The organism is Occultella gossypii (assembly GCF_019947135.1).
Lineage (GTDB): Bacteria > Actinomycetota > Actinomycetes > Actinomycetales > Beutenbergiaceae > Occultella > Occultella gossypii.
The window spans coordinates 1-56,150 of the sequence record NZ_JAGSHT010000025.1 but is presented as its reverse complement, the minus strand read 5'-3'; the positions used below and the strand labels follow the sequence as shown (position 1 = coordinate 56,150).

The 56,150-nt window shown below is 71.4% G+C and carries 54 protein-coding genes; 17 read left to right on the top strand and 37 right to left on the bottom strand.

Features of this window, described 5'->3' with window-relative positions:
- Window positions 1-63 precede the first annotated feature (63 nt).
- On the bottom strand, window positions 64-1,383 hold the full coding sequence (gene hisD / locus KCQ71_RS24285; RefSeq protein ID WP_223411280.1) for a histidinol dehydrogenase: 1,320 nt from the start codon (window positions 1,381-1,383) through the stop codon (window positions 64-66).
- Between the two features lie 117 nt (window positions 1,384-1,500).
- Here hisD and KCQ71_RS24280 point away from each other — a divergent pair, with 117 nt between their 5' ends.
- The 3 genes from KCQ71_RS24280 to KCQ71_RS24270 all read left to right on the top strand — a co-directional run bounded on the left by KCQ71_RS24280 (window position 1,501) and on the right by KCQ71_RS24270 (window position 2,611).
- A complete protein-coding gene (locus KCQ71_RS24280) occupies window positions 1,501-1,884 on the top strand; it encodes a nuclear transport factor 2 family protein (protein WP_223411279.1) in 384 nt (127 codons plus the stop codon).
- A gap of 61 nt (window positions 1,885-1,945) precedes the next feature.
- Window positions 1,946-2,197 (top strand): RNA-binding S4 domain-containing protein, encoded by a 252-nt coding sequence (locus KCQ71_RS24275; RefSeq protein ID WP_223411278.1) that lies wholly within the window; start codon window positions 1,946-1,948, stop codon window positions 2,195-2,197.
- A 69-nt stretch (window positions 2,198-2,266) separates the two neighbouring features.
- Window positions 2,267-2,611, top strand: a complete 345-nt coding sequence (locus KCQ71_RS24270) for a cupin domain-containing protein (RefSeq protein ID WP_223411277.1) — start codon at window positions 2,267-2,269, stop codon at window positions 2,609-2,611.
- A 21-nt stretch (window positions 2,612-2,632) separates the two neighbouring features.
- Here the strand turns inward: KCQ71_RS24270 and dnaE are convergent, their stop codons facing one another.
- Window positions 2,633-6,178 (bottom strand): DNA polymerase III subunit alpha, encoded by a 3,546-nt coding sequence (dnaE, locus tag KCQ71_RS24265; RefSeq protein WP_223411276.1) that lies wholly within the window; start codon window positions 6,176-6,178, stop codon window positions 2,633-2,635.
- A 152-nt stretch (window positions 6,179-6,330) separates the two neighbouring features.
- Here dnaE and KCQ71_RS24260 point away from each other — a divergent pair, with 152 nt between their 5' ends.
- Both KCQ71_RS24260 and KCQ71_RS24255 read left to right on the top strand, forming a co-directional pair.
- On the top strand, window positions 6,331-7,158 hold the full coding sequence (locus KCQ71_RS24260) for an endo alpha-1,4 polygalactosaminidase (RefSeq protein WP_223411275.1): 828 nt from the start codon (window positions 6,331-6,333) through the stop codon (window positions 7,156-7,158).
- An 18-nt stretch (window positions 7,159-7,176) separates the two neighbouring features.
- On the top strand, window positions 7,177-8,448 hold the full coding sequence (locus tag KCQ71_RS24255; protein WP_223411274.1) for an aminotransferase class I/II-fold pyridoxal phosphate-dependent enzyme: 1,272 nt from the start codon (window positions 7,177-7,179) through the stop codon (window positions 8,446-8,448).
- Here KCQ71_RS24255 and KCQ71_RS24250 read toward each other — a convergent pair whose 3' ends face one another.
- Window positions 8,449-8,922: a YqaA family protein gene (locus tag KCQ71_RS24250; RefSeq protein ID WP_223411273.1), complete on the bottom strand. Its 474-nt coding sequence runs from the start codon at window positions 8,920-8,922 to the stop codon at window positions 8,449-8,451.
- A gap of 83 nt (window positions 8,923-9,005) precedes the next feature.
- Here KCQ71_RS24250 and KCQ71_RS24245 point away from each other — a divergent pair, with 83 nt between their 5' ends.
- Window positions 9,006-9,218 carry a hypothetical protein gene (locus KCQ71_RS24245; protein ID WP_223411272.1) on the top strand — a complete coding sequence of 71 codons (213 nt, stop codon included), beginning with the start codon at window positions 9,006-9,008 and terminating at the stop codon, window positions 9,216-9,218.
- A 65-nt stretch (window positions 9,219-9,283) separates the two neighbouring features.
- Here KCQ71_RS24245 and KCQ71_RS24240 read toward each other — a convergent pair whose 3' ends face one another.
- Entirely contained in the window at window positions 9,284-10,738 is a 1,455-nt protein-coding gene (locus KCQ71_RS24240) for an MFS transporter (protein WP_223411271.1), read from the bottom strand.
- A 49-nt stretch (window positions 10,739-10,787) separates the two neighbouring features.
- On the opposite strand from KCQ71_RS24240, the gene soxR reads away from it, so the two are divergent.
- The gene (soxR, locus tag KCQ71_RS24235) at window positions 10,788-11,255 is read left to right on the top strand and encodes a redox-sensitive transcriptional activator SoxR (protein ID WP_223411270.1); all 468 of its coding nucleotides are present in this window, start codon (window positions 10,788-10,790) and stop codon (window positions 11,253-11,255) included.
- On the opposite strand, the gene KCQ71_RS24230 is transcribed toward soxR, so the two are convergent.
- From KCQ71_RS24230 to mraZ, 20 genes are all read right to left on the bottom strand, one after another.
- Window positions 11,242-11,733 carry a GNAT family N-acetyltransferase gene (locus tag KCQ71_RS24230; RefSeq protein ID WP_223411269.1) on the bottom strand — a complete coding sequence of 164 codons (492 nt, stop codon included), beginning with the start codon at window positions 11,731-11,733 and terminating at the stop codon, window positions 11,242-11,244. The two genes, soxR and KCQ71_RS24230, sit on opposite strands and share 14 nt — an antisense overlap.
- A gap of 2 nt (window positions 11,734-11,735) precedes the next feature.
- Complete coding sequence (locus KCQ71_RS24225) at window positions 11,736-12,644, bottom strand: RluA family pseudouridine synthase (protein ID WP_249423479.1); 909 nt, start codon at window positions 12,642-12,644, stop codon at window positions 11,736-11,738.
- A gap of 10 nt (window positions 12,645-12,654) precedes the next feature.
- A complete protein-coding gene (lspA, locus tag KCQ71_RS24220) occupies window positions 12,655-13,527 on the bottom strand; it encodes a signal peptidase II (RefSeq protein WP_223411267.1) in 873 nt (290 codons plus the stop codon).
- A gap of 86 nt (window positions 13,528-13,613) precedes the next feature.
- The gene (locus KCQ71_RS24215; protein WP_223411266.1) at window positions 13,614-14,306 is read right to left on the bottom strand and encodes a DivIVA domain-containing protein; all 693 of its coding nucleotides are present in this window, start codon (window positions 14,304-14,306) and stop codon (window positions 13,614-13,616) included.
- Window positions 14,307-14,394: 88 nt separating this feature from the next.
- A complete protein-coding gene (locus tag KCQ71_RS24210) occupies window positions 14,395-14,688 on the bottom strand; it encodes a YggT family protein (RefSeq protein ID WP_156742857.1) in 294 nt (97 codons plus the stop codon).
- Between the two features lie 2 nt (window positions 14,689-14,690).
- A complete protein-coding gene (locus tag KCQ71_RS24205) occupies window positions 14,691-15,176 on the bottom strand; it encodes a cell division protein SepF (RefSeq protein WP_223411265.1) in 486 nt (161 codons plus the stop codon).
- 160 nt (window positions 15,177-15,336) lie between these two features.
- On the bottom strand, window positions 15,337-16,050 hold the full coding sequence (pgeF, locus tag KCQ71_RS24200) for a peptidoglycan editing factor PgeF (protein ID WP_223411264.1): 714 nt from the start codon (window positions 16,048-16,050) through the stop codon (window positions 15,337-15,339).
- Between the two features lies 1 nt (window position 16,051).
- Complete coding sequence (ftsZ, locus tag KCQ71_RS24195) at window positions 16,052-17,296, bottom strand: cell division protein FtsZ (protein WP_223411263.1); 1,245 nt, start codon at window positions 17,294-17,296, stop codon at window positions 16,052-16,054.
- A gap of 238 nt (window positions 17,297-17,534) precedes the next feature.
- Window positions 17,535-18,518: a cell division protein FtsQ/DivIB gene (locus tag KCQ71_RS24190; protein ID WP_223411262.1), complete on the bottom strand. Its 984-nt coding sequence runs from the start codon at window positions 18,516-18,518 to the stop codon at window positions 17,535-17,537.
- Entirely contained in the window at window positions 18,515-19,888 is a 1,374-nt protein-coding gene (murC, locus tag KCQ71_RS24185) for a UDP-N-acetylmuramate--L-alanine ligase (RefSeq protein ID WP_223411261.1), read from the bottom strand. Before murC ends, KCQ71_RS24190 begins: the two co-directional genes overlap by 4 nt.
- Window positions 19,885-21,030 (bottom strand): undecaprenyldiphospho-muramoylpentapeptide beta-N-acetylglucosaminyltransferase, encoded by a 1,146-nt coding sequence (gene murG / locus KCQ71_RS24180; protein ID WP_223411260.1) that lies wholly within the window; start codon window positions 21,028-21,030, stop codon window positions 19,885-19,887. Before murG ends, murC begins: the two co-directional genes overlap by 4 nt.
- Entirely contained in the window at window positions 21,023-22,393 is a 1,371-nt protein-coding gene (locus KCQ71_RS24175) for a peptidoglycan glycosyltransferase FtsW (protein WP_223411259.1), read from the bottom strand. Before KCQ71_RS24175 ends, murG begins: the two co-directional genes overlap by 8 nt.
- The gene (gene murD / locus KCQ71_RS24170; protein WP_223411258.1) at window positions 22,390-23,853 is read right to left on the bottom strand and encodes a UDP-N-acetylmuramoyl-L-alanine--D-glutamate ligase; all 1,464 of its coding nucleotides are present in this window, start codon (window positions 23,851-23,853) and stop codon (window positions 22,390-22,392) included. The genes KCQ71_RS24175 and murD overlap by 4 nt, the downstream gene beginning before the upstream one ends.
- Window positions 23,850-24,932, bottom strand: a complete 1,083-nt coding sequence (gene mraY, locus KCQ71_RS24165) for a phospho-N-acetylmuramoyl-pentapeptide-transferase (protein ID WP_223411257.1) — start codon at window positions 24,930-24,932, stop codon at window positions 23,850-23,852. Before mraY ends, murD begins: the two co-directional genes overlap by 4 nt.
- On the bottom strand, window positions 24,929-26,374 hold the full coding sequence (locus tag KCQ71_RS24160) for a UDP-N-acetylmuramoyl-tripeptide--D-alanyl-D-alanine ligase (protein ID WP_223411256.1): 1,446 nt from the start codon (window positions 26,372-26,374) through the stop codon (window positions 24,929-24,931). Before KCQ71_RS24160 ends, mraY begins: the two co-directional genes overlap by 4 nt.
- On the bottom strand, window positions 26,371-27,972 hold the full coding sequence (locus KCQ71_RS24155) for a UDP-N-acetylmuramoyl-L-alanyl-D-glutamate--2,6-diaminopimelate ligase (protein ID WP_223411255.1): 1,602 nt from the start codon (window positions 27,970-27,972) through the stop codon (window positions 26,371-26,373). The genes KCQ71_RS24160 and KCQ71_RS24155 overlap by 4 nt, the downstream gene beginning before the upstream one ends.
- Before the next feature lie 19 nt (window positions 27,973-27,991).
- Window positions 27,992-29,779, bottom strand: a complete 1,788-nt coding sequence (locus KCQ71_RS24150) for a peptidoglycan D,D-transpeptidase FtsI family protein (RefSeq protein WP_223411254.1) — start codon at window positions 29,777-29,779, stop codon at window positions 27,992-27,994.
- A 5-nt stretch (window positions 29,780-29,784) separates the two neighbouring features.
- Window positions 29,785-30,192, bottom strand: coding sequence for a cell division protein FtsL (ftsL, locus tag KCQ71_RS24145; RefSeq protein WP_223411253.1), 408 nt, complete (start codon window positions 30,190-30,192; stop codon window positions 29,785-29,787).
- Window positions 30,189-31,178: a 16S rRNA (cytosine(1402)-N(4))-methyltransferase RsmH gene (rsmH, locus tag KCQ71_RS24140; RefSeq protein WP_223411252.1), complete on the bottom strand. Its 990-nt coding sequence runs from the start codon at window positions 31,176-31,178 to the stop codon at window positions 30,189-30,191. Before rsmH ends, ftsL begins: the two co-directional genes overlap by 4 nt.
- Window positions 31,179-31,356: 178 nt before the next feature.
- Entirely contained in the window at window positions 31,357-31,785 is a 429-nt protein-coding gene (gene mraZ / locus KCQ71_RS24135) for a division/cell wall cluster transcriptional repressor MraZ (RefSeq protein WP_223411251.1), read from the bottom strand.
- A gap of 205 nt (window positions 31,786-31,990) precedes the next feature.
- Between mraZ and KCQ71_RS24130 the strand changes: the two genes are divergently transcribed.
- From KCQ71_RS24130 to KCQ71_RS24120, 3 genes are read left to right on the top strand one after another with little or no spacing between them, the layout of a single operon-like run.
- Window positions 31,991-32,953, top strand: coding sequence for an AAA family ATPase (locus KCQ71_RS24130; protein ID WP_223411250.1), 963 nt, complete (start codon window positions 31,991-31,993; stop codon window positions 32,951-32,953).
- Between the two features lie 10 nt (window positions 32,954-32,963).
- Window positions 32,964-34,130, top strand: coding sequence for a DUF58 domain-containing protein (locus tag KCQ71_RS24125; RefSeq protein ID WP_223411249.1), 1,167 nt, complete (start codon window positions 32,964-32,966; stop codon window positions 34,128-34,130).
- Window positions 34,130-36,286, top strand: coding sequence for a transglutaminase TgpA family protein (locus KCQ71_RS24120; protein WP_223411248.1), 2,157 nt, complete (start codon window positions 34,130-34,132; stop codon window positions 36,284-36,286). The genes KCQ71_RS24125 and KCQ71_RS24120 overlap by 1 nt, the downstream gene beginning before the upstream one ends.
- 269 nt (window positions 36,287-36,555) lie before the next feature.
- On the opposite strand, the gene KCQ71_RS24115 is transcribed toward KCQ71_RS24120, so the two are convergent.
- The 3 genes from KCQ71_RS24115 to KCQ71_RS24105 are packed head-to-tail and all read right to left on the bottom strand — an operon-like array spanning window position 36,556 to window position 38,670.
- Window positions 36,556-36,939 carry an SCO2097 family morphological protein gene (locus tag KCQ71_RS24115; protein ID WP_223411247.1) on the bottom strand — a complete coding sequence of 128 codons (384 nt, stop codon included), beginning with the start codon at window positions 36,937-36,939 and terminating at the stop codon, window positions 36,556-36,558.
- A gap of 50 nt (window positions 36,940-36,989) precedes the next feature.
- Entirely contained in the window at window positions 36,990-38,237 is a 1,248-nt protein-coding gene (gene dinB / locus KCQ71_RS24110; RefSeq protein ID WP_223411246.1) for a DNA polymerase IV, read from the bottom strand.
- A 7-nt stretch (window positions 38,238-38,244) separates the two neighbouring features.
- On the bottom strand, window positions 38,245-38,670 hold the full coding sequence (locus KCQ71_RS24105; RefSeq protein ID WP_223411245.1) for an SAV_6107 family HEPN domain-containing protein: 426 nt from the start codon (window positions 38,668-38,670) through the stop codon (window positions 38,245-38,247).
- A gap of 116 nt (window positions 38,671-38,786) precedes the next feature.
- Here KCQ71_RS24105 and KCQ71_RS24100 point away from each other — a divergent pair, with 116 nt between their 5' ends.
- Complete coding sequence (locus KCQ71_RS24100; RefSeq protein WP_223411314.1) at window positions 38,787-39,728, top strand: spermidine synthase; 942 nt, start codon at window positions 38,787-38,789, stop codon at window positions 39,726-39,728.
- Window positions 39,729-39,805: 77 nt separating this feature from the next.
- On the opposite strand, the gene KCQ71_RS24095 is transcribed toward KCQ71_RS24100, so the two are convergent.
- Both KCQ71_RS24095 and KCQ71_RS24090 read right to left on the bottom strand, forming a co-directional pair.
- Window positions 39,806-40,009 carry a cold-shock protein gene (locus tag KCQ71_RS24095; protein ID WP_133108871.1) on the bottom strand — a complete coding sequence of 68 codons (204 nt, stop codon included), beginning with the start codon at window positions 40,007-40,009 and terminating at the stop codon, window positions 39,806-39,808.
- Between the two features lie 263 nt (window positions 40,010-40,272).
- A complete protein-coding gene (locus KCQ71_RS24090; protein ID WP_223411244.1) occupies window positions 40,273-41,199 on the bottom strand; it encodes a PAC2 family protein in 927 nt (308 codons plus the stop codon).
- Window positions 41,200-41,379: 180 nt separating this feature from the next.
- Here KCQ71_RS24090 and KCQ71_RS24085 point away from each other — a divergent pair, with 180 nt between their 5' ends.
- Window positions 41,380-43,593 carry a HelD family protein gene (locus tag KCQ71_RS24085; RefSeq protein ID WP_223411243.1) on the top strand — a complete coding sequence of 738 codons (2,214 nt, stop codon included), beginning with the start codon at window positions 41,380-41,382 and terminating at the stop codon, window positions 43,591-43,593.
- 46 nt (window positions 43,594-43,639) lie between these two features.
- A complete protein-coding gene (gene serA, locus KCQ71_RS24080; protein WP_223411242.1) occupies window positions 43,640-44,857 on the top strand; it encodes a phosphoglycerate dehydrogenase in 1,218 nt (405 codons plus the stop codon).
- 75 nt (window positions 44,858-44,932) lie between these two features.
- Here the strand turns inward: serA and KCQ71_RS24075 are convergent, their stop codons facing one another.
- Complete coding sequence (locus KCQ71_RS24075) at window positions 44,933-45,127, bottom strand: DUF5302 domain-containing protein (protein WP_154793647.1); 195 nt, start codon at window positions 45,125-45,127, stop codon at window positions 44,933-44,935.
- 125 nt (window positions 45,128-45,252) lie between these two features.
- On the opposite strand from KCQ71_RS24075, the gene KCQ71_RS24070 reads away from it, so the two are divergent.
- Entirely contained in the window at window positions 45,253-45,822 is a 570-nt protein-coding gene (locus tag KCQ71_RS24070) for a GNAT family N-acetyltransferase (RefSeq protein WP_223411241.1), read from the top strand.
- A gap of 6 nt (window positions 45,823-45,828) precedes the next feature.
- Here the strand turns inward: KCQ71_RS24070 and KCQ71_RS24065 are convergent, their stop codons facing one another.
- Window positions 45,829-46,338 (bottom strand): P-loop nucleotide/nucleoside kinase family protein, encoded by a 510-nt coding sequence (locus KCQ71_RS24065; RefSeq protein WP_223411240.1) that lies wholly within the window; start codon window positions 46,336-46,338, stop codon window positions 45,829-45,831.
- A gap of 48 nt (window positions 46,339-46,386) precedes the next feature.
- Here KCQ71_RS24065 and KCQ71_RS24060 point away from each other — a divergent pair, with 48 nt between their 5' ends.
- The gene (locus KCQ71_RS24060) at window positions 46,387-47,442 is read left to right on the top strand and encodes an aldo/keto reductase (protein WP_223411239.1); all 1,056 of its coding nucleotides are present in this window, start codon (window positions 46,387-46,389) and stop codon (window positions 47,440-47,442) included.
- Window positions 47,443-47,581: 139 nt separating this feature from the next.
- Here KCQ71_RS24060 and nrdR read toward each other — a convergent pair whose 3' ends face one another.
- Both nrdR and KCQ71_RS24050 read right to left on the bottom strand, forming a co-directional pair.
- Complete coding sequence (nrdR, locus tag KCQ71_RS24055; RefSeq protein WP_154793643.1) at window positions 47,582-48,055, bottom strand: transcriptional regulator NrdR; 474 nt, start codon at window positions 48,053-48,055, stop codon at window positions 47,582-47,584.
- A 166-nt stretch (window positions 48,056-48,221) separates the two neighbouring features.
- Window positions 48,222-48,920 (bottom strand): LysM peptidoglycan-binding domain-containing protein, encoded by a 699-nt coding sequence (locus KCQ71_RS24050; protein ID WP_223411238.1) that lies wholly within the window; start codon window positions 48,918-48,920, stop codon window positions 48,222-48,224.
- Window positions 48,921-49,220: 300 nt separating this feature from the next.
- Between KCQ71_RS24050 and lexA the strand changes: the two genes are divergently transcribed.
- Complete coding sequence (lexA, locus tag KCQ71_RS24045; RefSeq protein WP_249423481.1) at window positions 49,221-49,844, top strand: transcriptional repressor LexA; 624 nt, start codon at window positions 49,221-49,223, stop codon at window positions 49,842-49,844.
- 29 nt (window positions 49,845-49,873) lie between these two features.
- Here lexA and KCQ71_RS24040 read toward each other — a convergent pair whose 3' ends face one another.
- The 3 genes from KCQ71_RS24040 to hflX all read right to left on the bottom strand — a co-directional run bounded on the left by KCQ71_RS24040 (window position 49,874) and on the right by hflX (window position 54,693).
- Window positions 49,874-50,848, bottom strand: a complete 975-nt coding sequence (locus tag KCQ71_RS24040; protein WP_223411236.1) for an L-lactate dehydrogenase — start codon at window positions 50,846-50,848, stop codon at window positions 49,874-49,876.
- A gap of 67 nt (window positions 50,849-50,915) precedes the next feature.
- On the bottom strand, window positions 50,916-52,850 hold the full coding sequence (locus tag KCQ71_RS24035) for an ATP-dependent DNA helicase (protein WP_223411313.1): 1,935 nt from the start codon (window positions 52,848-52,850) through the stop codon (window positions 50,916-50,918).
- Between the two features lie 328 nt (window positions 52,851-53,178).
- A complete protein-coding gene (gene hflX / locus KCQ71_RS24030; protein WP_223411235.1) occupies window positions 53,179-54,693 on the bottom strand; it encodes a GTPase HflX in 1,515 nt (504 codons plus the stop codon).
- 125 nt (window positions 54,694-54,818) lie between these two features.
- Between hflX and KCQ71_RS24025 the strand changes: the two genes are divergently transcribed.
- Window positions 54,819-55,418: a class I SAM-dependent methyltransferase gene (locus tag KCQ71_RS24025; protein ID WP_223411234.1), complete on the top strand. Its 600-nt coding sequence runs from the start codon at window positions 54,819-54,821 to the stop codon at window positions 55,416-55,418.
- 11 nt (window positions 55,419-55,429) lie between these two features.
- On the opposite strand, the gene KCQ71_RS24020 is transcribed toward KCQ71_RS24025, so the two are convergent.
- Window positions 55,430-55,972, bottom strand: a complete 543-nt coding sequence (locus KCQ71_RS24020) for a dihydrofolate reductase family protein (protein ID WP_223411233.1) — start codon at window positions 55,970-55,972, stop codon at window positions 55,430-55,432.
- Between the last annotated feature and the right edge of the window lie 178 nt (window positions 55,973-56,150).

Sequence of the window (56,150 nt, the reverse complement as noted above, 5' to 3'; positions counted from 1 at the left end):
CGCAGTCGTTGCGCGCTCAAACCGGCCCCTCGGTCCTCGATTGTGTTGTTCGGTCGGGCCCGCTCAGTCCCCGCGGCGCACCCTGGCCGCCTCGCCGTGCGCGGGCAGGTCCTCGGCAGCGGCGAGGGCGATCAGGTCGTCGGTCACTTCCTTCAGCCCGGCCTCGTCGTAGTCGATCACCTGCACCGACTTCAGGTAGACCTGCACCCCGAGCCCGCTCGCGAACCGGGCCGTGCCGCCGGTGGGCAGCACGTGGTTCGAGCCCGCGATGTAGTCCCCGAGGGGCACCGGTGAGTACGGGCCGACGAAGATCGCACCCGCGTTGTGGATCCGCTCGGCGACCGCGGCGGCGTCGGCGGTCTGGATCTCCAAGTGCTCGGCGGCGTAGGCGTTGACCACCTCGATGCCGTGGTCCACGTCGTCGACAAGTACCACGCCGGACTGGGGGCCACTCAGGGCCGTGCGGATCCGGGCGCTGTGCTTGGCCCCGGCGACGCGGGTCTCGATCTCCTCCGCGACGGCGTCGGCCAGCACCGTCGAGTCCGTGACCAGCAGGGATGCGGCGGCGGGGTCGTGCTCGGCCTGGGAGATCAGGTCGGTCGCGACGAACCTGGGGTCCGCGCCGGAGTCGGCGAGCACCGCGATCTCCGTGGTGCCGGCCTCGGCGTCGATGCCCACCACCCCGAGCACGGCCCGCTTGGCCGCGGCCACGTAGATGTTGCCCGGCCCAGTCACGACGTCCACCGGCTCGCAGGTGTCCTCGGGCAGGTCCGAGCGAACCCCGTAGGCGAACATGCCGATCGCCTGGGCGCCGCCGACGGCGTATACCTCGTCGACGCCGAGCAGCGCACACGCGGCCAGGATCGACGGGTCCGGAAGCCCGTCGTGGTCCTTCTGCGGCGGGCTCGCCAGGGCGAGGGACGCCACGCCCGCGACCTGCGCGGCCACCACGTTCATCACGACCGAGGACGGAAGCGGCGCGAGGCCGCCGGGTGCGTACAGGCCGACGCGCCGCACCGGAACCCAGCGCTGGTGCACCCGGGCACCGGGCCCGAACTCCGTGGTGCGGGGGGTCGGCAGCTGCGCCTCGTGGCCGAGCCGGGCGCGCCGGATCGCCTCGGTCAGCGCCACCCGCACGTCGGCTGCCAGGCCCTCGAGCGCGGCGGCGATCGCCTCGGGCGGCACCCGCAAGCTGGCCGGCCGGACGCCGTCGAACTGCTCGGCGTAGTCGGCCAGCGCCGGTGCGCCCTCGGTGCGGACCCGCGCCAGGATGGGTGCGACCCGCCCGGTCGCCACCTCGATGTCCACCTCGGCGCGCGGCAGCACGGCTCGCAGTTCCGCCGCACCGAGCGCCCGGCCACGCAGATCGATCGTTCGCATCACGCTCAGAGTCTAGGCCGTTCATCAGACCGGCCCGAAGACCTGCTCAGCCGGATCCACCGGGCCTACAATTGTCGGGTCCGCACGCGATGGAGCTGCGGGAGCGGCCAGGAGGTCGTCATGGGTGAGATCGAGAACCGGGCCGTCATCGAGCGGCTGGTCCAGTGCCTCAATGACAAGCGGACCGAGGTCATGGACGAGTTGTTCCACGAGGACGCCGTCATGGACTGGCCCCAGTCCGGCGAACAGGTGATCGGGGCCGTCAACCGCCGGGCCGTCTACGGGGCGTTCCCCGGGCTGCCGACCATCACCGCGCGACGGATGCTGTCCGCCGGGGACCTGGTGGTCCTCGAGGCCACGCTGGACTATGACGGCCCCGTGTATCACAGCGTGTTCATCTTCGAGCTGCGCGATGGCCGGATCGCCCGGGAGACGGCCTACTGGGCCGAGCCGTTCGAAGCGCCGCAGTGGCGCGCGGCGTGGGTGACCGTCGACGGTTCGTGACGCCGCCCCCGGTGCCTCGATGCACGGACCCAGATCCCGGCGCGGCTGCGATACTGGCCAGATGGCCACGCCGACCCCCGACCAGCCCACCGACGTCGAGATCCGCGGCGACATGATCCGCCTCGGCCAGTTCCTCAAGCTCACCGGCATCGCCGACGACGGCGCAGGAGCCCGGGACCTGCTCACCGACGAGGCGATCGACGTCAACGGCGAGGCGGAGTCCCGCCGCGGGCGGCAACTGCATCCCGGCGACGTCGTCGAGGTGGACCTGCCCGACGGCGTCCAGCGGCTCCGGGTGGTCGGCCCGGCCTGAGCGCTTGGCTCGCCGGCCATCGCCGGCGGCACCCTGGTGATCGCCGCGACCCGGCGCTACCTTGACGTGATGGACACGCTCGTGATCAACAGGGCCGATGGCCGCACCGACGGCGAGGACTGGACCGAGGACTACGAAGAACTGCCCGGCGGTGCCGGGATCTCTCTCATCCTCGAGTCCACCACCCGCGCCGGGGTCGGCCCCCGCCTGCATCAGCATCCGTATGCGGAGACGTTCCTGATCCGCCGTGGCTCGGCCACGTTCCGGATCGGCGACGCCGAACTCGAGGGCCACGCCGGCCAGGTCCTGGTGGCCCCGGCTCAGACCCCACACACGTTCCGGACCGGCCCCGACGGGTACGAGGCGGTCCACATCCACGCGAACGAGCGGTTCGTGACGACCTGGCTCGAGTGAGCGCGGGCCCGCAGCTGGCACCTAGACGAGGCAGCTGGGCCCGAGCAACGCCTTCAGGTCGCCGTACAGCGCCGGGGTCCGCTCCACGCGCAGCCCGTCCTCGAGCCGGAGCACAGTGGCCCGACCGGGTGAGGTGAGTTTCACGTGCACCTCGGTGACCCCGGGGTGCGTGGACAGGATGTCGCGGAGCTGCTCCACCACCGGCGTGGTGCACCGGTTCGTCGGGATGGACAGCATCATCGGCGCGTCGTCACCCACGGACACGTCCGGGATGGACACCTCCATGGCCTGCAGCTGCATCGCCTCGTCCCGGCGGCGCACCCGCCCACGCAGCACCACGACCTGGTCCTCGGCGAGGATCGTCGAGTAGGCCAGGTAGGTCTCGCCGAAGAACATGACCTCGACCGAGCCCTCCATGTCCTCGATCGTCACCGCCGCCCACGCGTTCCCCTGCTTGGACATCTTGCGCTGCAGGGACGTGATCAGCCCGGCGATGGTCACGGTGGAACCGTCCGGGCGCGCCTCGTCCGCGTTGAGCGTCGCGATCGTGACGTCCGCCGCCTGGGTGAGCACGTGCTCGATGCCGGAGAGCGGGTGGTCGGACACGTACAGGCCGAGCATCTCCCGCTCGAAGGCGAGCTTCTGCTTCTTGTCCCATTCGGGAAGGTCGGGGACCTCGACCGCGAAACCTCCGCCGTCGCCGTCGCCACCACCCAAGGAGGCGAACAGGTCGAACTGCCCCTCGGCCTCCTTGCGCTTGACCCCGATCACCGAGTCCACCGCCTGCTCGTGCACCATCAGCAGCGCGCGGCGGGTGTGGCCGAGGGAGTCGAACGCCCCGGCCTTGATCAGCGACTCGATGGTCCGCTTGTTGCAGACCACGGCGGGCACCTTCTCGAGGAAGTCGGTGAAGGAGGTGAAGTCCCCCTTCTCCTCGCGGGCGGCGGCGATCGCGGCGACCACGTTCGCGCCGACGTTGCGCACTGCGGCGAGGCCGAACCGGATGTCCGTACCGACCGGGGTGAACGTGGCCGCGGAGGCGTTCACGTCCGGCGGCAGCACCGTGATGCGCATCCGGCGGCACTCGTTCAGGTAGAGCGCCGACTTGTCCTTGTCGTCCCGCGTGGAGGTGAGCAGGGCGGCCATGTACTCGGTCGGGTAGTTCGCCTTGAGGTAGGCGGTCCAATAGGAGACCAGCCCGTACGCGGCCGAGTGCGCCTTGTTGAACGCGTAGTCGGAGAACGGGACGAGCACGTCCCAGAGGGTCTTGATCGCGTTCGCGGAGTAGCCGCCCTCGCGCATCCCGGAACTGAACTTGTCGAACTCGGCGTCCAGCACCTCGCGCTTCTTCTTGCCCATCGCCCGCCGGAGCAGGTCGGCCTGCCCGAGCGTGTACCCGGCCAGATGCTGGGCGATCGCCATCACCTGCTCCTGATAGACGATCAGGCCGTGGGTGGTGCCGAGGACCTCCTCGAGCGGTTCCGCGAGCTCGGGGTGGATCGGGGTGATGTCCTGCTGACCGTTCTTGCGCAGGGCGTAGTTCGTGTGCGAGTTCGCACCCATCGGGCCGGGCCGGTACAGGGCACCGACGGCGGAGATGTCCTCGAAGTTGTCCGGCCGCATCAGGCGCAGCAGCGACCGCATGCCGCCGCCGTCGAGCTGGAACACGCCGAGGGTGTCGCCGCGGCTGAGCAGGGCGTAGGTCGGGCGGTCGTCCAGCGGCAGGTCCTCGACCACCACCGGCTCCTTGCCGTTGACGACGATGTTCTCGAGTGCGTCGTCAAGGATGGTCAGGTTGCGCAGCCCGAGGAAGTCCATCTTCACCAGGCCGAGGTCCTCCCCGGCCGGGAAGTCGATCTGGGTGATGATGGCGCCGTCCTGCTCGCGGCGCATGATCGGGATGATGTCGATGAGGGGCTCGCTGGCGATGATCACGCCCGCCGCGTGCACGCCCCACTGCCGCTTCAGGTTCTCCAGGCCGCGGGCCGTCTCGAGCACACGCTGGGCGTCCGGGTCGATCTCGACGACCTTGCGGAACTCGTCCGCCTCCGCGTAGCGCTTGTCCTCGGGGTTGTAGATGCCCGAGAGCGTGACGTCCTTGCCCATCACGGCCGGCGGCATCGCCTTGGTGAGCTTCTCCCCCATCCCGAACGGGTAGCCGAGCACCCGCGAGGAGTCCTTGAGGGCCTGCTTGGCCTTGATGGTGCCGTACGTGACGATGTAGGCGACCTTGTCCTCGCCGTAGGTGTCGGACACGTACTTGATGACCTCGCTGCGACGACGCTCGTCGAAGTCGATGTCGAAGTCCGGCAGGGACATCCGCTCGGGGTTGAGGAACCGCTCGAAGATCAGCCCGTTCTTCAGCGGGTCGAGCTCGGTGATGCTCATCGCGTACGCCGCCATCGAGCCGGCGCCCGAGCCACGGCCGGGCCCGACGCGGATGCCGTGGTCCTTGGCCCAGTTGATGAAGTCGGCGACCACCAGGTAGTAGCCGGCATATCCCTTGGAGGTGATGATGTCGATCTCGTACTCGGCCTGCTTGCGGACGTCCTCCGGGACGGTCTCGCCGAACCGCTTGTGCAGGCCGACCTCCACGGACTTCACGAAGGTGGAGATCTCGTCCTCACCCTCGGGCACCGGGAAGTGCGGCATGTACTTGCCGACCTGCTCGGTGAACGTCACGTCGCACTGCTCGGCCACGAGCAGCGTGTTGTCGCACGCCTCGGGGTAGTCCCGGAACACCTCGCGCATCTGCGCGGCGGACTTCAGGTAGTAGCCCTGGCCCCCGAACGCGAACCGCTTGCCGCCCTGGTCGTAGGTCGGTTCGTCCAGCGTGGCCCCGGACTGCACGCACAGGAGCGCCTCGTGGGCGTGGGCGTCCTCCTCCTTGGTGTAGTGCAGGTCGTTGGTGGCTAGCAGCGGCGCACCGATCTCCTTCGCGAGCGCGATCAGGTCGGCGAACGTACGGCGTTCGATGTCGAGACCGTGATCCATGATCTCGATGTAGAAGTTCTCCTTGCCGAAGATGTCCTGCATCTCCCCGGCCGCCCTACGGGCCTCCTCGTGCTGCCCGAGACGCATCCGGGTCTGGATCTCCCCGGACACGCAGCCGCTGGTCGCGATCAGGCCCTCGGCGTACGTGGACAGCAGGTCCCGGTCCATCCGCGGCCACTTGCCGAGCTGCCCCTCGAGCGACGCTAGCGAGCTCATCCGGAACAGGTTGTGCATGCCCTGCGTGGTCCGCGAGAGCAGCGTCATGTGCGTGTATGCACCGCGGGCGGAGACGTCGTCGCCGGCCTGGCTCGCCTCGCCCCAGCGGACGCGGGTCTTGTCGAACCGGGACGTGCCCGGGGTGACGTACGCCTCCACGCCGATGATCGGCTTGATGCCGTACTTGCGGGCCTTCGACCAGAAGTCATAGGCGCCGAACAGGTACCCGTGGTCCGTAGTCGCGACCGCCGACTGCCCGAGTCGCTGCGCCTCCTTGAACAGATCGTCCAACCGCGCCGCCCCGTCCAACATCGAGTACTCGGTGTGGACGTGGAGGTGCACGAAGTCGTCGGACATGCAGGCGATTCTAGGTCGAGCCGAGGACAGTGTGGGTAGGCGGTCCGGCGTGCCCGCCCGGCCCGGCGTGTCCCGCCCGGCGTGTCCTGGTCCGCCCGCGTCCAGGCCCGACGGCGGGTCCCCGGCTCGGGCGTCGGCCGTACCCTGATCCGGTGGTGAAGCCGGGCGAGGGCCGACGGCGGGTGGCGCCCGCGGTCCTCGTGCTCGCCCTGGCCGCGGTGTCCGTCGGGTGCGCCGGGGGCGAGCCGGAGCGGTGGTCGCCCGGATCCGGGGCGGCCTGGCAGATCGTGCTGGCCGCCGAGCCGGACGCCGACGTCGAACTCCTCCACGGCGTGACCGTCTACGACCTCGACGGCGCCGACTCCTCGCCCTCGCACGTGGCCGCCCTCGCGGAGTCCGGGGCGCGGACGATCTGCTACGTCAACGCGGGCGCGTGGGAGGACTGGCGCGACGACGCCGACGAGTTCCCGGCCGAGGTGATCGGGGCGGCGTACCCGGGCTGGGACGGGGAGCGCTTCCTGGACATCCGCCGCCTGGATCTGCTCGCGCCGCTGATGGAGTCGCGGCTGGACGCGTGCGCCGCAGACGGCTTCGACGCCGTCGACCCGGACAACATCGACTCCTACGACACCGAGACCGGCTTCGACCTGACCCGGGCGGACGCCGTCACCTATGCCCTGTGGTGGGCGAGCGCCGCGCACGAGCGGGGACTCGCCGTCGGGCAGAAGAATGCCCCCGACCTGGTGGGCGACCTCGTGGACTCCTTCGACTTCGCCGTCACCGAGGACTGCGCGGCGGACGGGTGGTGCGCGGAGATGAGCCCGTACTCCGACGCCGGCCGGCCGGTCTTCGCGATCGAGTACACCGACCGCACCGGCTCCGGCGAGTTCGCCGGCTTCTGCGACGATCCCGACCTGTCCGGGTTCTCGCTGATCCTGAAGAACCGCGACCTCGACGATTGGCGGGCGGGCTGCGAGTGAGGCCGCTATTGTCGCCGGATGGCTGAACTGAGCGCGCTGCCGGGTGGGCGCTGGCGCGAGGTGGCCGCAGCCACGGGACTGCTGGGCGCCACCGGCGCACCGCGGCCCACCATCTTCGCGGAGATGTCCGCCCTCGCCGCGAGCACCGGCTCGCTGAACCTGGGTCAGGGCTTCCCCGACGCCGACGGTCCGGAGACGGTCAAGGCCGCCGCCGCGGCAGCCATCGCGGCCGGTCACAACCAGTACCCGCCGGGGCCGGGGATCCGGGTGCTGCGTGAGGCGATCGCCGCCCACCAGGACCGGCACTACCGGATCGCGCTGGACCCGGACACCGAGATCCTGGTCACCGCCGGCGCCACCGAGGCCATCGCGGCCGCGGTGCTCGCGCTCGCCGGGCCCGGTGACGAGGTCCTCACCCTCGAGCCGTTCTACGACTCCTACGCCGCCGTCATCGCCCTGGCCGGCGCCACGCACACGAGCGCACCGCTGCGGCCGAGCACCGATCCCGCCGACGGCTTCCGGCTGGACCTGGCCGCCCTGCGGGCCGCGTTCACCCCGGCCACCCGGTTGGTCCTGCTCAACTCCCCGCACAACCCGACCGGCGCCGTGCTGAACCGCACCGAGCTCGCTGAGATCGCCCGCCTCGCCGCCGAGTACGACGCGCTCGTCGTCACCGACGAGGTCTACGAGCACCTGACCTACGACGGCGCCGTCCACGTCCCGATCGCGACCCTGCCCGGCATGGCCGAGCGCACCCTGACGATCTCCTCGTCCGGGAAGACGTTCTCCCTGACCGGCTGGAAGATCGGCTGGGTGAGCGGCCCGGCGGGTCTCGTCGATGCCGTCCGCGCCGTCAAGCAGTTCCTCACCTACGTCAACGGGGCGCCGTTCCAGCCGGCGATCGCCACGGCGCTCGACCTGGAGACCGGCACCGGCCCGGACGCCACCTGGGTGCGCGACCTGGCGGCGTCGCTGCAGCGGCGCCGGGACCTGCTCACCGAGGGCCTGACCGACGCCGGGTTCACGGTGATCCGGCCGCAGGGCACCTACTTCGTCATCGCCGACGCCGCCGACCTGCTCGCCAGGTCGCTCGCGCCGACCGGCATCGAGACCGGCGCGGACCTGTGCCGGGAACTGCCCACCTTGGCCGGCGTCGTCGGCGTGCCCACGAGCGCATTCACCCGGGCCGGCTCGGACGCCGACCTCGCGCTGGCCACGACGGTGCGGTTCACGTTCGTGAAGTCGACCGAGGTGCTGACCGAGGCGGTCCGGCGTCTGCGGACGCTCTGATCACAGCCCGAACAGTGCGTCCGGCAGCAGGTGCGGCACGGCCATGACGGCCCAGAATCGCAGCCAGCGTCCGGCCACGGAGATCAGCGCGAACAGCCACCAGCGCATCCGCACCGTGCCGGCGAGGACGCTGACCAGTGCGTACGGCGGCACGCCGGCGAACGCGCTGACGGCCGTGATCAGACTCGGACCCCAGACGTGGCGGCGGCACCACGCCTCCACCCGGTCCATGCCGTCCACCCAGCGGCCCTTCGCCGTCGAGCGCTTGCGCAGGTGGGCGAGGTCGAGCACGCCGCGACCGAGCAGGTAGTAGAGCATCTTCCCGGCGACCTGCCCGACGGCGCCGGCGAGCGCCAGCCATACGGCCGGCACGTCCGAGACCAGGGCCACCGCCAGCAGATACACCTCGGCGGGCAGCACGATCACGATCGCCGAGAGCAGGCAGTAGCCGAAGGCCGCGGCGAGTTCCAGCACGCCGCGAACCCTACCTGGGCCGGGGTGCGATGATGGCTGGTGCGACCGGCCCACCCGTTCGCGGGCCGAAGGGTAGGTGTGGCGTGTCCGGGATCGAGATCGTCGTGGTCGACGGCGAGCGGTTCGAGGTGCGGCGTCAGGCCGGCACCCACCACCTCACCTGGTTGACCGGCCCGAACCCCGGCTACGGCTTCAGCATCGGCAGCAACACGGGCGCAGCACTCGAGCCGGCGGTACTGGAGACCGAGATCAGAGAATTCCTCGACCAGGTCGATCCCGAGACCGGCTATCTGTAGCCTCCGAACGCGACATCGTTGGCCTCGAGCTCGCTGAACGGGCCAACAACCTCGCGCTCGACCTGTCAGGCCGCGACGGTCACCCCGCCCGGGTCGCCGTCGGCCGCCTCGGCGCCCGCTCCGGCGGGCTCCGGGGCGGCGGTGTGCCCGGCCCGGCGCGACACGGTGGCGCGGCGGACCAGGGCGGCAGCGACCAGGGCGAACAGCGTGGCGAGGGCGAACACGCCGCTGAACGGAGCGAACGCCGTCGGGCCGTCGGTGAGGGCACCGAACACCACACCGGTACCGGCCAGGGCGACCGCACCACCGATGGAGTCCGCGATGGTCAGGGCGGAGCTGTTGAAGCCGCGGTCGGTGTCGGTGGACAGCGCCAGCGTCATCGTGGAGATCCGCGGGTAGGCCAGTCCCATGCCGGCGCCGGCGCAGGTCCACACGGCCACGGTCGCCAGGGGCGGCGCCTCCAGCACGCTCGTGAGCGTCGAGGCGGCGATGGCGAACAGCACCAGGCTCGTGCCCAGCCGCAGGACGCCCCGGTCGCTGACCCGGGTGGCCACCCGGCCGTGGATCTGGGAGGCGAGGGCCCATGCGAGCCCGCCGAAGGTGAGGCCGAAGCCCGCCAACACCGGGGTCACGTGGTGGACGTCCGTGAGCAGGTAGGGCAGATAGACCTGGGCACCGACGAACGCCCCGGACAGGAAACCCCGCAGGGTGATGACGGCGGGCAGGCCACGCCGGGCGCGCAGGGCACCGGCTGGCAGCAACGGGCGCAGCGCGATCAGCACCACCACGAGAGCGGCTGCGGCAGCGACCCACCCCACCGGCGTCCCGGTGCCCGAGGTCAGGTCGACGGTGAGCACCCCGGCCGCGACGAGCGCCGCCCAGGCGACCGTGCCCAGGCGCCACGGCGCCGCGCCGGGTGCGTCCGCGGCGAGCCGGCGCAAGGCCGGCCGGAGCATGATGACGGCCGGCACGACGAGCAGGATCACGCCGTGGAACACCCAGGGCCAGCCGAGGCTCTCGGCGACCAGGCCGCCGAGGAACGGCCCGACCAGGGACGGCACCACCCAGGCCGCGGCGAACCCCGCGAAGATCCGGGCGTGCAGCTCGGGCGGGTAGATGCGGGCGACCATCACGAACAGGGACACCGTGATCGCCCCGCCACCGAGTCCGTGCAGCAGGCGCCCCGCGACCAGCACCTCCATCGAGGTGGCGAACCCGGCGATCCCGAGGCCGATCACGAACAGCGTGAGCGAGGCGAGCAGTGGACCGCGCGGCCCAGTGCGGTCCGACCACTGCCCGGCGATGACCATCCCGATGATCCCGACCGCCAACGGGCCGGAGAACGCGAGCGCGTACAGCGAGGCGCCATCCAGGGCCTCGCTGATGCCGGGCATCACCGTGGTCACGGCGAGCGATTCGAACGCCGCGAGGAACACCAGGGCGCACATGCCGATGCTGATCCAGCGAAGTCGGGGTCCGAGAACGGACAGGGATGGCTCAGCGGCCACGGGGGCGGTCATGACCATCAGGCTAGAGTCTCAACCTAGGTTCAGGTCAAGGAGTTGACGCATGCCCCGGATCGAGGGTGGGAAGACGCACGTACTGACGGTCGGCGAGCTCTCCGCGCGCAGTGGTGTCGCGCCGTCGGCGTTGCACTTCTACGAGCGGCAACGGCTGATCAGCGCCGAACGCACCGCCGGCAACCAGCGCCGGTACCGCCGTGACACGCTGCGCCGGGTCGCGTTCATCCGGGTGTCCCAACGGGTGGGGGTCCCCCTCGCCCGGATCAGGGAGGCGCTCGACTCGCTGCCGTCCGGCCGGACCCCGACCAGGGCCGACTGGGCCCGACTGTCCCGGATGTGGCGCAGCGAGCTCGACGAGCGGATCGCGGCGCTCGAGCACCTGCGTGACGACCTCACCGGATGCATCGGCTGCGGCTGCCTGAGCCTGCGCACGTGCACCCTGCAGAACCCCTCCGACACCCTGGGCGCGACCGGTTCCGGTCCGCGCCGCTGGGACGACGTCACGACGTCGTGATCACCTTGACGGCGTCGCGGTGCCAGATCCGGGCGTCCAGGTAGCGGTCCGCACCGATCTCGTACCCGAGCGAGCGGTAGAACGGCATCGCGGTCTCTTGCGCGGACAGCTCGACCCGGACCGTCGCCGGTTCCCCGGCCGCGTGTTCGGCCAGGGCGATCTGCTCGAGGGCGTCCATGAGCACCCGGCCCACGCCCCGCCGTCGGGCAGTGCCTCGCACCGCGACGCGGGTCGCGTGCACCACGCCCGGGTGTGCCGGGTCGGCGAGCAGTCGTGCGGTGCCGAGGTCCGCCGCGCCGGTGGCGTCATCGGGGTCGTCGGTGACGAGCACGTGCGCCGTGCCCGGTGACGCGTCGAGGTCGTCGACCTCCTCGTCCTCGCGCACGCCCTGCTCGCCGACGAACACCTCGAACCGGATCGCGTGCACGCGGGCCAGACCGGCCGCGTAGCCGGGGCGGCCAGCGTCGACGCGGAGCACCCTCACGGTCCTTGCAGCCTCTCCAGCGCGACCGTGAGGTCCTCCGGGTAGGAACTGGTGATCTCGAGCCAGTCCCCCGTGGCCGGGTGGTGGAAGCCGAGCCGCATGGCGTGCAGCCACTGGCGGGTCAGCCCGAGTTCCTGGGCGATCGTCGGGTCGGCGCCGTAGGTCAGGTCCCCGACGCACGGGTGATGCACGGCACTCATGTGCACCCGGATCTGGTGGGTGCGCCCGGTCTCCAGGTGGATCTCGAGGAGCGAGGCCCGCCGCATCGCCTCGAGGGTCTCGTAGTGGGTGACGCTGTCCTTGCCGTCGGCGACCACGGCCCACTTGTAGTTGAGGGTGGGGTGCCGCCCGATCGGCGCGTCGATCGTCCCGGTCGACGGGTCCGGATGCCCCTGCACCACCGCGTGGTAGACCTTCTCGACGGTGCGCTCCTTGAACGCCCGCTTGAGCACGGTGTACGCCCGCTCGCTCTTGGCCACGGCCATCAGCCCGGACGTGCCGACGTCCAGCCGGTGCACGACGCCCTGCCGCTCCTGCGCACCCGAGGTGGAGATCCGGTAGCCCGCCGCGGCGAGCCCGCCGACGACCGTCGGCCCGCTCCAGCCCGGGCTCGGATGCGCGGCCACGCCCACCGGCTTGTCCACGACCACCACGTCGTCGTCGTCGTAGCGGATCGCCATGCCCGGCACCGGCTCCGGCGGCGCGGTGGGGGTTGGCGCGAGGTCCGCGAGGGTCACCTCGAGCCAGCCGCCCGCGACGAGCCGGTCGGACTTGCCGAGCGGACGCCCGTCCAGGAGCACGTCGCCGTTCGCGGCGAGCTCGGCGGCGCGCGTGCGGCTCAGCCCGAGCAGCCTGGCGAGCGCGGTGTCCACCCGTTCTCCGGCCAGCCCGTCGGGGACGGGCATGGAGCGCGTGTCAGCCACGGTCGACGCCGTTCGTGGTGGTGGCGCCGTCACCGGGCTCGACGGCGCTGCTCGCCTCCTGGTCGGCGGCCCGGCCCCGCTCGGGTCCGGTCTCCCCCGGCCCGACGGCGGTGCTCGCCTCGTCGTCGGCGGCTCGACTGTGCTCGGGTCCGGTCTCCGGCTCGACGGCGGTGCTCGCCTGCTCGTCGGTGGCCGCCTTCTCGTCGGGGTCGACGCGCTCGGCTGCGTCGGCATGGTCGGCGCCCTCTGCGCCGGCGGTCCTCTCCGCCCCGTGCCCGGCCGGGACGAGCCGGCGGCCGTCCACGGCGATGCCGCGGAACGTGAGCACGGCGATCGCGATCGCGGACAGCACGATCGCGATGTCCGCGACGTTGCCGACGAACCAGTTGTTGTAGTTGATGAAATCGACCACGTGGCCCTTGCCGAACCCGGGCTCGCGGAACAGCCGGTCCGCGAGGTTGCCGAGGTTGCCGCCGAGCAGCGCGCCGAGGGCGACCGCCCACGCGAGCGACCCGAGCCGCCGGGCGACCACGATGATGACGGCCGTGACCACGGTCGCCGCGATCGTGAAGATCCAGGTGGAACCCTCCGCGAACGAGAAGGCGGCCCCGGAGTTGAACACGAGGCTCAGCCCGAGGAAGTCCCCGATGACCGGGACGTAGTCACCCGGCTCGAGGCGGGTCACCGCGAGGTACTTGGCCGCCTGATCCACGACCAGCACCGCCACGGTGAGTCCGACCAGCAGCGCGAGCAGGCGCCGCCGACGGGCCGGCGCGATGGCCAGGTGCCGGCCGGCCTGCGATGAGCCGGCCGATCCGCGCGTCTCCTCGGCGTCCGACGGCGTCGGCTCCGTCGAACGGTCCATGGGTACTGCCCTTCGGCTCAGAACGGCGGCGGGCCCCCTGGTCGGAGGCCCGCCGCCGTGTGGTGCGAACTATGGTGCGCTACGAACTACGGGCGGCGCGACTCGCCGGGCTCGCCCGAGTACGCCGAGGATACGTTGCCGCGACCCTCGACGTCGGAGAGCAGGCCCTCCAGGTAGCTCTTCAGACGAGTGCGGTAGTCCCGCTCGAACACGCGCAGCTCGTCGATCTTGCGCTCCAGCAGCGAGCGCTCGCCCTCAAGCTGGTTGAGGGTGCGGGCCCGCTGCTCGTCGGCCTCACGGGTGAGGCGCTCGCTCTCGACGGTGGCCTCGGAGATGATCCGGTCGGCCTCGGCCTTGCCGTTGTTGACGTACTCGTCGTGGACGCGCTGGGCCAGCTGGAGCATCCCGGTGGCGGACTCCGGCTCGGTCCCGGCGGACGGCGGCGTGAACGCTGCGGCCGCCGGAGCGGCTGCCGTCTGCTCGGCCTCGGGGGCCTGCTCGGGCTCGGCCTGCGCCTCGGGCTGCTCGCCCACTGCGGCGAACTGCGTGGTGTCCTCCGCAGAGCCAGCCTCGCCGCCGGCGAAGCCGGACAGCTCGGAGATGCGGCGCTCCGCCGCTTCGAGCTTGGCCTTCAGTTCCTCGTTCTCGCCGCCAACCACCCGAAGGGTGTTCACGATCTCGTCGAGGAAATCGTCGACCTCGTCCTGGTCGTAGCCCTCACGGAACTTGGTCGGCTGGAACTTCTTGTTGAGGACGTCGTCTGCCGTCAGCAGCGCCATAGTCGTCACCTCGGTCTAGGTCGTTCGGATCAGCGACAGTGTGTCACTGACGCAGGTTCACGGTAGCGGACTTCTCGGTACTTGCATCTCAAGCAGGTGTCAATGGTCGCAGGACGGCCATCAGCACGGAGACCACGATGATCAGCACGAGGAACGCGAGATCGATCGCGAAACCGCCCAGGCGCAACGGCGGGATGAGCCGCCGGAGCGCCTTCAGGGGCGGGTCGGTGATGGTGTAGACCACCTCGGCGACCACCAGCATCACGCCGGTGGGTTTCCAGTCCCGGGCGAACTGGATCACCCAGTCCAGAACCACCCGGACCAGCATGAAGATCAGGAACAGCAGAAGGAGCAGATAGACGACCCCGACGACCCACGCCACGATCAGCTCTGGTTGAAGAACCGGGCCTTGGCTTCAGGCTCGTGCGACTCCGTCGCCACCTCCACCGTGGCGGGCGAGAGGAGGAACACCCGGCTGGTGACCCGCTCGATGGCACCGCGGAGCCCGAAGACCAGGCCCGCGGAGAAGTCAACGAGGCGCTTGGCCTCGGCGTCGGTCATGTCGGTGAGGTTCATGATCACCGGGGTCCCGGACCGGAACGCCTCGCCGATCACCTTCGCGTCGTTGTAGGTACGCGGGTGCACGGTGGTGATCCGGCGCAGGTTGGCGCCGGTGTGCGACGCGGCGCGTGTGATCGGGGTCACCTGGGCCTCCTGGGCGGGCGCCTGCTCGACGGTCTCGTACGCCTCGTAGTCGTCGTAGGAGTCGTCGACGTCGCGGGAGTCGACCTGCTGGTCGTCGTAGGCATTCTCGCGGTCGGCCTCGGAGAGCCCGAGGTACATCATCGTCTTGCGCAGCGCTCCGGCCATGCCTGCTCCTCATGTGATCGCCGGGCGGCGGGTGATCTCGCCCGTCGGTGTTGGGGTGGGTGTCGTTGCCCCTGACGCTAGACCAGCGATCCCGGGCCTGCCGTCACCGGTCGCGGCGTGTCGTCGCGCGGCCCGCGATCACCCCCGGGTCACCGGACGCTCATCCCGTGAGTGCCACCACACCCGCGAACCGTCCGGTCAGGCCGTCCCGCCGGTAGGAGAACAGCTCGGGGTCCTCCCGCGTGCACCGGTCGTGGTGTTGCACGCTCGTCACGCCCGCCGCGGCCAGCTGGATGCGCACCCCAGCGAGGAGGTCCAGCGACGGCGTCCCCCAGGAGGTCGTGGCGGCGAGCTCGGGGATCACTGCGGCGGACTCGCTGCGCAGCTGTTCCGGAACCTCGTAGCAGCGCCCACAGATGGACGGGCCGATGGACGCGTACACCGCCGGCGCGCCGGCGGCGCTCATCCGGGCCAACGTGTTGCTCAGCACCCCGGCGAGCAGGCCGCGCCGGCCGGCGTGCACGGCGGCGACGAGGTGGTCCCCGGCGAGCAGGATCGGTACACAGTCGGCGACCAGCACGCCGAGGCCGACGTCCGCACGGTCGGTCAGCGAGGCGTCCGCCTCGGCGACGGCGACCACGCCCGGTTCGGGCGGCACGCTCACCTCGTGCACCCGGTCGGAGTGCACCTGGGTCAGGAACGCGACCGGCCGGCCGAGCCGGTCGGCGACCCTGTGCCGGTTCGTGGCGACGGCGTCGGGGTCGTCGGACACCCCGGCGCCGAGGTTCAGCGACTCGTACGCCCCGCGGCTGACGCCGCCCGCACGCGTGGTGAAGCCGCCGACCGCGGTCGGGCCGAGGTCGGCGGCCAGCACGTCACTTGAGGAAATCGGGCACGTCCAGGTCGTCCTCGCGGCGGTTGCGGGGCTGCTCGTCGAAGACCCGCGGCACCTCCAGCCCCTGGGTCGGCTGGCCGTTCTGCGAGGACCGTTCCGGCGCGGCCTGGGCGACCGGCACCGGCTCGCGCACGGGCGCCGGGCGCGGCGCCTCCGGCACCCGCTCGGCAGCAGCGGGCTCGACGACCGCCGGCGGCGTGGGCCGCTGGGTCGCCGCCGGGGCAGCCGCGGGCGTGGACCTGCTCTGCTGCTGGTCGGCGCGGTTGGCGACCTTCGGGCCACCCGCGTCGAAGCCGGCCGCGATGACCGTGACCCGCACCTCGTCGCCCAGGGCATCGTCGATGACCGCACCGAAGATGATGTTCGCCTCGGGGTGCGCGGCCTCCTGGACCAGCCGGGCCGCCTCGTGGATCTCGAACAGGCCGAGGTCGCTGCCCCCCTGGATGGAGAGCAGGACGCCGTGGGCGCCGTCGATGCTGGCCTCGAGCAGGGGCGAAGAGATCGCCAGCTCGGAGGCCTGCACGGCGCGGTCCTCCCCGCGCGCGGACCCGATCCCCATCAGGGCGCTGCCGGCGCCCTGCATCACGGACTTCACGTCCGCGAAGTCCAGGTTGATCAGGCCGGGCGTGGTGATCAGGTCGGTGATGCCCTGCACACCGGACAGGAGCACCTGGTCGGCGGACTTGAACGCGTCGAGCACCGAGACGTTCCGGTCGCTGATGGACAGCAGCCGGTCGTTCGGGATCACGATCAGGGTGTCCACCTCGGCGCGCAGCGCCTCGATGCCGGTGTCGGCCTGGACGCCGCGGCGACGACCCTCGAAGGTGAACGGCCGGGTCACGACACCGATGGTCAGGGCTCCGAGGGAGCGGGCGATCTTCGCGACCACCGGCGCGCCACCGGTCCCGGTGCCGCCTCCCTCACCCGCGGTGACGAAGACCATGTCGGCCCCGCGCAGGACCTCCTCGATCTCCTCCGAGTGATCCTCGGCCGCCTTCTTGCCCACCTCCGGGTCGGCGCCCGCGCCGAGCCCTCGGGTCAGTTCCCTGCCGACGTCGAGCTTCACGTCGGCGTCGCTCATCAACAGGGCCTGAGCGTCGGTGTTGACGGCGATGAACTCCACGCCCTTCAACCCGACCTCGATCATCCGGTTGACGGCATTCACGCCGCCACCGCCGATCCCGACCACCTTGATGACCGCCAGATAGTTCTGCGGTGCCGCCACGTCAGTCCCTCTCGTTCGCCAGTCGCTTGGTGCTGGGCCGCCGGCCACGGCCTTCCGGTGGCCGGTCGTGCTTCCCACTCGTGCGTGGTCCCCCGGAAGGAACCCTCAACTCTCAACCTCAACCTGAGGTTTAGAGTTATGTCATTTTCTCGATGCAGATGACGCTAGGTGCCGTCGGGACGTTCGGCAATCACCACGCGGGCGTGTCGCGCCGCGGGTTCGATTCGCAGGCTCCCTGTCAGTCCCGCGTGATCGGACTGAGCGGCGCTGAGATGTCGTAGACAGCCGGGGGAACGGCCGCGGGGACGCTGCGCAGGGTGGTCAGCACGGCTACCTTGAGGTCGCCGTCGTCGGCGCTCCCCCAGATCACCTCGGCACCGTCGGTCAGGGTGAACCGGACCTGGTTCGGGGTCTGCGCACCGGCGTCGGCGACCTGGGCGAGCAGGTCCGGTGGCAGCTGTGAGAGCACAGTCAGGACCGCCTGCAGGGACTCGGCGGTGCCCTCCTCGCCGAGCGGCACGGTGATGACCGGCAGCGCCTCGGTCGGCGCCTCGGTGTGCGCCAGTTCCACACCCTCGACGTCCAGGAGTGCGAACCCACCGCCGTCGGCGGCCACGCTGGCGACCGGGATCCGGGGCTCGACCGCGACCTCCACGCCGGACGGCCAGACCCGGCTGATCCGCACGTCCAGCACCCCGGTCAGTGATTCGATCCCGTCGGCCATGGCGCCGGTGTCGAGGCGGGCGAGCGGTACCCCGGCCTGGGCCTGGACGACCTCGCGGACCTGGGCGTCGGTGACGATCTCGGTGGTCCCGGTGATCGTGATCTCGTCCTCGGCGAGGGCGAGCACCGGTGAGTACAGCACCAGAGCGCCGAGCCCCGCGACGACCAGGACGGCCGCGACGATCCAGGCGATGGTGCGCCAGCGCAGCCGACGCCGGGCGGACCTGCGCTCGGCCACCCGCTCAGCGAACTGCCCGCTGACCCGGCTCGCCGGCGAACCGCCCACGACGGCGGAGGTCGGCTGCGCGCTCGTCGTCACCGACTGCTTCGGCGCCGCGGGCTTCTCGGTCGTCGTGTCCGTCGTCCGGTCGGGCGGCTTGGGCTTCGCGCTCGCCGGACCTGTCGCCTTGGGCTTCGCGGATGACGTGCGCTTCGCGGACGGCTTGGGCTTCGCGGTCGCCGCGGCGGCGCTCTGGCGGGGCTTCGCGGGCGCCCTCATCGCGCCTCCCCCGATCCCTCGCGCCCGGCGAGGTCCGCGAGGATCACGGGTCCGAGCCGAGTGACGTCCCCGGCGCCGATGGTGACGACCAGGTCCCCGCGACGCGCCGCGGTGGCGACGGCGTGGGCCGCCTCGAGATGGTCGGGCACGTAGCGCGACCCGGGCAGGCGGTCGGTGATGAGGGCGGAGGTGACACCGGGCCGCGGATCCTCCCGGGCCGGGTAGATCGACGTCAGCACCACCTCGTCTGCGCCGGTGAGGGCGTCGGCGAACTCGGCGGCGAACGCCTCGGTGCGCGAGAACAGGTGCGGCTGGAACAGGACGATGACCCGCCCCGACCCGGCGGCGCGGCGCGCGGTCGCGACGGCGGCGCCGACCTTGGTCGGGTTGTGCGCGTAGTCGTCGATCACCCGGACACCGGCCACGGTGCCCCTGTCCTCGAACCGGCGGGCCGTCCCGCTGAACGTTGCGAGGCCGCTCGCCATGGCGGCCGGGTCCACGCCCAGCTCCAGCCCGGCGCACCACGCGGCCGTCGCGTTCGCGACGTTGTGCGCTCCGGGGACGGCCAGGTCCAGCTCGAACTCCCCGCCGGCAGAGCGCAGCCGGCAGGAGGACGAACCCACGCCGAGCTCGGGGTCGACGATCCGCACGTCCGCGTCCGCCGCCAGCCCGTACGTGACCACGCGGATCCCCGCGGCACGCGCGCGCTCGGTGAACCGTCGCGCGCCGTCGTCGTCCGCGCAAGCGATCACGGCGCCATCGGGGCGGACCCGGGCTGCGAACTCGTCGAACGCCGCCTCGAACGCCGCTGCCGTGCCGTAGTGGTCGAGGTGGTCGGGTTCGATGTTCGTGACGATCGCAACGCGCGGGGTGTAGTTCAGGAATGAGCCGTCGGACTCGTCGGCCTCCGCCACGAACACGGAGCCCGCGCCCAGGTGTGCGCCGGTGCCGAGGGCGAGCACGCGCCCACCGATCGCGAACGAGGGGTCCAGCCCGGCCTCGCGCAACGCCACCGCGAGCATGGCGGAGGTGGTGGTCTTGCCGTGGGCGCCGGCGACGGCCACGAAGTCGGTGTCCGCGGCGGCGAGGGCGAGCCCCTGGGACCGGTGGATCACCTCGATGCCGGCAGCCTCGGCCGCGCGCAACTCCGGGTTGTCCGGGCGGATCGCGGACGAGATCACCACCAGGTCCACCCCGGCGACGTGCGCCGGGTCGTGGCCGACGTGCACCTGCGCGCCGAGCCGGCCGAGCCGGTCCAGGACGTCGGAGGCCTGGGAGTCCGAGCCACTGACCTCGTGCCCACGGGCAAGCATGAGCTCGGCGACCACGGACATCCCGGCACCGCCGATCGCGATGAAGTGGACCCTCATGCCGGCGACCCGGGCTCGCCGCGGCGGGCTACCTTCAGCACCAGGCTGGTGAGGCGCGCGGCGCCGTCCCGGACGCCCACGGAGGCGGCCCGGCGGCCCATCTCTGCGAGCCGGTCGGCGTCGGCGACGAGCGGCAGCACCCGTTCGCTCAACCAGGCACCGGTGAGGTCCGCGTCCGGAACAACGATGCCGCCACCGGCGGTCACGGTCGCGGCCGCGTTCAGGCGCTGCTCGCCGTTGCCCACGGGCAGCGGCACGTACACGGCGGGAATACCGAGGGCGGTCAGCTCACTGACCGTGCCGGCGCCGGAGCGCGCGATGACGAGATCCGCACAGGCGAGTGCGTCCTCCATCTCGGCCAGGTACTCGCGCACGTGGTAGTTGGCCCGCACGGCCTCGCCGACGTCGGCCAGGGCTCGCGTGACGGTCTCCGACTTGCCTCGGCCGGTCAGGTGCAGCACCTGGGCACCGGCGTCGACGAGTTCGCCCGCGACCTGCGGCACGGCAGTGTTCAGCCGGAGGGCGCCGAGCGAGCCGCCCGTGACGACCACCGTGGCCCGCTCGGGGTCCAGCCCGAGGCGCTGCGCCCCGTGCCGAGCGGCGCCGGCCGCGTCGGTGGCTCGGGCTGCGACGAGGTCGGCGATCGCGGGTCGCAGTGGCAGTCCCACGAGCTTGGCGCCCGGCAGCGGGGTGCCGGGGAAGGTCACGCCGACGGCGGCCGCGAACCTCGCGCCGACGCGGTTCGCCAGGCCGGGACGTGCGTTCTGTTCGTGCACCACGATCGGTACGCCCCGCCGTCGAGCCGCGATGTAGGCGGGCGTGGCGACGTAGCCACCGAAGCCCACCACGACGTCGGCGTCGACGGCGTCCAAGGCGGCGGCGGCAGCCCGGACGGCGGCGCGCCACCGGCCGGGGAACGCCAGCCACTCGGTGGAGGGGCGGCGCGGCAGCGGCACCTTCGGAATGACGGTCAGGTCCAGACCCGCCGCGGGCACCAGGTCCGCCTCGAGGCCCTCGGCGGTGCCGAGCACGAGGATGCGGGTGTCCCGGTCCTGGCGGCGCAGTTCCGCGGCGGTGGCGAGCAGCGGGTTGACGTGTCCGGCCGTGCCACCACCGGCCAGGACCACGCTGAGGTCAGCCACGTGCCTTACCCGAGGCCAGCCGGGGCGCGATCACGGCGAGCGACCGGCGCACCGACGCCTTGCGGGCGGCGAGCGCCTCCTTCGCCCCGGGTTCCGTGCGAGCGAACGCGAGCACGATGCCGAGCGCGGCGAGCGTGGTGACCAGCGCCGAACCACCGGCGGAGACGAGCGGCAACGGCAGCCCGACCACCGGGAGCACCCCGATCACCACGCCGATGTTGACGAGCGCCTGGCCGATGATCCAGCAGCCGATCGCGGCGGTGGTGATCTTCACGAACGGGTCCGGGTGCCGCTTGATGATCCGGGTCAGCCCGACCGCGAGCGCGGCGAACAGGACGAGCACGAGGAGTGTGCCGAGCAGGCCGAGCTCCTCGCCGATGATCGCGAAGATGAAGTCGTTGTGCCCTTCGGGCAGCCAGAGCCACTTCTCCCGGGAGCCACCGAGACCCACTCCGGAGATGCCACCGGTGCCGAGCCCGCCGAGCGCGTGCCGCGGCTGCAACCCGAGGCCCATCGGGTCGACGGTCTCCGGGGAGAGGAAGCCGAGGATCCGGTTGCGGCGGCTGTCGGACGAGACCACGAGGAAGAACACGGCTGCGGTGACACCCGCACCCGCGACCGAGAACATGGACATCGGCACGCCGGCGACCCAGAGCGCACCTGCCACCAGAGCGATCAGAATCAGGGCGGTGCCGAGGTCATGGGTGTAGACCACGATTCCGAGGAACATGCCCGCCACGAGCACCGCCGGCATCAGCACGTGCGACCACTTCTTCAGCAGCGGACCCTTCGCGGCCAGCACGGCGCCGAGCCAGACCGCCAGCGCCAGCTTGGAGAACTCGGCCGGCTGCAGGTTCTGCGGACCGATCCGGATCCAGCCGGAGTTGCCGCCGGTGGCCTCCAACGACAGCGGCGTGAACACCAGCATCTGAAGCCCGAGGGCACCGATCATGCCGAGCCAGGCCAGTCTGCGGATCCAGGTGGGAGGCAGCCGGGAGATTCCGTAGGCGACCGGCGCGGCAACGAGCGCGAACTTCGCCTGGTTGAGGAAGTCCGAGAAAGGGGTGGCCCCAGCCGAGTCCCGCAGCGAGTACACCGTGGAGGCGGACAGCACCATCACAAGCCCCAGCAGGAGCAGCAGCAGCGTCGACCCCCCGACCAGGTAATAGCTCGTGGCCGGGGAACTCCAGGTCGCGGTGCGGGCCGACGACGCAGCCCTGGTCCGGTTCGGCGTGGTCGTGCCGCGGCCGGTGCTCGACGCCGCCCGTCCGGAGCTGGTCGTCCTCCGGGTGGTCGTCGCCCCGGTGGTGGGCCTGCGGGCGGGGCGGGTCGCAGTGCGCCGCGGCGCCTCGGTCGTGGTCATCGACCCTGCGCCAGATCGGTCACTGCGGCGGCGAACGCGTCCCCGCGGTCGGCGTAGGACCGGAACTGGTCCATCGAGGCGCAGGCGGGCGCGAGCAGGACCACGTCGCCCGTCCGGGCGTATTCACGCGCCCGAGCCACTGCCGTCCTCATAACCTCAGTGTCGCCAGCGGGCACCACGGTTCGCGGGAGGTCGGGGGCGTGTCGGGAAAGTGCGTCCACGATGGGCTCGGGATCCACCCCGATCACCACGACGGCGCGGAGCCGGTCCCGGCGCGAGGCGACGAGGTCGTCGAACCGGGCTCCCTTGGCGAGACCGCCGGCGATCCAGACGGCCCGGCCCTCCTCGACGCCCGCAAGCGCTGCGGCAGCAGCATGCGCATTGGTGGCCTTGGAGTCGTCGACGTAACGGACGCCGTCGATCTCTGCGACGTGCTCCATCCGGTGCCCGCCCGGTGCGTAGGAGCGCAGTCCCTGCGCAACGGCGGGCGCCGGCACGTCGGCGGCCCGCGCGAGCGCGGCGGCCGCGAGCGCGTTCGCGACGATGTGCGGCGGGAGCGGTCCGGTGGCGAGGTGCGCGAGGTCGGCCAGCGTGCCGAGCTCCGCGGCGTGGCTGGACCGGTTCGGTACGAACGCACGGTCCGCGAGGACGTCCTCGACGAGACCGACCTCGCTGAGCCCGGGGGAACCGAGCGTGAACCCGACCGCGCGGGCCCCCTCGACCACGTCGGCCGTCTCGACCATGGCGCGGGTTGCCGGGTCGGCCACGTTGTACACGCAGGCCACCCGGGCGCCCGAGTACACCCGGGCCTTGTCCGCGGCGTACTCGGTGGGACCGCCGTGCCAGTCGAGGTGATCGTCGGCGATGTTCAGGCACGCCCCGGCCACTGGTGACACCGAGTGGGTGAAGTGCAGCTGGAAGCTCGAGAGCTCCACCGCCAGGGCGTCGAGCCGGGCCCCGCCTGCGCGGGAGTTCAGCACGGTCTCGGCGATCGGGGTGCCGACGTTCCCGACGGCGGGCGCGTTGCGGCCGGCCGCGGCCAGGATCGAGGCGAGCATGCCGACCGTCGTGGTCTTGCCGTTCGTGCCGGTGAGGGTGAGCCAGTCGACGTCGGGCCGGCAGATCTGCCAGGCGAGCTCGACCTCGCTCCAGACCGGGATCTCAGCCGTGACGGCGTGGGCCAGCACCGGGGTGCGCGGGTTCAACCCGGGCGAGGTGACGACGATGGCGGGGTCGGTCCCGAGCGCGCGCTCGGCGAGGGCCTCCGGGTCGGCGTCGGCGATCAGGGCCACGCCGGCCGGGAGGTCCACGCGGTCGCCCACTCGCGGGTCGGCGTCGACGGCGGTGACCCTTGCGCCCAGTTCGGCGAGCACGGTGACAGCGGACAGTCCGGACGCGCCGAGGCCGGCGACCAGGACCCGCGTCCCGCGGAGTTCGTCGATGGCGGCTCCGGCGCTCAACCGACGACCCATTCGGCGTAGAAGATGCCGAGCCCGGCGCATACGAAGAGCGCTGCGATGATCCAGAACCGGATCACGATCGTGACCTCGCCCCAGCCCATCAGCTCGAAGTGGTGGTGCAGCGGGGCCATCTTGAAGACCCGTCGGCCGGTCATCTTGAAGACCCCGATCTGGATCACGTCGGAGAGGACGATGATCACGAACAGGCCGCCGATGATCGCGGCGAGGATCTCGGTGCGGGTGAGGATCGAGATGCCGGCCAGGGCACCGCCGAGGGCCAGCGAGCCGGTGTCGCCCATGAAGATCTTCGCCGGGGACGCGTTCCACCACAGGAACCCGAAACAGGCGCCGACGATCGCCGCCGCGATGATCGCCAGGTCACGGGGGTCGCGCACCTCGTAGCAGCTCTGGCCGACGCGGGACAGGATCTGGCAGCTCTGGTTCATCTGCCACATCGTCACCAGGATGTAAGCACCGAACACGAACATCGAGGCGCCGGTGGCGAGCCCGTCGAGGCCGTCGGTGACGTTCACGGCATTGGACCAGGCGGTGATCAGGAAGTTCGCCCAGATCACGAACAGGATCAGCCCGACCGCGGCGCCGGCGAACGCGAGGTCGATGCCCAGGTCCCGCGAGAACGAGATGTGCGTGCTCGCGGGGGTGCGCCAGCGCTCGTTCGGGAACTGCAGCACCAGGACCGAGAAGACGATGCCGACCACGCCCTGGCCGATGATCTTCCACTTCGGGCTCAGGCCGAGCGATCGCTGCCTGCTGATCTTGATGAAGTCGTCGAGGAAGCCGATCATGCCGAGGCCGACCATCAGGAACAGCAGGAGCAGGCCCGAGGCGCTCGGCGTGCTCCCGGCGAAGACGTTCGCGAACGCATACGCGATCAGCGTGGCCATGATGATGACCACACCGCCCATGGTGGGCGTACCGCGCTTGGTGAAGTGCGCCGTCGGACCGTCCTGGCGGATGAACTGGCCGTAGTTCCGGTGGACGAGGAATCTGATGAACAGCGGCGTGCCGAACAGGGAGACGAGAAGGGCGACCGCCCCGGAGGCGAGGATGGCGATCACGGCTGAACCTCCGCGAGTTCGGTGAGGCGGTCGGCGAGTCGCGCCAGGCCGGCCCCCTTGGAGGACTTGACGAGGACGACGTCGCCGTGGCGCAGCTCGGCACCCAGCGCCTCGATCGCCTCGTCGACGGTCCCGAACGTGCTGACGACGGCGGCCGTCGCGCCGGCGGCGATGGCTCCGGCCGCGATCGGGCCGGCTCCGTCGCCGATGACGACGAGCCGGTCGACGCCACGCTGATGCGCGTACCGACCGATCGCCTCGTGCTCAGCGGGGCCGGTGTCGCCGAGCTCGAGCATCTCGCCGAGCACAGCGATGCTGCGCCGGCCAGGGCCCGCCATCGCGACCAGGGCGTCGAGGCCGGCGCGCATGGAGTCCGGGTTGGCGTTGTACGCATCGTCGATGAGGCTCACGGCACCCGCGACGGTGGAGACGTGCATCCGGTGCGGGCTGAGCGGGCCCGTCTCGGCGAGCACCGCCGCGACCTCCGCGAGCGGCCGGCCGAGTTCGAGTGCCACGGTCGCGGCGGCCAGAGCGTTGGTGACGTGGTGGGCACCGACCATGGCGAGGGTCACGTCAGCGGCGCCCCGCGCCGTCCTGAGCGTGAACGTCGCGTGTCCCCCTTCGTCGAGGCCGATCCCGGTGGCGCGGACGTCGGCGCCCGGGGTGGTGGACCCGAACGTCAGGACCCGCTCCCCCGACGCCAGCGGCGCCATCGCGGCCACGCGTGGGTCGTCGGCGTTCAGCACGGCGACGCCGTGGCTGCGCAGACCCTGGACGAGCTCGGACTTCGCCGCCGCGATGCCGTCCCGGTCACCGAACCCGGCCAGGTGGGCCGAGCCGACCATCAGGACGACGGCGATGTCCGGTGGTGCGATGCCGGTGAGGTAGGTGAGGTTTCCGGGGGCGTCGGCGCCCATCTCCAGCACCAGCGCCACGGTGTCGCGGTCGGCGCGCAGGACGGTCAGCGGCAGCCCGATCTCGTTGTTGAACGAGCCGACCGGCGCGACCAGCGGCCCGAGGGGCGCGAGGAGCCGGGAGAGCAGGTCCTTCGTACTCGTCTTGCCGGCGGACCCCGTGATCGCGACGACCATCACCTCCCGCTCGGCGCGGAGGGTGGCGAGGACCACCCGGGCCAGCTCCCCGAGGGCGTGCTGGACGTCGGGCACGAGCACCAACGGGCCGGCTACCCCGGCGACCGGCCGGGCGACAAGGGCCGTGGCGGCGCCGCGCTCGAGGGCGCCCGCCACATAGTCGTGGCCGTCGACATGCTCGCCGGGCAGCGCGACGAACAACGCCCCGGGTGCTGCGTCCCTCGAGTCGATGACGACGGTGGTGACGACGGCCGTCTCGGGCTGCCTGCCGGTGGGCGCACCGGTCCCCTCGGGCCAGATCACCCGCCCGCCTGTGCTGGCGGCGATCTGCGCCACTGTGAGTTCGATCATGGCTCCTCGGTGCGCTGGGGGGACCGCTCGGACATCGCGGTGCGCACCTCCTCCCGGTCGTCGAGGTGGTACTCCACCCCGGCGATCTCCTGCAGGGTCTCGTGGCCGCGACCCGCTACCAGCACGGTATCGGCCGGGCCTGCGAATCTGATGGCACGGTGTATCGCGGTGCGCCGTGGCGCGACCTCGAACAGGTCCACGCCGCGGCCGGCGCGCTGCGCCGCGGGGAGCGCCCGGAGCGCCCCGGCCATCACCTCCGCGCGGATCGCGGCCGGATCCTCGTCGTGCGGGTCGTCGTCGGTGATCACGACGACATCCGCGTTCTCGACGGCGACCCGCCCCATCACGGCCCGCTTGCCTCGGTCCCGCTCGCCGGTGGCGCCGAACACCACGAACAGCCGGCCCTTCGTCGAGGGCCGCAGGGCCGCCAGCGCCAGGTGCAGGGCGTCCGCGTTGTGGGCGAAGTCGACGATGCACCGCGGCCGGTTCGCGACGAGTTCCATCCGGCCGGGGACGCGGGCGCGTAGTCCATTCGGCAGTGCGTGGTTCAGCTCGGCCGGCGTGGTGCCGGACTCGATCGCCATCACCAGTGCCACTGCGGCGTTGGCGACGTTGAAGCGGCCGGGCAGTCCGACCGTGGTCGAGAGGCTGCGGCCCGAGGAGTGGGTGATCGTGAAGTCCGTGTGGTCGGCGGCCGCGTGGTTGATGACGATCATCCAGTCGGCGTCCTGGCCGGCCTTCCCGGTGCCCACGGTGACGATGTCGATGCTCGCCCGCTCGGCCAGCCGACGGCCCCAGGCGTCGTCGACGAGCACCACGCCGCGGCGCGCATGCTGCGGGGTGAACAGGGAGGCCTTGGCCTCGAAGTAGTGCTCGATGCCGCCGTGGAAGTCCAGGTGGTCCTCGGTGAGGTTGGTGAACGCGACGACGTCGAAGACCACGCCGTCCACACGGTGCAGGGCGAGGGCGTGGGAGGAGACCTCCATGACAACCGCGTCGACGTCGGCCGCGACCATCTCGGTGAGCAGCCCGTGCAGCTGCGGGGCCTCCGGGGTGGTCAGGCGGGCGGGGGTCCGGTCCGGGCCGACCTTGAGCTCCACGGTGCCGATCAGCCCGGTCTGCCCACCGAGGGCGGCGAGGATCTCCTCGAGCAGGTAGGAGGTGGTGGTCTTGCCGTTGGTGCCGGTGACCGCGAACGTCCGGACCGATCCGGCCGGGTTGTGGTGCACCCAGGCGGCGACGTCCCCGAGGATCAGGCGCGGGTCGTTCGCCACGAGCACGGGCACCCCCGACGTAGCGTTGCCTGTCTGGTCGCCGCCAGAGGTGCCGCCGGCGGCGGCGATCAGGTCGGCGCCCGCGGCGTCGGTGAGGATGGCCACCGCGCCGGCCTCGACGGCGTTCCTGGCGAACGCAGCACCGTGCGCCTTGGCGCCGGGCAGAGCGGCGAACAGGTCTCCGTCGGAGATGGTCCGATTGTCGAGACTCACGCCCGAGAGGGTGATCGCCCCGGCGTCGGGCGCGTCCAGAACTGCCAGTCCGAACGCTGCTGCGAGGGCGGCCACGGTGCGCGGCTGCCCCGTTTCGCCAGTGGTGCTCATGGGAGGAAAATCTACCGTTTCAGGAGGCATCCGGCGTCAGCGGGTAGGGGTCCGCCGGCTCCGTGCTGGGCGCGACGCCGCGAGACTGCAGGGCGAACGCGGTGACATCGTGGAACACCGGGGCAGCGATGGTGCCGCCGTAGATCCCGCTGGACGGGTTGTAGATGACCACGCCGACGGCCAGGTCGGGATCGTCGGCCGGGGCGATGCCGACGAACGATGCGGCAACGTCGTTGAGCTCCCCGGTCTCGTCGGCCACCTGGGCCGTCCCGGTCTTGCCGGCGATCCGGTACCCCTCGATCGCGGCATGCTCTCCGGTGCCGTCGTCGCCGACGACGCTTTCGAGCATCCGGATCATCTGCTCGCTGCTCTCCGGCGAGACCACCTGCTCGGGTTCTGCCGGCTCGTTCGTGATGAACTCTCCGTCGCAGTCGTAGCCGTCCACCAGGCGGGGGGTGATGTGGACACCGTCGTTCGCGATCGTGGCGAAGACCCCGGTGTTCTGCAGCAGCGTCACGGCCACGCCCTGACCGAACATCGTGGTGAAGCGCTGGCGGCCGTCCCAGTCGTCCGGGGCGGCGAGGATGCCCCCGGATTCCCCGGGCAGCCCGATCCCCGTGGCTTCCGCCCAGCCGAGCCGCTGCATGTACTCATACCGGGTGGCGTCCGACATGAGGCTGCCGATGTTGACCGTCCCGGTGTTCGCGGACTCGGCGAGCACACCAGCCGGGGTGAGCACCTGATCGGGGTGCTCGGTGTGGTCGCGGAACGTCTGACCGTTGTCTGTGGTGAGCCGGTACGGGTCCTCGATCGGGCTGGTCGGTGTGATCACGCCCTCCTCGAGCGCGCTCAGAATGGTGAGCACCTTGCCGGTCGAACCCGGTTCGTACGGGCTCGTCACCGAACGGGCACCACGGTCCTCTGCCGCGGAGGCCCCAGGATTGTTCGGGTCCACGCTGTCGGAGTCCGCGAGCGCGATGATCCGGCCGGTGCTGCGCTCGATCACGACGACCGCGCCCCAACTCGCCCCGTAGGTGTCCACCGCGTCATCGATCACCTGCTGGGTGTGCCACTGGATGTCCGCGTCGATGGTCAGTTGCACGTCGCAGCCCGGCATCGCCGGGGTGGTGGTCTGCTGCCCGGTCGGGATAACCTGACCGGACGCGCCGATCTCAACCTGGAGCTGGCCGTCGGTGCCGAGCAGATCGGAGTTCTGGGTCTGCTCGATGCCGGCTGCGCCGTCGCCGTCTGCGTTCACCCAGCCGAGGATGTTGCCGGCCGTGGCGCCGTTCGGGTAGACCCTTTCGAACGTGTCCTCGGAGTACACCCCGTTCACGCCGAGGGCCGCGATCTGCTGCCACAGTTCCGGCGAGACGTCCCGGGCCAACACGTGGTAGCCGTCCTCTCCGACGAGTTGCGCTCCGAGCACGTTGGCGTCCACACCGAGCACCGGAGCGAGCACCTGGGCGGCGGCAGCGGCGCCGTAGCTGACCACCTCCTCGCCCTCCTCGTCGTAGAGACGGAAGTCCGGGATCTGGCGCTGATCCACCGCGACCGTGTAGGTCTCAACCGTCGTGGCCAGCACGGTTCCCCGGGCATCGAGGATGTCACCCCGAGCGCCTGTCAAGGTGTAGGTCCGAGTACGCCCATCGAGCGCCGCCTGGGCCAGGGATGGCCCGATGATCGCCTGGACGTAGATGAGGCGGCCGGCGAAGACCATCATCACCGCCAGGAGGGCGGCGAGCAGGACCGTCTGCCGCTTCTCCGGTGTCCCGACCGCTGTGAAGGGGTTCTGTCCTCGCGCCATCCTTCTCACCCGTCCTCGCCGATCAGCCCGGCCGCCTCGCCGAGCACGGTGCCCTGCTCGAGCAGGATGTAACTCATGCCCTCCGCCGGCACCATGCCGAGCGCCGCCGCCCGTGCGGACAGTGCCGCGGGCGAGCCGAGCGTGTCCACCTGCTGGGCGAGCACCTGCTGCTCCTCCGAGAGCCGGGCGAGCGCGACCTCCTGGTCACGCATCTCGTACGCCGTCGTGGCCATCGCCGTGTTCAGCGCCAGGGCACCCAGGAGTGCGCCGCCGAGGATGGCCATGCACAACAGGATGAACGGGAGCACGGTCCGGGCGGGTGCAGGCGCGCGAACGATCCGCAACCGTGGCCGCCACGTCGGGACGGCGAGCGGTCGCGCCGTCCGAGGGGCGCGGGCCGGCATGGCGCTCATGAGTGGGCCTCCAGGTGGGTGGGGGTGGGGCGCAACCGCTCGGCGGCCCGGAGCCGGACCGAGGCCGAGCGGGGGTTGCGGGCCTGTTCGGCCGCGTCGGCCTCCTCGGCACCGCGGGTGAGCAACCGCAGGTAGGGCTCGTGCTCACTCAGTTCCACCGGGAGACCCGGTGGGGTGGAGGAGGTCGCTCCGCGGGCCAGCGCCCGCTTGACGATCCGGTCCTCCAGCGACTGGAAGGACATGACGACGATCCGCCCGCCGACGGCCAGGGTGGCCACGGCGGCGGGGATCGCACGCTCGAGGACCTCGAGCTCGGCGTTCACGGCGATCCGCAGGGCCTGGAAGGTCCGCTTCGCGGGGTTCCCGCCGGTGCGCCGGGCGGCCTGCGGGATGTTGTCGCGGACGAGGTCCACCAGCTGCCCGGACCGGGTCACCGGGTCGCTCTCGCGCCGGGCGATGATGGCCCGGGCGATCCGGGGGGCGAACTTCTCGTCGCCGTAGCGGTAGAGGATCGTGCGCAGCTCGTGCTCCGACTCCGAAGCGAGCAGTTCGGCCGCGGTGCGCCCGGTGGTCTGGTCCATGCGCATGTCCAGCGGCGCGTCCTGCGCGTAGGCGAACCCGCGCTCCGGCTCGTCGAGCTGCATCGAGGAGACGCCGAGGTCGAGGAGGATCCCCTGCACCCGACCGGTTTCGGTGTGGGCGGCGACGACGTCGCCGATCGAGTCATGGACCGCGTGGACCGGCGTGAACCGGTCGGAGAACGGGGCAAGCCGTGCTCCGGCCAGGGCGAGGGCGGCCGGGTCCCGGTCGATGCCGATGACCCGCACGTGTGGAAAGCGGGTCAGCACCAGCTCGCTGTGACCGCCGAGCCCGAGCGTGCCGTCCACATAGACGGCGCCGGGTTCGGCAAGTGCGGGACCGAGCAGCTCGACGCACCGGTCGGCGAGCACGGGAATGTGCCTGCCGTCGATGTCTTCGGAGCTCATGGGGCCTTCCTGCGGGGCTCGGTCCGTTCGGTGGTGGGAAGTGGAGTGCGTGGTGGGACGTGGAGCGAGTGGTTGGTCGGGAGGCCCTCCGCCGCCCGACCAGGACTCCCCCCGCCTGCTCTGGCGCCGGGGAAGTGCGTCAGAGTCGCGGTGAGAGACCTCGCGGGGCGGTGGTGCGTCAGAGACCCGGGATCACCTCCTCGCTGATGTCGGCGAAGGCCTGCTCGGAGGCCTCGAGGTAGGTGGCCCATGCCTCGGCGTCCCAGATCTCGATCCGGGTGCCGGTGCCGATCACGGCCAGCTCCCGGTTGAGGCCGGCGTATTTCCGCAGGTTCGCGGGGATCGTGACGCGACCCTGCCGGTCCGGGATCTCCTCGGACGCCCCGGAGAGGAACACCCGCATGTAGTCGCGGGTGCGCTTGTCCGCACTGGAGGCCTGCCGGAGTTCGGTGTGCACGCGCTCGAACTCATCGCGCGGGAAGGCGTACAGACAGCGGTCCTGGCCCCGCGTGATGAAGACCCCGGGCGCCATCTCGTCGCGGAACTTGGCGGGCAGGATCAGGCGGCCCTTCTCGTCCAGCCGAGGCTCGTACGTACCGAGAAACATCACCCACCCCCTTCCCACTTCACTCCGGATGGCCCCACGCTACTCCACTTTGCTCCACCCACAAGGCAGATCGCGTGCCGAGTCGTGAAGATCACGTGCAAACATGCAGGTCAGAACCGGTGGTGCGAAGTGGAGGAAATCGATCGTGCCGATCCACCCATCACTTCATCGAACGCGGGCGGTCGTGACCCAATAGGCTCGGGCCATGGCGCAGCAGCAGCACACCGTCGACCTGACCGAGACGGGGCGATCGATCGATGCTCTGCAGCGCAGCCTCCGATCTGTGGTCCATGGACGCGATGAAGCGGTCGCGACCGCGATCGCCGTCTTCCTCGCACAGGGGCACCTGCTGCTCGAGGACGTGCCCGGTGTCGGCAAGACCACGCTTGCCAAGGCCCTGGCTGCCTCCGTCGAGGGCACGGTCGGGCGGATCCAGTTCACCCCCGACCTCCTGCCGAGCGACCTGACCGGGATCACGATCTACAAGCAGGAGTCCGGGGAGTTCGAGTTCCACCCCGGCCCGCTGTTCGCCACCGTGGTCATCGGCGACGAGATCAACCGGGCCTCCCCGAAGACGCAGTCGGCGCTGCTGGAGTCGATGCAGGAGCGGCAGGTGACGGTCGACGGCCGGTCCCACCCGCTGCCGCAGCCGTTCATGGTGATCGCGACCCAGAACCCCGTCGAGATGGAGGGCACCTACCCGCTGCCCGAGGCGCAGCGGGACCGGTTCATGGCCCAGTCCTCGATCGGCTACCCGCCCGCTCAGGACGAGCTCGAGTTGCTCGCCTCGGGCGGGTTCCGCGATCCGCTGGAGGCGGTGACCCCGGTGCTGTCACAGGCCGAGACGCTCCGGATCATCGCCGAGGTGAAGGAGATCTTCGTCTCCGACGCCGTGCTGCGATACGTGCTGAGTCTGGTGCGGGCCACCCGGGAGCACGCGTACGTCGAGCTGGGCGCCTCGCCCCGGGCCGGCCTGCAACTTGTGGCGCTGTCCAAGGCCCGTGCCGTGATGGCCGGGCGGGACTTCGTCCTCCCGGACGACGTCCAGCACAACACCCTGCCGGTGCTGGCCCACCGGCTCGCCCTCACCCGATCGGCGCGGCGCGGGCGCGCCGAGGCCCCGGAGATCCTGGACGAGATCCTGCGCACCGTGCCCGTGCCTGCGTGAGGATCCTGCCGTGCGACTGAGCGCCCGGGCGATCGGCCTGCTGATCAGCGGGGCCGTCCTGGCCGTGCTGGCCGCGTCCATGCAGTCGCTCACGCTCGCGCGGATCGCGGGTCTGGTGGTCGCGGTGCCGCTGGTCAGCCTGCTCTGGTCGCTGGTCACCCGGGCCACCTCGAAGCCGGCGGCGGTGGTGCGCACGGTCATCCCACAGCGCCCGACGGCGGGTTCCAGCGCGACGGTCCGGCTGCACACCACAGATGTCCGGCTCGGGCCGTGGACGACTCTGCGTGAGCGCGTGCCGAGCGCCCTGCACCGGAGCGGGACCAGCGGGGGCGGCTACACGATCACCCCGCCGAGTCGGGGCGTGTTCTCCCTCGGCCCGGCGACAGTGCATCGCTCCGACCCCCTGAACCTCGTGCGCTGGCGCGTCACCAGTGGTCCGACGGACGAGGTGATCGTCTGGCCCCGGTACACCGATCTGACCCGGGAGATCCGCGCGGTGACGCTGGACGCGGCTGTGTCCCGGCCCCAGGGCAGCCCGCAGCGCAATCTCGAGGACCTGACGCTGCGCGAGTATCAGCGCGGCGACGATCTGCATCGGGTGCACTGGCGCAGCTCCGCGCGCCTGGGCGCCCTGATGGTCCGCCAGGACGAGCCGTCGACGACGCACGGCGTGGACGTCCTCCTCGATCTGGGCGCATCGGAGGACCATTCCCCCGAGAACGGGACGGAGTGGGCAGTCAGCGCCACGGCGTCCCTGGCGGTCTCGCTGATCCGGCACCGGTACCGGGTCCGGCTCGCCACGCACCACACCACCCGCGGTGGCGCGAGCGACGAACCACTGGTCGGCCCGTCGCAGACCGAGGCGCTGGACCTGCTCGCCCGGGCCGAGGCCATCCCCGCCGACATCCGGGACGACGTACACGCCGAGCTCATGCGCCGGGCCCGCGGCAGCGGTGCCCCGATCCTCATGGTGGTCCTCCGGGAACCCGAGGAGGCGTTGATCGACCGGATCGCGCCGTTGGCCGGACGCCGCCGCTGCTTCGCACTGGTGGTGTCCACGGTCGCGGGCACGGACCTGGGGCCGCTGGAGTCGGAGGGCTGGAGCGTGTCACAGGTGGGTCCCGACGCCTCGACCGCCGACGCCTGGTCCGATCTGCTCACGGTGGGTGTCCGCTGATGGGCCGCCGCCTGCCGGCAACCGGGGCGGTCCTGGTCGCCACGTTGGCATCGACGTTCGCGCTGGCGCGGCTCGTCGATCAGGACGTGTGGCTGCGCAAGGGTGTCCTCGCCCTCCTCGTCGTCGCGGGGGCGGTCCTGCTCGCACGCCGATTCCTGCGCTCGGACCTGCTGCCGACGCTGATCGGCCTCGTGGTGGCCGCCTTCACGGTGGCCGCGATCTTCGCGCCCGGCTCGGCGCTGCTCGGGATCCTGCCCACGAGGGCGTCCATCCACGAGTTGCGCGCCCTCGTCGACTCCGGTCTCGTGGCTGCCCGCGAGTCCACACCGCCGATCTCCGGCAACGTCGGAGTCGGACTGCTCGTGGTCACCGGGATGGTGGTCGTCTACCTGTTCGCGGAGCTTCTGGGGGTCGGAGCCGGCGCGCCGGCATGGGCCGCGCTGCCACTTCTGGGGCTGTGGACGGTTCCGGTGGTGATCGGTGCGCGGGTGCACACATGGGTGTTCGTCGTGGCCGGCCTGAGCTTCCTGATGCTGCTCGCCGTCCAGGCGCGAGCCCACGAACCGACGCCCCGGTCGAGACGACGTGAGGCCGGTACGTTGCGGCGCCGGGCCGTCACGGCGAGCGCGACCGTGGTGGCGGCGACCCTCCTGGTGACCCTCGTCGGGGCACCCAGCCTGCTCCGGCTCCCGAGCCCGGTGCGCCTGCACACCCTCTATGACCTGAGCTCGTCCAACTCCACCCGGCTGGATCTCGGCCTGGACCTGCGGGAGAACCTGCAGCGGGACGAGGACGTGCTCCTGGTGACCTACCAGGGCGTCACGCCCGCCCAGCTCGGGCCGCTTCAGGCCTACACCCTCACCGAGTTCAACGGCAGCACCTGGGAGCGCGGCGCGCCCGGTGACACGGTGGCGGTCGAGGGCCAGGTGTTGTGGCCGCAGGACGATCCGGGCGGTGGGTCCGGTCAGCAGGCCACGATCACCATCCATGACCTCGGGCAGGACCGGCTGCTGGTACCCGGAGAGCCCCGATCGGTATCGGTCGAGGGGGCCTGGGCCTACGACCCGACGGCCGACGAGGTCATCGCGCAGGGTTCGCCCCCGTCACCGTTCACATATGGCGTGGAGTTCACGCAACGGAATCTCAGCGCCGCTGCGCTGAACACGCTCGATCCGCGGTCCCTCGACGTCGACCCACAACTGCTTGAGGTCCCCGACACGGGGTACGGGCAGGAGATCGCAGACCTGACCCGGGAGGTCGTGGACGAGGCCGGTGCGACGTCGCCGTACGAGCAGGTACTCGCGATCCAGAACTTCCTTCGCGACGACGCCCTGTTCGTCTATACGCAGACCATCGAGGGTGCCCGCACCACCGATGCGGTCTGGGACTTCCTCAACGACCGGAACGGGTACTGCGTTCAGTTTGCGACTGCGATGGCGATCATGCTGCGCACGCTCGACATCCCGACCCGGGTCGCGATCGGATTCCTGCCCGGCGAGACCCGCCCGGACGGCGTCAACGTGATCTCCGCGCACCGTGCGCATGCCTGGCCCCAGGTCTTGTTCCCCGACGTCGGCTGGGTGCGGTTCGAGCCGACCCCCAGCCTGCAGTCCGGGGACGCGCCCGCGTGGGCACCCACCCCGGCCACGGGTGCGGAGCCGAGCCAGGAGCCGACCGCGACGCAGGCGCCCACCACGGCCGCGACCTCACCGGCCCCGACCACCGGACCGGCTGCCACGACGCCGTCGACCACAGCACCCGACTCCTCGAGTGCCCAGCGCTCCAACGTGGCCGTGGTGCTCGCCGTGATCTCCGGGTTGATCGTGCTCCTCGCCGCCGTCGGTGCCTGGCGGCGCCGGCGGGCCTCGGGAAGCACGCTCGAACACCACTGGGAACGAGCACTTCGAGCGCTCGGTCGGGCCGGGTTCGACACCTCACCCGCGCTGACGCCGAAGGCGCTGGCGCGGGCGGCGGCGGAACGTCTCGAGCCCGACGCGGCAGCCGCGATCCGTCAGCTCGCGGACGCGGTGGCGACCGAGCGGTACGGGCGCTCCGATGCCTCCGTGGCCGATCCGGTGAACGTCGACCTCTGGGCGGAGCAGGTGGTTGCCGGCGCCAAGGCCGCCGGGCGGCAGGCTGCGGGTACGCGCCGCTGACAGCGTTCCGTCTCTGAGCGGGTCGTCCGCCGCTGACCTGAGCGCGTTCCGCCATTGCGCGAATGCCAACACCGGCGCGCGCTCCACCCGGAGTGCGCGCAACGACCGCGACGGCTTCGTGGGCCGCATCCGTCCCGGCATGGGACGCGGGAGGCCGCGCCACTGCGGCCGCATGTCACCGGGTGAGTCCGCTCGAATGCGTTCGGACGACACCCTCGGTACTGCTCCTCGGTACTACAGGTCCGGCTCGGTACTGCAGGTCCGGTGCCTCACTGACCGTCGCCGCGCCGGCGGTCCCAGCGCTCCTCGAGCCGTGTCATGAACGAAGACTTCCGTGGCTTCATCCGACTCACGTTCGAGGCCTTGCCGGCCTCGCCGCTCGGTACCGGGCTCCCCACCCGGGGCCGCGAGATGGCCCACATGACGCCACCGAACATGGCGAGGAAGCCGGCGATGCCGAGTGGAATGAACTGGCTGGCCACGCCACCAACGAGCATGCCCAGCCCGGCCAGCGCCACGAGTGTGCCGAGCACCACGTGCAAGGGTCGGCGCGTCGGCGTGCCGGAGATGGCATCCGCGAGCTTGGGGTCGTCGGAGCGCAACTGCTGCTCCATCTGCTCCAGCACGCGTTGCTCGTACTCAGAGAGAGGCATGTCACCTCCCAAAAGGTTTCCGGACCGCCCCCGTGCGGGGCTGTTGAATCTTAGTTTAAGTCCCCTGAGCGGTTCGCGGTAGCCGGAACGGATAGCAGTGACCCTGCTGTGAGCGCATTCACTCCATATCTGGCCCGGACGGCGTCCATCGCGCGCTCCGCCTCGCGACGTTCCTCCCCCGGATCGTCGAGTCGGGCCTGCACCACCGTGGTCGCGGAATCGCTGAGTGCGTCACACCGGACGCCCAGGAGTCGCACTCCCCCGGCCGGCACGTCCACGCCCGCCAACAGCGCCCGCGCAGCCTGGTACAGCTCGTGCGCGACGTCCGTCGGAGCCTCCAGGGCACGCGACCGGGTCAGTGTGGTGAAGTCCGCGAACCGCACCTTGATCGAGACCCCGGCGGTGACCAGATCGCCTGCGCGCAGGCGAGCCGCGCACCGGTGCGCCTGATCGAGCAGGACCGCGGCCATCTCCGCCCGCCCGGTGAGGTTGATCGCGAACGTCTGCTCGTGACCGATGGACTTCTCCTGACGGACGGGCTGCACCGGCCGTGGATCGCGCCCCCAGGACAGGTCGAACAGCCGCCCGCCGGCGGAGTTGCCGAGGAGCCGGTTCAGGGTCCCGACCGGGGTGTTGGCAAGGTCGGCGACCGTGTGGATGGCCAGTCGAGCCAGGTTCGCCTGAGTACGCTCGCCGACTCCCCAGAGCGCACCGACCGGCAGCGAGTGCAGGAACGGCACACTCGACTCGTCCGGGATCAGCAACAGGCCGTCCGGCTTCGCGTGGCTGGACGCGAGCTTCGCGACGAACTTCGTCGAGGCGATACCGACCGACGCGACCACCTTGAGCTCGGAGCGGATCCGCTCACGGATCTGCTCGGCTATGAGCCGCGGAGGCCCGATCCGACGCCTCGCCCCGGAGACGTCGAGGAACGCCTCGTCGATGCTCAGGGGTTCGATCACGGGGGTGACCTCGCCGAGGATCCGCATCACCGACTGGGACACCTCGCGGTAGCGCCCATGCTCGGGTTGGATCACGATCGCCTGCGGGCACAACGCGCGCGCCTGCGCCATCGGCATCGCCGAGTGGACCCCGGCGGCCCGCGCCTCATAGGTCGCCGAGAGGACCACACCGCGGTGCTGACCACCGACGATGACCGGCCGGCCGTGCAGTTCCGGACGGTCGATCAGTTCGACCGCGGCGAAGAACGCGTCCATGTCCACGTGCAGGATCGGGGTCCGTGAGTCGTCGCTGCCCCAGTCGCGGTTCGCCCCGGCGCCGCGCGGACCCCGGCTCATACCGGTCTCATGACGCCAACGCGGACACACGCAGGTCCCGCGCCGCGGACGCCCGCAGCACGTGCTCTCCTGCGAGCCCGAGGAACTCGGTCGCCGCCTCGAACGTCTCCTGGGCGCGCTCGACGCTCAGCGCGACATCCCGGTCGGAGTCGATCGCCGCCCTGATCGGAGCACCGCTTGCGAAGTACACGGCCCAAGGCTGCCACTGCTCGCCCGCCTCGGCGAGTTGCTCCCAGACGCTGCGCACGGCACGCCGACGCCTGGCCGGCACCGGGACCGCTCCCGTTCCGACGGCGACGACCGCGGCCGCCGCGCGGAGCCCGGCCATGTGGGCATGCAGGAACACCGAGCGTGCGCCGGTACCGACCCCGACCTCGTCGAGCTCGGCCTGGGCGCGACGCAGGAGCTGCTCGGGACTCGTGTATGCCGCCATCTCGCCTGCCTCCGTCCTGTTCCACCTTCGATCGACCGCCGGGCTGCCGGGCCGGTGTTCGATCTCCATCCAGTATCGAACACGTGTTCGAACCTGTCAAGAGGTACGGTCTGTCCATGGCCCGCCGCCGCTCACCGCGCTCCCGCGCCGTTCCGCAACGATCGCAGCGGTCGCCGTGGCCGACCGGCCCCGTTCCAACCTCGCTGTCGACTGTAGAACTGACCACCGACAATGCCGATCCGGATGGCGTGCTGGTCCTCCTCGACGGTGTGGAGAGCTCCCATCTCGACCTCGCCGACCCCCGTCGGCTGATGTTCGAGTACATGCAGCAGATGCTCGCCGCGCTTGAGGAGTCCCTGCCCGAGGGCGGCGGCGTCCGGGCCCTGCACCTGGGTGCGGCCGGCTGCGCCCTGGCCCGGGCGGTGGACGCTACCTGGCCGGAGTCGCGGCAGCTCGCCGTCGAGGTCGACGCCCTCCTCGCCCAGTACGTGCGCGACTGGTTCGACCTGCCCCGCTCCCCCCTGCTCCGGATCCGGGTCGACGACGCCCGGCGCACCACGACGACCGCCCGCACCGACAGCTACGACGCCGTCATCCGGGACGCGTTCGCGGACCGATCCGTCCCGGCGCACCTACGCACCGTCGAGTTCACCCGCGAGGTGGCCCGGGTCCTCGCGCCCGGCGGGCTCTACCTGGCGAACACCGCCGACCATCCACCGCTGCCACTGGCCCGTCGGGAGGCGGCGACCGTGGCCGAGGTGTTCGAGCACACCGCCGTGATCGCGGAGCCGGGCGTGCTGAAGGGCCGCCGGTACGGCAACGTCGTGCTGGTCGGCTCCGCCGAGCCGCTGCCCCTGGCCCATCTGGACCGGCGGGTGCGGACCCTGCCGGCGCCGGCGAGCCTGGTCCACGGCTCCGCGTTCGACGTGTTCGTGGGCACCTCGCGCCCCTTCACGGACCCGCCGCCGGCGGTCGAGGCGGGCCCGGCGCCCGAGGCGACCAAGGCCGAGGGCGATGGGCCCACCCAGGTGAGCGCCGCCGTCGACCACTCGTCCTGAGCGGTGCGCGCCACGGCGGGTCCGGACATGCGAGAGGGCCCGCACCCAGTGGATGCGGGCCCCCTCACCGAGCGAGATCAGACGGCGCGAACGCTCTCCGCCTGCGGGCCCTTCGGGCCCTGGGTGATCTCGAACTCGACGCGCTGGGCCTCTTCGAGGCTGCGGTAGCCGTCGGACTGAATGGCCGAGTAGTGGACGAAGACGTCGTCGCCGCCGCCGTCCTGGGCGATGAAGCCATAGCCCTTCTCAGCGTTGAACCACTTGACGGTTCCCTGTGCCATGTTGTGCGTGTCCTTCCGGGGACAATTCTGGGGAGGGCCCTTGTGCCCACCCCGGGTGATGCCGCAATGCTTCGCCCCACGCCAGTGTGGACGGACTCATGGCACCTCAATGGCCCCACTCGTTCGTCCGTGAGACCTGCACCGGTTGTGCTTGCCCCGGGTCGTACGTAAGTGAAACGCCTGCAACACCGGTAAGTCTGGCATGGTCTTCGTCAAGAATTCCACTGATTCGCGTGAATCAGTGGACCAGGGGCGGCCCCTCGTCAGTCGCCCTCGCCGTCCTGGCCGGCAAGGTAGGCCTCGAACTGCGCGCCGAGCTCATCGGCGCTGGGCAGTTCCTCCGCCGGTGCGGTCAGAGATCCGCGCCCGGGCTCACCGTTAGCGCTGAGGAACGAGTCGAACTGGGTCTCGAGCGCGTGCACGACGGCGCCGACCTCCTCGGAGCCGGACACCTGCCGGTCGATGTCCGCCCGCACCTTCGCCCCGGCCGCCTCGAGGTCACCGACTGGCAGGCTCAGCCCCGTGGTGCGCGAGATCTGCCGGACAAGTTCCGCGGCCGCCTGCGGGTACTCCATCTGGGCCAGGTAGTGCGGCACGTTGACCGCGTAGCCGAGCGCGTCGCGCCCCTCCTGGCCGAGCCGGAACTCGAGCAGTGCCGAGACGGTGCCGGGCACCTGGACGTTGGAGAAGTAGTTCGGGTGCTCCCCGATCAGATCCGCCCGGGTGGCGTGCGCCGTGACCGTCATCGGGCGGGTGTGGGGCACACCCATGGGCACGCCGTGCACACCGATCGTGGTGGTCACGCCGAAGTCCTCGATGATGGTGCGCACGGCCGCGACGAACCGTTCCCACTGCAGGTCCGGCTCCAGCCCGTGCAGGAGCAGCACCGGCGCGCCCTCGTCGTCGCGGATCAGGTCCACGACGAGCTCGGGGTCCTCGTAGGACGTCCACGCGCCGTCGTCGAACACCATCGACGGGCGGCGGGAACGGTAGTCCAGGAGCGCGTCCACATCGAAGTCGATGAGTCGCTCACTGGGCAGCTTGCGGGTCAGGTGGCGGGCCATCAGCCGACCGGCGTGGCCGGCGTCCATGGCTCCCTGCAGGGCATGCACCAGTACCGGCACCTCGCCGTCGCGCAGGTCCACCGGGCCGTCGCTGCGGCTGTACAACTCTCGTGGGTCCTTCGTCATGTCACTCACCTCTCCCCCGATCCAACACGAGGACCGCCGGTGTCATTCCCCATCATCCTCCTCGACCGGAGAGTGGACATCGCGGCGCGGACCTCGCCGATCAGGGGGATAATGGACGGCCGTCCGATCCACGGAGCACCGAGAACTGCCGCCGAGCACTGAGGGAGATCCGATCACATCGTGACCGCGACCGAACCCACCAAGAACATCGTGCCGTTCGCCGAGCAGACGTATCTGGACGCCGTCTATGCCCGCCTGGACGAGTTGCGCGAGCACACCACCCAGCGGCTGGCGCAGGTGCGGCGCGAAGGTCCGTCGGGCTCGCCCCAGAACCGCTCCGAGCGCGACGCGTTCGCGACCCTGTACGAGGACCGCCTCGCCCAGCTCGACGCGGTCGAGGACAGGCTCGTGTTCGGACGGATGGACCTGCGCGACGGCGGGCGCCGGTACGTCGGGCGGATCGGCCTCTCGGACGACGACCACGCCCCCATGCTCACCGACTGGCGGGCACCGGCTGCCCGCGCCTTCTACCAGGCGACCGCGGCGGCCCCCGGTGACCTGGTCCTACGCCGGCACCTGCAGACCCGCGCGCGCAAGGTGATCGCGGTCGAGGACGACGTGCTCGACCTGGACGCACTCACCGATGCCGCCGAGGTGAACCTCTCCGGCGAGGGCGCCCTGCTGGCCGCGTTGAACGCCCAGCGCACCGGCCGGATGGGCGACATCGTGGCCACCATCCAGGCCGAGCAGGACGCGGTGATCCGCTCCAGCCTGGACGGGGTCCTGGTGGTCCAGGGCGGCCCCGGCACCGGGAAGACCGCGGTGGCCCTGCACCGCGCCGCCTATCTGCTGTACGCGCACCGGCAGCGCCTCGAGCGGTCCGGAGTCCTGATGATCGGGCCGAGCCGGGTGTTCCTGCGCTACATCGAGCAGGTGCTGCCCTCCCTCGGTGAGACCGGCGTGGTCGCCTCGACGATGGCCGACCTGGTACCGGGCGTGAGCGCACGCGGCATCGAGCCGGACCGGGTCGCCGAGATCAAGGGCCGCGCCGTGTGGGCGCGGATCATCGGCTCGGCCGTGCGGGCCCGGCAGCGGGTGCTGCCGGAGCGGGAGCTGAAGGTCGGCTCGGTCCGGCTCACACTGCGTCCGGCCGAGGTGCGCGAGGCCCAGGCCCGGGCCCGGCGAGGGCGCACGCCGCACAACCTCGCCCGGGTGACGTTCGTGCGCCAGATGCTCACCGCCCTGTCCCGTCAGTACGCCGAGATGGTCCCCGGTCTCGGTGAGGACGACCACGTGGAGGTGCTCGAGGAGCTCCGCTCCGCGCGAGACGTGCGGGTGGCACTGAACCTGTGCTGGATGCCGTTGTCCGCGACCGGCCTGCTGGCCGACCTGTACGCGAAACCGCACCGGCTCGCGGACGCTGCCCCGATGCTGACCGCCACCGAGCGCAGACTGCTCGAGCGGACCGACGGCGAATGGACCCCCGCCGACGTCCCGCTCATCGACGAGGCCGCCGAACTCATCGGTGCGGACGAGGAGGCCGACCGGGCCCGGGCCCGCGAGGCCGAGACCCAGCGTGCGCAGGAGGTCGAGTACGCCCGCGAGGTCCTGGAGGCCAGCGGCGCGGGCGGCGGCATGGTCTCCGCCGAGGTCCTCGCCGACCGGTTCGCGACCTCCGGTCCCCGGCAGACGACGGCCGAACGCGCGTACGCGGACCGCAGCTGGACCTACGGGCACGTCGTGGTCGACGAGGCCCAGGAGCTCTCCGCGATGGCCTGGCGCGCGCTGCTGCGCCGCAACCCGACCCGGTCGATGACCATCGTCGGCGACGTCTCGCAGACATCGGCCCGGGCCGGCACCTCGGACTGGGGAGCGACCCTCGACGGGCCGCTGCGCGGCCGGTGGCGGTTGGCGACCCTCACAGTGAACTACCGGACGCCGTCGGACATCATGGACGCCGCCCGGCGGGTGGCGATCGCGGCCGACCCCGAGCACCCGCCGACGCCGGTCACCTCGGCCCGGGACATCGACGACGCCCTGGCGATCACGCGGGTCGACGACCTGACGACAGGGCTGCGTGCGGCCGTCGAGGCCGAGCGGAAGAACCTCGCCGGCGGCCGGCTCGCCGTGGTCGCGGCGCGGCACCGCCACGCGGAGCTGCTCGAGGTTCTCGGGGTGTCGGCCCTGGTCGACCTCACCGATGAGGTGGTCCTGCTCGACCCGGCGGGCAGCAAGGGACTGGAGTTCGACGTCGTCGTGCTCGGCGAACCGGCCGAGCTGATGCCCGAGTCGGACCGCGCCGGCGATCTCTACGTGGCGATGACCCGGCCGACCCGGCGCCTGCACGTGGTGCATCACGGGCCGCTGCCAGAGGGCCTCGCCGACGTCCACTGACTGGTCGCGTTTTTGTTCCTGGGCCGCGCAGGTGGACGATAGGGCCGTGGTCAAGGCGCTCCTTCTGGAAAACATCCATCCGCTCGGCAGAGAACTGCTGATGCACGCCGGCGTCGAGGTGGTCACCGCCAAGGGTGCCCTCGACGAGGACGAGCTGATCGAGGCGCTCCAGGGCGTCGACGTCCTCGGCATCCGATCCAAGACGAACCTGACGGCCCGGGTGCTGGAGAGCGCACCCGATCTGCTCGCCGTCGGGGCGTTCTGCATCGGGACGAACCAGATCGACCTACGCGCCGCAGCCGGCCGTGGCGTCGCGGCGTTCAACGCGCCGTTCTCGAACACCCGCTCCGTTGTGGAACTGGCCCTCGCCGAGATCATCGCGCTGACCCGGCGGCTCACCGAGAAGGACAAGGCGCTGCACGCCGGCACCTGGGACAAGTCGGCGACGGGCGCACATGAGGTGCGCGGCCGCACCCTCGGCATCGTCGGGTACGGGAACATCGGCACCCAGCTCTCGGTGCTCGCGGAAGCCCTCGGGATGCGCGTGGTGTTCTACGACACCGCCGAGAAGCTCGCGCTGGGCAACGCCCAGCGGATGCGCAGCCTCGACGAGCTGCTGGACGTGGCGGACGTGGTCACGCTGCACGTGGACGGGCGGCCCGGCAACGCGGGCATGTTCGGACCGGCCCAGTTCGCCCGGATGAAGGAAGGGTCGATCTTCCTGAACCTCTCCCGCGGCTTCCTCGTGGACTACGCCCACCTGCGTGACCAGATCGTCTCGGGGAGGATCGTCGGTGCCGCGGTGGACGTCTTCGCCGAGGAGCCCAAGTCCCAGGGCGACGCGTTCGAGTCCGAGCTGCGCGACCTCCCGAACGTGATCCTCACCCCGCACGTGGGCGGCTCCACCGAGGAGGCACAGAAGGACATCGGCATGTTCGTCGCCGGCAAGCTGCGCGACTACCTCGAGACCGGCGCCACGGCGCTGAGCGTCAACGTCCCCGCGCTGATCCTGGACCGCCCCCGAGACGGCTCCCACCGGATCGCGCACCTGCACCGCAACGTGCCGGGCGTCCTCGCCGCGGTGAACCGGACGCTGGCCGCGGGTGGTGCGAACATCGAGAGCCAGGTGCTCAGCACCTCCGGCGACGTGGGCTACGTGGTGACCGACCTCAGCACCGACCTGCCGGCGTCCGAGCTCGCCGAACTGCTTGAGATGGAGCCGACGATCCGGGTGCGGGCGTTGCACCCCGACTCCGAGGACTGAACCACCGGACAGACGCGAACGGCGGGCCGGGCGACGGGGTACTCCCCCATCGCCCGGCCCGCCGTGTCACGTGGCTCAGCCGGACTTGCGCCGGAACACCCGCTTACCCTCGGCGCCGGTGACCTCGGAGCCGTGCACGCTCCCGGTGTTGCGACGCCCCTCGGCGGTCATGTGCTCCTTCTCGCGCTTGCGCTCGAGGGCCTCACGCATCTTCGCCTTCGAGTCGGCCAGGGCGGCCTCGTCGGGTCCGGCATCTGTGGGATCGGGCATCGTCACACCTCTTCGTTCGTTCGTCCGCCGGGTTCTCCGGCGTGCCCCCTACCCTGCCGTGGCAGGCGGGCCGGCGCCACCCATATTCGATTGCCCGGGCCCGACGGGGTCGCCAAGGTGGGGACATGCCACCAACCATCCGCGGCTACCAGCCGGACGACGCCGCGAGCTGGCTGCGTTGCCGGCTGCTGAGCTTCTTCGAGACCGAGTACTACGACGACGTGTACACGCAGCGCCCGACCTACGACCTGCCGTCGGTTCAGTTGGTGGCGGACGACGGCGGAACGGTCGTTGGCCTGCTCGACGTCGCCCTCGACGGGGTCGAGGCGACCATCGAGTCGGTGGCCGTGCACCCCGATCACGCACGGTCCGGCATCGCGAGCCGGCTCCTGGGCGCGGCGCTGCCGCGGCTGGCCGGCGCGCGCACCCTGGACGCGTGGACCCGCGGGGACGAGGCCGCGAACGGCTGGTACCTGGCCCGCGGCTTCCGGGAGAACCACCGCTATCTGCAGGTGTACGCCGACAGCAGGGTGACGGACGCAGAACTGGAGGGCTTCACCGCGCCAGAGCCGCTGAGCGCACCACTGTTCGCGTTCGCACACGCCCGCATCGACGATGAGGAAGAGATACGTCGGCGGTATCGGCGGGTGCACGTGTGCCGGCAGTACCTACGGCACCTCACGCCGCCCGCCTGAGCCTTCTCACTGCCACAGGTGCGCCAGCACGAGGGGCAGGGGGTCACCCGGATCGGCCGTGTCGACGCGCAGGTGCGGGACGGTCCAGGGCGGGGCCGTGGTTGCCTGCGACACCTGCGCCCAGGTGGGCTCCGGGAACCCGGCCAGGTCCCGCCGTCGTCCCTCGAGCCGGGACCGGTGCAGATCCGGGTCGGAGCAGATCACGTCCACCACCCGCAGCTGTGCCCCGGCCCGGTCCGCCAGCGCCCGCCACTGCTCGCGCGCCGGTTCCACCGCGTTGACGGCGTCGACCAGCACGCTCTGGCCCAGGGCGAGGACGTCCTCGGCGAGCGCCTCCACCACGACATAGGCGGCCAGGCCCGTCGGCAGCGACGCGCCGGGCCCGCCGACCCCGGCGCGCCACATGGCGGCCTCGACAGGGTCGACGGAGAGCACCGGAACGGCCAGGGCGCGGGCGATCCGACCAGCCAGATGGGACTTGCCGGCCCCCGGCGGCCCGGACATGACGATCAGCATGGGCCAACGCTACGGGCCGCCAGTATCGGCGCACTACGCTCGGTGGCCATGACCACCCCCACCGCGTTCCCGGCCGAGGACCGTTACGACCGGATGCCGATGCGCCGAGCGGGGAACTCCGGCTTGGACCTGCCGACCATCTCCCTCGGCCTGTGGCAGAACTTCGGCGTCGCCACGCCCATCGACCGCCAGCGCGAGATCATTCACCACGCGTTCGACCGCGGCATCACCCACCTGGACCTGGCGAACAACTACGGGCCGCCGGTCGGTGCCGCCGAGGAGAACCTCGGCACCCTGCTGCGTGGCGACCTCCGGGCACTGCGGGACGAGCTGGTGATCACCACGAAGGCCGGCTACCGAGCCGGTCCGGGCCCGTACGGCGAGGGCGGCTCACGCAAGTACCTGCTGTCCTCCCTGGACGCCTCGCTGCGGCGGCTCGGCCTGGACCATGTCGACATCTTCTACAGCCACCGGTACGACCCGAGCACGCCACTGGCGGAGACGCTCGGCGCGCTCAGGACCGCCGTGGACTCCGGCCGCGCCAGGTACGCGGGCATCTCGTCCTACTCGGCGCAGCGGACCCGCGAGGCGCTGGCGGTCGCGGACCGGATCGGGCTGCGTCTGAGCGTGCACCAGCCGTCGTACTCGATGATCAACCGCTGGATCGAGCACCCGGGGCCCGCCGGCGAGTCACTCCTGGACGTCGCCGGGGATGCCGGGCTCGGTCTGGTGGTGTTCTCGCCGCTGGCGCAGGGCATGCTCACCGACCGCTATCTCGACGGCGTGCCCGCCGACTCGCGCGGCGCGAAGGGGACCTCGTTGAAGGCGGAGTACCTGACGGCCGCCAACCTCGGCCGGATCCGTTCGCTGAATGCCATCGCCGAGCGGCGCGGCCAGACGCTCGCACAACTGGCGGTCACCTGGGTGCTGCGCGACCCGCGCGTCACGACTGCGCTGGTGGGTGCCTCCAGCGTGGCTCAGTTGGACGACACCCTCGCCGCCCTCGACGCGCCGACCCTCACCGCCGCCGAGCTCACCGAGATCGATCGGTACGCGCGCGACGGCGGCGTGAATCTGTGGGGCGCGCGCTCTAGCGATCTGTGAGGCGTACCGATCCGGCCTCGACGTGGCGGTGCGTTCGCGTTCGCGCTCGACAATGGCACCGCCGTCGGACACCCGGCACGAGTCGTCCGATGCTGCCGCCGGTGGTGCTGGCTTCCCCTCCAGCGCCACCGGCGGCCGTCTATGGGAGCGATTCCTCGCTCTGGTCGGGGCGGTCCACCCGCAGCGCGGCGATCGCCGCCTCGAAGTCCTCCAGCGAGGAGAAGGCCTGGTACACGCTCGCGAACCGGAGGTAGGCGACCTCATCCAGCTCACGAAGGGGGCCGAGGATCGTCAGGCCGACCTCGTGGGCGTCGATCTCCGCGACGCCGTTGCTGCGGATGGTCTCCTCGACCTGCTGTGCGAGCAGCGCCAGGTCGTCGTCGGAGACGGGTCGCCCCTGGCATGCCTTACGGACACCGGAGATGATCTTGTCCCGGCTGAACGGCTCGACGGCACCGGAACGCTTCATCACGTTCAGACTGGTGGTCTCGACCGTCGTGAATCGCCGACCGCAGTTCGGACACTGGCGCCGGCGCCGGATCGCTGACCCGTCCTCGGCGGTCCGTGAGTCCACGACGCGGGAATCGGAGTGCCGACAGAACGGGCAGTGCACCGACGGATCCTTCCCACATCGTGGCCGTCACGACCGCGCACTACATGTGCGCGGATCACAACGGTGTAACTACTAGATGTAGGGAAACGTTAGGCGTTCGCGTGTCCAGATGCAAGCGACTTCCGGCACACGTGCGGCTGGGCGCTGCTGCCGGGACAACTGTGGGTCAGCCGACTGGAACGGTGAGGGCCTGACCGGCCACCACCGTGGAGGTGGCGAGCGAGTTCAGCTCCATGATCTGGTCGATCACCACGCGCACGTCCGCGCCGGGCGCGGCGTGTTCGGCAGCGATCGCCCACAGGCTCTCCCCGGGCGAGACGACCACCGTCGCCACCTCGGTGGGCGCGGCCGGCTCGGATGGGAATGCGAGGCCGAGGACCGACCCGAGCACCGCGGCGACCACGAGTCCGAGCGCCACGAGTACCCGGCGGCCGCGGACCGTCAGCCGCAGCGGCTCCTCGCCGGCGGTGCGGGCCGGCTCGACCGTCTCGGCGGGCAGTGCGTCCGACCGGCGCACAGGCCGACGGACCGGCCGCACCGGGGCGCCCTCCCGCTCGGGCCGCACGAGAGGCACGGACACCGGCGCCAGCGCGGGCGCAGCGGTGAGGTCGGGCAGGGCCGGAGCGAGGCGCCGGGTCGGCGCTGGGGCGAGCGGGCCGACCAGCGCCTCGGGCGAGGCCACCAGCGCGACCGCGGACGACCCGACGGTCGGGTGCGCACTCACGACCCGGGTCACGGGTCGGCCTGCTCCCGCGCGACCGCCCGGCACCGCCGACAGGTGGCGACGACGTGCGGTTCGGCCCCGCCGTGCCCCGGAGTTGGCACCCGTGCGGAGTTCGGCGTGGGGGAAGGCCAGTGCACTCATCGGGAGTCTCCTCGGTCGTCGCGGGTAGAACGATTGTTCGTCGAACGGCTGTACTGAAGGTAGCACGCAGCGAATCCGATGTCGACACGCCAGTCGAACACATGTTTTGCAGATCGGCCGATGGCGCCTACTGTTGTCTTGAACACCTCGACAGCACATCACCGCCCTCTGACAATGGCGGAAACACAGGCCGAACCGACCACTCAGGAGGAGACCGTGACCCGATCCAGCCGCTCCAAGTCCCCCGACCCGAAGGACACCCCGGGCCCCGACGGCCTCAGCGTGCGTCAGCGGCAGATCATGGACTCCATCCGGTCGAGCATCGAGGCCAAGGGGTACCCGCCCACCATGCGGGAGATCGGTGCGGCCGTCGGCCTGGCGAGCCCGTCCTCGGTGAAGTATCAGCTCAACCTGCTCGAACAGAAGGGGTACCTGCGCCGGGACCCGATCTCCACGCGCGCCATCGAGGTCATCGCTCCGGACGACGCCCAGTCGGTTCGCGGCGACATCGACATCTTCGAGGCGCCGGACCGGGAGGGCATCGACCCCGGTGCCGCCTACGTACCGGTCGTCGGCCGGATCGCAGCCGGTGGCCCGATCCTGGCCGAGCAGGCCGTGGAGGACGTGTTCCCGCTCCCCCGCCAACTGGTCGGCGAAGGCGATCTGTTCCTGCTCAAGGTGGTCGGCGAATCGATGATCGATGCCGCCATCTGCGACGGCGACTGGGTGGTCGTGCGTCAGCAGAACGTCGCCGAGAACGGCGAGATCGTCGCCGCGATGATCGATGGCGAGGCGACCGTGAAGACGCTCAAGCGCTCCGCCTCCCAGATCTGGCTGATGCCCGCCAACCCGGCGTTCTCGCCGATCGACGGCAACGAGGCGCAGATCCTCGGCCGCGTGGTGAGCGTGCTCCGCTCGATCTGAGTTCCCGGTTCGGCTTCTGGAGCCCGAGGTCAGAAGCCGAACTGCCGGGCGACGCCGCGGATCTCGTCCGCGCTGGCGCGCAGGCTGGCGAGCTCGGACTCGTCGAAGTTGAACTCGAGACGCTCGCCCACGCCGTCGCGGTCCAGGATCGACGGGACGGACAGGCACACGTCGGAGATGCCGAGATAGTCGTCGAGCAGGCTCGAGACGGGCAGGATCGCCTGCTCGGAACGCAGCACCGACTGGATGATCCGCACACCGGCGAGACCGATGGCGTGGTTCGTGGCCCCCTTGCCGTCGATGATCCGATACGCGGAGTTCTTCACCTCGTCGGCGATCTCGGCCAGGTCCCCGGTGCTGAGCACCCCGGTAGCAGCCACGAACTCACGCAGCGGCACCCCGCCGATATTGGCGGCGCTCCACAGTGGGAACTCGGAGTCGCCGTGCTCGCCGACGATGTAGGCGTGCACGTTCCGGACCGCGATCCGGCAGTGTTCACTGAGCAGGTACCTCAGCCGCGAGGTGTCCAGCACGGTGCCGGAGCCGAACATCTGCCTGGGCGACAGCCCGGAGATCTTCAGCGACGCGTAGGTGACCACGTCCACCGGGTTCGTGACCATCATGTACACGGCGTCGGGCGCGACCTCCACCAGTTGCGGCACGAGCGTGCGCATCAGGTTGATGGTCCGGTCCGCGAGCTCGAGGCGGGTCTGCCCCGGCTGCTGCTTGGCGCCCGCGGTGACCACCACCATGTCCGCGCCGGCGCAGATCCCGATGTCGTCCGAGCCCTCCACCGCGCCCATGGGCATGAAGGCCATACCGTGGGCGAGGTCGAGGGCCTCGGCCTCCACCTTGGCCCGGTTCAGGTCGTACAGGACCACCCGTCGTGCGACGCCCCGGATCAGCGCCGCATACGCGAGCGTCGCGCCGACCGAGCCGGCGCCGACGATGGCGAGGGTGGAGACCCCGGGAGGTGTGGCGGCTCGGTCTGGTACCTGGGTCACGACGGGATTCCTCTCGTGGTGGATCGCCTTCGCAGTAACACTATCCGGCCCGCGCCGGGCCGCTCGCTCAGGCGCTCGCGAGCCGGCGCAGCGCCGCCCGGACCAGCCCGGGATCGGTGGTCGGCCACAGCGGCGGCAGCGACCCGGCCAGGAAGCTCCCGTACCGGGCGGTGCGCAACCGCGGGTCGAGGACCGCGACGACGCCACGGTCGGTGGTGCGGCGGATCAACCGGCCGGCGCCCTGGGCGAGCAGGAGCGCGGCGTGGGTGGCCGAGACCGCCATGAACCCGTTGCCACCGCTGCTCACGACGACCTCGGTCCGGGCGGCCTTGATCGGGTCGTCCGGGCGCGGGAAGGGGATCCGGTCGATGATCACGAGCTGGCAGGACTCTCCCGGCACGTCGACGCCCTGCCACAGCGAGAGTGTGCCGAACAGCGAGGTCGCCGGGTCGGCCGCGAACTGCTTCACCAGGGACGGCAACGAGTCCTCACCCTGGAGCAGCACCGGGGTGTCGAGGCGTTCACGCATCGCCTCGGCCGCGAGCTGCGCGCCGCGCCGGGAGGAGAACAGCCCGAGGGTCCGGCCACCGGCCGCCTCGACCAGTTCGGCGATCTCGGTCAGGATCCGCTCGTCGGTGCCGTCCCGCCCAGGCGCGGGCAGGTGCTTGGCGACGTACAGGATGCCCTGCTTGCCATAGTCGAACGGTGACGCGACGTCCACACCGCGGTAGCCGCCGTCGGACAGGCCCACGGCGCGAGCCGTGGAGTCGAACGTGCCCCCCAGGGTGAGGGTGGCCGACGTGAGCACCACCGCGCGATCGGTGAACAGTTCGGAGTTGATCGAGCCCGACACGTTCAGCGGCGCGACCATCAGGCGAGAGCCCTCCCCCGGGCGCCGGCCCCGCTCGCACCACACGACGTCACGGAGGTTGGCGACCCGGTCGGACAGGAGCCGGTCACACACCTCGAACAGGATCAGCATCGCGCTCTTGGCCATGTTCTTGGCACCGGCCTGCTCCGGACTGACGCTCGCGCCGGCCTCGGTGCGCATCGCCGTCATCGCCTCCCGGGCGCCGTCGGCGATCAACCGGACGGTGCCGATCAGCCCTTCCGGCAGGCCGGCCTGCAGCCGTCCCTCGGGGACGCCCATGAGCTCGGTGCGCAGCGTGTTCACGGCATCGTCCAGCCCGGGCAGGGCGAGCCCGGCGTGCCGGCGGGCGAGCCGCGCGGCCCGGTCCACCGAGGACGCGGAGAGCTCGACGGTGGACTGCGCGGTGACGCGGTCGGCAAGTTCGTGCGCCTCGTCGACTACCAGCACCTCATGCTCGGGCAACACCTTGGGCGACCCGGATGCGGCGATCCCGAGCATCGCGTGGTTCGTCACCACGACGTCCGCCTCCCGGGAGGCGGCCTTCGCCTTCTCCGGGAAGCAGTCGGCAAGCAACGGGCAGCGCTGGCCCAGGCACTCCATCGACGTGATCGACACCTGCCGCCACGCCTTGTCGCTGATCCCGGGGATGAGCTCGTCGCGGTCGCCGCTGGTGGTCTGCTCCGCCCACTCGCGCACCCGAACCACCTGGGCGCCGAGCGAGTCGTCCTGCTCCCTGGGGTGTTCCTCGGCCACCGACGGCGCCACGAGCGCCTCCGAGAAGAGGGCCGAGTCGTCCTCGGCCGGGTAGCCGCCGGCGATCTTGTGCAGGCACAGGTAGTTGTGCCAGCCCTTCAGCAGGGCGACGGTGGGCTCCCGGGGCAGCTTGTCCTTGAGGATGTCGGCCACCAGGGGCAGGTCGTGGCCGATCACCTGCCGCTGCAGCGCGAGCGTGGCCGTCGAGACGATCGCCCGCTCCCCGGTGGCGACCGCGTTCACCAGGGTCGGCACGAGGTAGGCGAGCGACTTCCCGGTTCCGGTGCCGGCCTGGACGAGCAGGTGCTTGGTCTCGGTGAGCGCCTCGGTGACGGCGCGGGCCATCTCGTGCTGCCCCTCGCGGCGGGCGCCGCCCATCGAGGCGACCACGGCGTCGAGCACGGCATCGATGTCCGACGGCGTCGGTCGCCCCGCGCCGATGCGTCCGGCGGGAGCCGGGGTGCTCCGGACGACCTCGGGCGCCTGCGCGGAAGCGCTCGCACCACCCGTGGTCGCCCCGTCCTCGGCGGCGTCGGCAGACCTGTCCTTCGTCATGGTCAGGGCGTCGTCGGGCTCGGTCGAGGAGGGGTCTGCAGGCACGTCCTCGACGGTATCGCGCCACCACGCCGAGCCGGCGGTGCGGCGCTCCGGCTTGTGGACGACGGTGCCATGAGTGTGCCCGGATCGGGCCCGGTGGGACGCCGGATCAGCTGGCGACGGCGTCCGCGAGCGCCGCGGCGAGCTCGGAGTCGACCCGCGCCACGAGCCGGGTCCCGGCCTCGGTGTGCTCCTCGGTGAGGACCTCACCGCTGACGTGCGCGCGGTGCACCAGGTCGCCCCGCTGATAGGGCACCACGACGTCGACATGGACGGCCGGGTGCGGCAGCAGCTCGGCGATCCGGTCCCGTAGTTCCTCGATGCCCGCACCCGTCCGGGCGGACACGGCGACGGCGTCCGGCACCCGGGTGCGCAGCCGCGCGATGGTCTCGGGTTCGGCGAGGTCGGCCTTGTTCAGCGCGACGATCTCGGGGATGTCCGAGGTGCCCTCGATGTCGCGGAGGACGGACCGCACCGCGTCGAGCTGTCCCTCGGGGTCGGGGTGCGAGGCGTCCACGACGTGCACGATGAGGTCCGCCTGGGCGACCTCCTCGAGTGTCGACCGGAACGCTTCGATGAGTTCGGTGGGCAGGTTCCGTACGAAGCCGACCGTGTCCGCGAGGGTGTAGGTACGCCCGTCCGGCGTCTCGGTCCGGCGGACGGTCGGGTCGAGCGTCGCGAACAGGGCGTTCTGGACGAGGACCCCGGCGCCGGTGAGCCGGTTCAGCAGGGAGGACTTGCCGGCGTTCGTGTAGCCGGCGATCGCGACCGACGGCACCGCGCCGGCGCGCCGGGACTGCCGACGGGTGGCGCGGGAGGGCGCCATCGCCTTGATCTGGCGGCGCAGTTTCGCCACCCGGGTGCGGATCCGTCGCCGGTCGAGCTCGATCTTCGTCTCACCGGGACCACGGGAGCCGATCCCGGCACCGCCGGCGACCCGACCGCCCGCCTGCCGGGACATCGACTCACCCCAACCACGTAGCCGTGGGAGCAGGTACTCGAGCTGGGCGAGCTCGACCTGAGCCTTGCCCTCCCGGGACTGTGCGTGCTGGGCGAAGATGTCGAGGATCAGCGCTGTGCGGTCGATGACCTTGACCTTGACCACATCCTCCAGCCCGCGGCGCTGGGACGGGGCGAGCTCGGAGTCGACGATCACGGTGTCGGCTCCGGTCGAGGCCACGAGGTCGGCGAGCTCGCGGGCTTTGCCGGAACCCAGGTAGGTGCCCGGGTCCGGCGCGGTGCGCCGCTGGAGAAGCCCGTCCAGAACCTCCGAGCCGGCCGTCTCGGCCAGGGCGGCGAGCTCGCGCAGCGAGACCTCCGCGGCCTCGGCGGTGCCGGAATTCCACAGGCCGACCAGCACCACGCGTTCGAGGCGCAACTGGCGGTACTCGACCTCGGTGACGTCCTCGAGCTCGGTGGACATGCCGGCGACCCGGCGCAGGGCAGAACGGTCGTCGACGTCGAACTGCTCGCCGTCGTAGGCGCTCGGTCCGTCATCGCCCAACTGGATCGCCGTGCCCGCCCGGGCCAGGATTCGTGCGACGACGTCCTGCGCGCGGTCCTGGGCGTCGTCGCCGTGGGGTGCGTCGCTACGGGGGGTCGTCGGGGCGGTGCGTTCGGTCATGGTGTCCTTTGTTGGGGGTCCGATGACTCAATGGTGGCACGCGGGCAAAATGTTCCCAAGCGATTTCGCTGTGGGCCATAGGCCCGAGGCGCCTGGCGCGCAACCGCGCCGTTAGGCTCGTCGCCGTGTCCCACTACTTCTCGACCACCCCGAGCGGTCCGGACCGGCGGCGGGAGATCGACGTCGCGATCCGGGGACGGCAGGTGCGGCTGGAGACCGCTGCCGGGGTCTTCTCCGGCGACCGCCTGGACCCCGGCACCACGGTGCTGCTGGACACCGTCGACGACCCCCCGGCCACCGGCGTCCTCCTCGACCTGGGCTGCGGGTGGGGCCCGATCGCGATCGCGATGGCGCTCGCCTCCCCCGGTGCCCGCGTGCTCGCGGTGGACGTGAACTCCCGGGCGCTCGCGCTCACGGCGGACAACGCGGCCCGGCTCGGCCTGACGAACGTGGAGACCTATCTGCCCGAGGAGCTGCTCGCCACCGAACCGGACCTGCGCGTCGACGAGCTCTGGTCGAACCCGCCCATCCGGATCGGCAAGGCGGCGCTGCACGAGATCCTGCAGACCTGGCTGCCGCGGCTGGCACCGGGTGCCCGCGCGCAGCTCGTGGTGCAGCGCAACCTCGGCTCGGACTCCCTGCAGCGGTGGATCGCGGCGGAGCTGGACCGGGACGTGACCCGCCTGACGAGCGTGAACGGGTTCCGGATCCTGACCGTGCGCTGAACCGGGACCGCTCAGTCCCGGACCACCCGCATCCGCAGGTGCGTCGATACCTCGCCGACGTCCCGGGCGACGTGCTCGAGGCGGATGAGGTGACCACCGGTGTGGTCGAAGAGCCGGACGCCGTCACCGAGCAGCACCGGGACCACGAAGACGACCACCTCATCGAGCAGCCCGAGTTCCAGGCACTGCCGCGCGACGTCGGCGCCGAGCACGTTGACGTCCTTCGGACCCGCCGCGGCTCGGGCCGCCGCGACCGCCCAGCCGAGGTCATCGGTGAACGTCACGTCCGGCGGCCCGGCGGCGGGCAGGTGGTGGGTGAGCACGAACTGTGGGCCGTGCCAGGTCCCCCCGAACGCCCCTTCGGCGTCGGTGCCGCGGTTCGGGTCGTCCCCGCCATAGGTGGTGTTGCCGACCAGGAGCGCCCCGGTCCGGGCCGCGAGCTCGTCGGCGGCCGGGTCGGGGCCCGCGTACGGAGCCAACCAGGACATGTCGCCTCCCGGGCCCGCGATGAAACCGTCAAGGGACATCGTCGCCGAGTAGATCAGTGCGGCCATGGGCCCTGCCTCCGTTCGCTTCCGGACCGAGGTGGTTCGGTCCCGTCCGGATGGACCGTCGCCACGTCCGGAACTCATCGGCGCCGGCCGACGGCGACGGGTGGGTGGTGCGCCCCCCGCGCGGGGGGGCCCCGCCCGGGGGGGGCCGCACCGAGCGCGCCGCCCGAAAACACCCCCC

Bases quoted from the DNA above. Each gene is read 5' to 3' on its own strand.
- KCQ71_RS24280 (WP_223411279.1), top strand. From the start codon at position 1,501: ATGGGTGAGATCGAGAACCGGGCCGTCATCGAGCGGCTGGTCCAGTGC.
- KCQ71_RS24275 (WP_223411278.1), top strand. From the start codon at position 1,946: ATGGCCACGCCGACCCCCGACCAGCCCACCGACGTCGAGATCCGCGGC.
- KCQ71_RS24270 (WP_223411277.1), top strand. From the start codon at position 2,267: ATGGACACGCTCGTGATCAACAGGGCCGATGGCCGCACCGACGGCGAG.
- dnaE (WP_223411276.1), bottom strand. From the start codon at position 6,178: ATGTCCGACGACTTCGTGCACCTCCACGTCCACACCGAGTACTCGATG.
- KCQ71_RS24255 (WP_223411274.1), top strand. From the start codon at position 7,177: ATGGCTGAACTGAGCGCGCTGCCGGGTGGGCGCTGGCGCGAGGTGGCC.
- KCQ71_RS24240 (WP_223411271.1), bottom strand. From the start codon at position 10,738: ATGACCGCCCCCGTGGCCGCTGAGCCATCCCTGTCCGTTCTCGGACCC.
- soxR (WP_223411270.1), top strand. From the start codon at position 10,788: ATGCCCCGGATCGAGGGTGGGAAGACGCACGTACTGACGGTCGGCGAG.
- KCQ71_RS24225 (WP_249423479.1), bottom strand. From the start codon at position 12,644: ATGCCCGTCCCCGACGGGCTGGCCGGAGAACGGGTGGACACCGCGCTC.
- lspA (WP_223411267.1), bottom strand. From the start codon at position 13,527: ATGGACCGTTCGACGGAGCCGACGCCGTCGGACGCCGAGGAGACGCGC.
- KCQ71_RS24215 (WP_223411266.1), bottom strand. From the start codon at position 14,306: ATGGCGCTGCTGACGGCAGACGACGTCCTCAACAAGAAGTTCCAGCCG.
- KCQ71_RS24205 (WP_223411265.1), bottom strand. From the start codon at position 15,176: ATGGCCGGAGCGCTGCGCAAGACGATGATGTACCTCGGGCTCTCCGAG.
- KCQ71_RS24190 (WP_223411262.1), bottom strand. From the start codon at position 18,518: ATGAGGGCGCCCGCGAAGCCCCGCCAGAGCGCCGCCGCGGCGACCGCG.
- murC (WP_223411261.1), bottom strand. From the start codon at position 19,888: ATGAGGGTCCACTTCATCGCGATCGGCGGTGCCGGGATGTCCGTGGTC.
- KCQ71_RS24175 (WP_223411259.1), bottom strand. From the start codon at position 22,393: ATGACCACGACCGAGGCGCCGCGGCGCACTGCGACCCGCCCCGCCCGC.
- KCQ71_RS24160 (WP_223411256.1), bottom strand. From the start codon at position 26,374: ATGATCGAACTCACAGTGGCGCAGATCGCCGCCAGCACAGGCGGGCGG.
- KCQ71_RS24155 (WP_223411255.1), bottom strand. From the start codon at position 27,972: ATGAGCACCACTGGCGAAACGGGGCAGCCGCGCACCGTGGCCGCCCTC.
- KCQ71_RS24150 (WP_223411254.1), bottom strand. From the start codon at position 29,779: ATGGCGCGAGGACAGAACCCCTTCACAGCGGTCGGGACACCGGAGAAG.
- ftsL (WP_223411253.1), bottom strand. From the start codon at position 30,192: ATGAGCGCCATGCCGGCCCGCGCCCCTCGGACGGCGCGACCGCTCGCC.
- rsmH (WP_223411252.1), bottom strand. From the start codon at position 31,178: ATGAGCTCCGAAGACATCGACGGCAGGCACATTCCCGTGCTCGCCGAC.
- mraZ (WP_223411251.1), bottom strand. From the start codon at position 31,785: ATGTTTCTCGGTACGTACGAGCCTCGGCTGGACGAGAAGGGCCGCCTG.
- KCQ71_RS24130 (WP_223411250.1), top strand. From the start codon at position 31,991: ATGGCGCAGCAGCAGCACACCGTCGACCTGACCGAGACGGGGCGATCG.
- KCQ71_RS24120 (WP_223411248.1), top strand. From the start codon at position 34,130: ATGGGCCGCCGCCTGCCGGCAACCGGGGCGGTCCTGGTCGCCACGTTG.
- KCQ71_RS24115 (WP_223411247.1), bottom strand. From the start codon at position 36,939: ATGCCTCTCTCTGAGTACGAGCAACGCGTGCTGGAGCAGATGGAGCAG.
- dinB (WP_223411246.1), bottom strand. From the start codon at position 38,237: ATGAGCCGGGGTCCGCGCGGCGCCGGGGCGAACCGCGACTGGGGCAGC.
- KCQ71_RS24105 (WP_223411245.1), bottom strand. From the start codon at position 38,670: ATGGCGGCATACACGAGTCCCGAGCAGCTCCTGCGTCGCGCCCAGGCC.
- KCQ71_RS24100 (WP_223411314.1), top strand. From the start codon at position 38,787: ATGGCCCGCCGCCGCTCACCGCGCTCCCGCGCCGTTCCGCAACGATCG.
- KCQ71_RS24095 (WP_133108871.1), bottom strand. From the start codon at position 40,009: ATGGCACAGGGAACCGTCAAGTGGTTCAACGCTGAGAAGGGCTATGGC.
- KCQ71_RS24090 (WP_223411244.1), bottom strand. From the start codon at position 41,199: ATGACGAAGGACCCACGAGAGTTGTACAGCCGCAGCGACGGCCCGGTG.
- KCQ71_RS24075 (WP_154793647.1), bottom strand. From the start codon at position 45,127: ATGCCCGATCCCACAGATGCCGGACCCGACGAGGCCGCCCTGGCCGAC.
- KCQ71_RS24070 (WP_223411241.1), top strand. From the start codon at position 45,253: ATGCCACCAACCATCCGCGGCTACCAGCCGGACGACGCCGCGAGCTGG.
- KCQ71_RS24065 (WP_223411240.1), bottom strand. From the start codon at position 46,338: ATGCTGATCGTCATGTCCGGGCCGCCGGGGGCCGGCAAGTCCCATCTG.
- KCQ71_RS24060 (WP_223411239.1), top strand. From the start codon at position 46,387: ATGACCACCCCCACCGCGTTCCCGGCCGAGGACCGTTACGACCGGATG.
- KCQ71_RS24050 (WP_223411238.1), bottom strand. From the start codon at position 48,920: ATGAGTGCACTGGCCTTCCCCCACGCCGAACTCCGCACGGGTGCCAAC.
- lexA (WP_249423481.1), top strand. From the start codon at position 49,221: ATGGACTCCATCCGGTCGAGCATCGAGGCCAAGGGGTACCCGCCCACC.
- KCQ71_RS24035 (WP_223411313.1), bottom strand. From the start codon at position 52,850: ATGGGCGGCGCCCGCCGCGAGGGGCAGCACGAGATGGCCCGCGCCGTC.
- hflX (WP_223411235.1), bottom strand. From the start codon at position 54,693: ATGACCGAACGCACCGCCCCGACGACCCCCCGTAGCGACGCACCCCAC.
- KCQ71_RS24020 (WP_223411233.1), bottom strand. From the start codon at position 55,972: ATGGCCGCACTGATCTACTCGGCGACGATGTCCCTTGACGGTTTCATC.